The 55,921-nt window shown below is 63.1% G+C and carries 51 protein-coding genes (1 of these 51 cut by a window edge); 32 read left to right on the top strand and 19 right to left on the bottom strand.

Annotated elements, in window-relative coordinates:
• From AC1DYO_RS20445 to AC1DYO_RS20420, 6 genes are all read left to right on the top strand, one after another.
• Window positions 1–731 carry the 3' portion of an AAA family ATPase gene (locus tag AC1DYO_RS20445; protein WP_477266327.1) on the top strand. The gene continues 199 nt to the left of window position 1, outside the view, so 731 of the gene's 930 nt are visible here — the last part of the coding sequence; its start codon lies beyond the left edge, outside the window; its stop codon occupies window positions 729–731.
• A gap of 4 nt (window positions 732–735) precedes the next feature.
• A complete protein-coding gene (locus AC1DYO_RS20440; RefSeq protein ID WP_477266326.1) occupies window positions 736–2,001 on the top strand; it encodes a vWA domain-containing protein in 1,266 nt (421 codons plus the stop codon).
• 46 nt (window positions 2,002–2,047) lie between these two features.
• The gene (locus AC1DYO_RS20435; RefSeq protein ID WP_477266325.1) at window positions 2,048–2,386 is read left to right on the top strand and encodes an XdhC family protein; all 339 of its coding nucleotides are present in this window, start codon (window positions 2,048–2,050) and stop codon (window positions 2,384–2,386) included.
• Between the two features lies 1 nt (window position 2,387).
• Window positions 2,388–3,092, top strand: a complete 705-nt coding sequence (locus AC1DYO_RS20430; protein ID WP_477266324.1) for an XdhC family protein — start codon at window positions 2,388–2,390, stop codon at window positions 3,090–3,092.
• Window positions 3,089–4,699, top strand: a complete 1,611-nt coding sequence (locus AC1DYO_RS20425; protein WP_477266323.1) for an NTP transferase domain-containing protein — start codon at window positions 3,089–3,091, stop codon at window positions 4,697–4,699. The genes AC1DYO_RS20430 and AC1DYO_RS20425 overlap by 4 nt, the downstream gene beginning before the upstream one ends.
• Before the next feature lie 185 nt (window positions 4,700–4,884).
• Window positions 4,885–5,802, top strand: coding sequence for an alpha/beta hydrolase family protein (locus tag AC1DYO_RS20420; protein ID WP_477266322.1), 918 nt, complete (start codon window positions 4,885–4,887; stop codon window positions 5,800–5,802).
• A gap of 15 nt (window positions 5,803–5,817) precedes the next feature.
• Here the strand turns inward: AC1DYO_RS20420 and AC1DYO_RS20415 are convergent, their stop codons facing one another.
• Window positions 5,818–6,876, bottom strand: a complete 1,059-nt coding sequence (locus AC1DYO_RS20415; protein WP_477266321.1) for a DUF1176 domain-containing protein — start codon at window positions 6,874–6,876, stop codon at window positions 5,818–5,820.
• Between the two features lie 125 nt (window positions 6,877–7,001).
• On the opposite strand from AC1DYO_RS20415, the gene AC1DYO_RS20410 reads away from it, so the two are divergent.
• Window positions 7,002–7,508 carry a DUF1993 domain-containing protein gene (locus AC1DYO_RS20410; RefSeq protein WP_477266320.1) on the top strand — a complete coding sequence of 169 codons (507 nt, stop codon included), beginning with the start codon at window positions 7,002–7,004 and terminating at the stop codon, window positions 7,506–7,508.
• A gap of 76 nt (window positions 7,509–7,584) precedes the next feature.
• Here AC1DYO_RS20410 and AC1DYO_RS20405 read toward each other — a convergent pair whose 3' ends face one another.
• Window positions 7,585–7,749 carry a hypothetical protein gene (locus AC1DYO_RS20405; protein WP_477266319.1) on the bottom strand — a complete coding sequence of 55 codons (165 nt, stop codon included), beginning with the start codon at window positions 7,747–7,749 and terminating at the stop codon, window positions 7,585–7,587.
• Window positions 7,750–8,154: 405 nt separating this feature from the next.
• Between AC1DYO_RS20405 and AC1DYO_RS20400 the strand changes: the two genes are divergently transcribed.
• The 3 genes from AC1DYO_RS20400 (at window position 8,155) to AC1DYO_RS20390 (ending at window position 11,112) form a co-directional block, all read left to right on the top strand.
• A complete protein-coding gene (locus AC1DYO_RS20400; RefSeq protein WP_477266318.1) occupies window positions 8,155–8,616 on the top strand; it encodes a hypothetical protein in 462 nt (153 codons plus the stop codon).
• A gap of 113 nt (window positions 8,617–8,729) precedes the next feature.
• Window positions 8,730–9,797 carry an aldo/keto reductase gene (locus tag AC1DYO_RS20395; RefSeq protein ID WP_477266317.1) on the top strand — a complete coding sequence of 356 codons (1,068 nt, stop codon included), beginning with the start codon at window positions 8,730–8,732 and terminating at the stop codon, window positions 9,795–9,797.
• Between the two features lie 52 nt (window positions 9,798–9,849).
• The gene (locus AC1DYO_RS20390; RefSeq protein ID WP_477266316.1) at window positions 9,850–11,112 is read left to right on the top strand and encodes a cysteine desulfurase-like protein; all 1,263 of its coding nucleotides are present in this window, start codon (window positions 9,850–9,852) and stop codon (window positions 11,110–11,112) included.
• A 4-nt stretch (window positions 11,113–11,116) separates the two neighbouring features.
• Here AC1DYO_RS20390 and AC1DYO_RS20385 read toward each other — a convergent pair whose 3' ends face one another.
• From AC1DYO_RS20385 to AC1DYO_RS20360, 6 genes are read right to left on the bottom strand one after another with little or no spacing between them, the layout of a single operon-like run.
• Window positions 11,117–12,145 carry a histone deacetylase family protein gene (locus tag AC1DYO_RS20385; RefSeq protein ID WP_477266315.1) on the bottom strand — a complete coding sequence of 343 codons (1,029 nt, stop codon included), beginning with the start codon at window positions 12,143–12,145 and terminating at the stop codon, window positions 11,117–11,119.
• The gene (locus tag AC1DYO_RS20380; RefSeq protein ID WP_477266314.1) at window positions 12,142–12,669 is read right to left on the bottom strand and encodes an N-acetyltransferase family protein; all 528 of its coding nucleotides are present in this window, start codon (window positions 12,667–12,669) and stop codon (window positions 12,142–12,144) included. Before AC1DYO_RS20380 ends, AC1DYO_RS20385 begins: the two co-directional genes overlap by 4 nt.
• A 3-nt stretch (window positions 12,670–12,672) precedes the next feature.
• Entirely contained in the window at window positions 12,673–13,170 is a 498-nt protein-coding gene (locus tag AC1DYO_RS20375) for a 2-thiouracil desulfurase family protein (protein WP_477266313.1), read from the bottom strand.
• A gap of 36 nt (window positions 13,171–13,206) precedes the next feature.
• Window positions 13,207–14,136, bottom strand: coding sequence for a 3,5-dioxohexanoate:acetyl-CoA acetone transferase (gene kce / locus AC1DYO_RS20370; protein ID WP_477266312.1), 930 nt, complete (start codon window positions 14,134–14,136; stop codon window positions 13,207–13,209).
• A gap of 6 nt (window positions 14,137–14,142) precedes the next feature.
• On the bottom strand, window positions 14,143–15,516 hold the full coding sequence (locus tag AC1DYO_RS20365; RefSeq protein WP_477266311.1) for an aminotransferase family protein: 1,374 nt from the start codon (window positions 15,514–15,516) through the stop codon (window positions 14,143–14,145).
• Window position 15,517: 1 nt separating this feature from the next.
• Window positions 15,518–17,155 (bottom strand): N,N-dimethylformamidase beta subunit family domain-containing protein, encoded by a 1,638-nt coding sequence (locus AC1DYO_RS20360; protein WP_477266310.1) that lies wholly within the window; start codon window positions 17,153–17,155, stop codon window positions 15,518–15,520.
• 155 nt (window positions 17,156–17,310) lie between these two features.
• Here AC1DYO_RS20360 and AC1DYO_RS20355 point away from each other — a divergent pair, with 155 nt between their 5' ends.
• The 3 genes from AC1DYO_RS20355 (at window position 17,311) to AC1DYO_RS20345 (ending at window position 19,178) form a co-directional block, all read left to right on the top strand.
• The gene (locus tag AC1DYO_RS20355) at window positions 17,311–17,559 is read left to right on the top strand and encodes a ParB N-terminal domain-containing protein (protein ID WP_008875526.1); all 249 of its coding nucleotides are present in this window, start codon (window positions 17,311–17,313) and stop codon (window positions 17,557–17,559) included.
• A gap of 138 nt (window positions 17,560–17,697) precedes the next feature.
• Window positions 17,698–18,183: an SRPBCC family protein gene (locus AC1DYO_RS20350; RefSeq protein WP_477266309.1), complete on the top strand. Its 486-nt coding sequence runs from the start codon at window positions 17,698–17,700 to the stop codon at window positions 18,181–18,183.
• A 38-nt stretch (window positions 18,184–18,221) separates the two neighbouring features.
• Window positions 18,222–19,178 carry an alpha/beta fold hydrolase gene (locus AC1DYO_RS20345; protein ID WP_477266308.1) on the top strand — a complete coding sequence of 319 codons (957 nt, stop codon included), beginning with the start codon at window positions 18,222–18,224 and terminating at the stop codon, window positions 19,176–19,178.
• A 62-nt stretch (window positions 19,179–19,240) separates the two neighbouring features.
• On the opposite strand, the gene AC1DYO_RS20340 is transcribed toward AC1DYO_RS20345, so the two are convergent.
• Complete coding sequence (locus AC1DYO_RS20340; protein ID WP_477266307.1) at window positions 19,241–20,275, bottom strand: isopenicillin N synthase family dioxygenase; 1,035 nt, start codon at window positions 20,273–20,275, stop codon at window positions 19,241–19,243.
• Between the two features lie 199 nt (window positions 20,276–20,474).
• On the opposite strand from AC1DYO_RS20340, the gene AC1DYO_RS20335 reads away from it, so the two are divergent.
• From AC1DYO_RS20335 to AC1DYO_RS20320, 4 genes are all read left to right on the top strand, one after another.
• Complete coding sequence (locus AC1DYO_RS20335; RefSeq protein WP_477266306.1) at window positions 20,475–20,873, top strand: GFA family protein; 399 nt, start codon at window positions 20,475–20,477, stop codon at window positions 20,871–20,873.
• A gap of 118 nt (window positions 20,874–20,991) precedes the next feature.
• A complete protein-coding gene (locus tag AC1DYO_RS20330) occupies window positions 20,992–21,183 on the top strand; it encodes a hypothetical protein (RefSeq protein WP_477266305.1) in 192 nt (63 codons plus the stop codon).
• A 157-nt stretch (window positions 21,184–21,340) separates the two neighbouring features.
• Window positions 21,341–22,405, top strand: coding sequence for a glycoside hydrolase family 25 protein (locus AC1DYO_RS20325; RefSeq protein WP_477266304.1), 1,065 nt, complete (start codon window positions 21,341–21,343; stop codon window positions 22,403–22,405).
• Window positions 22,406–22,571: 166 nt separating this feature from the next.
• Entirely contained in the window at window positions 22,572–23,075 is a 504-nt protein-coding gene (locus AC1DYO_RS20320) for a DUF2314 domain-containing protein (RefSeq protein WP_477266303.1), read from the top strand.
• 4 nt (window positions 23,076–23,079) lie between these two features.
• On the opposite strand, the gene AC1DYO_RS20315 is transcribed toward AC1DYO_RS20320, so the two are convergent.
• Window positions 23,080–24,024, bottom strand: a complete 945-nt coding sequence (locus AC1DYO_RS20315; protein ID WP_477266302.1) for a LysR family transcriptional regulator — start codon at window positions 24,022–24,024, stop codon at window positions 23,080–23,082.
• 104 nt (window positions 24,025–24,128) lie between these two features.
• On the opposite strand from AC1DYO_RS20315, the gene AC1DYO_RS20310 reads away from it, so the two are divergent.
• Both AC1DYO_RS20310 and AC1DYO_RS20305 read left to right on the top strand, forming a co-directional pair.
• A complete protein-coding gene (locus AC1DYO_RS20310) occupies window positions 24,129–24,302 on the top strand; it encodes a hypothetical protein (RefSeq protein ID WP_477266301.1) in 174 nt (57 codons plus the stop codon).
• A gap of 39 nt (window positions 24,303–24,341) precedes the next feature.
• Window positions 24,342–24,950, top strand: coding sequence for a class I SAM-dependent DNA methyltransferase (locus tag AC1DYO_RS20305; protein ID WP_477266300.1), 609 nt, complete (start codon window positions 24,342–24,344; stop codon window positions 24,948–24,950).
• 28 nt (window positions 24,951–24,978) lie between these two features.
• Here AC1DYO_RS20305 and AC1DYO_RS20300 read toward each other — a convergent pair whose 3' ends face one another.
• Window positions 24,979–25,920 carry a phosphoribosylaminoimidazolesuccinocarboxamide synthase gene (locus tag AC1DYO_RS20300; protein WP_477266396.1) on the bottom strand — a complete coding sequence of 314 codons (942 nt, stop codon included), beginning with the start codon at window positions 25,918–25,920 and terminating at the stop codon, window positions 24,979–24,981.
• 244 nt (window positions 25,921–26,164) lie between these two features.
• Here AC1DYO_RS20300 and AC1DYO_RS20295 point away from each other — a divergent pair, with 244 nt between their 5' ends.
• From AC1DYO_RS20295 to AC1DYO_RS20285, 3 genes are read left to right on the top strand one after another with little or no spacing between them, the layout of a single operon-like run.
• Entirely contained in the window at window positions 26,165–27,136 is a 972-nt protein-coding gene (locus AC1DYO_RS20295; protein ID WP_477266299.1) for a DUF3592 domain-containing protein, read from the top strand.
• 13 nt (window positions 27,137–27,149) lie between these two features.
• Window positions 27,150–27,686, top strand: coding sequence for a hypothetical protein (locus AC1DYO_RS20290; RefSeq protein WP_477266297.1), 537 nt, complete (start codon window positions 27,150–27,152; stop codon window positions 27,684–27,686).
• A 4-nt stretch (window positions 27,687–27,690) separates the two neighbouring features.
• Window positions 27,691–28,302 (top strand): hypothetical protein, encoded by a 612-nt coding sequence (locus AC1DYO_RS20285; RefSeq protein WP_477266295.1) that lies wholly within the window; start codon window positions 27,691–27,693, stop codon window positions 28,300–28,302.
• A gap of 110 nt (window positions 28,303–28,412) precedes the next feature.
• Here AC1DYO_RS20285 and AC1DYO_RS20280 read toward each other — a convergent pair whose 3' ends face one another.
• From AC1DYO_RS20280 to AC1DYO_RS20270, 3 genes are read right to left on the bottom strand one after another with little or no spacing between them, the layout of a single operon-like run.
• Window positions 28,413–29,126: an ImmA/IrrE family metallo-endopeptidase gene (locus AC1DYO_RS20280; RefSeq protein ID WP_477266293.1), complete on the bottom strand. Its 714-nt coding sequence runs from the start codon at window positions 29,124–29,126 to the stop codon at window positions 28,413–28,415.
• Entirely contained in the window at window positions 29,123–29,428 is a 306-nt protein-coding gene (locus AC1DYO_RS20275) for a helix-turn-helix domain-containing protein (RefSeq protein WP_155929804.1), read from the bottom strand. Before AC1DYO_RS20275 ends, AC1DYO_RS20280 begins: the two co-directional genes overlap by 4 nt.
• Before the next feature lie 14 nt (window positions 29,429–29,442).
• The gene (locus AC1DYO_RS20270) at window positions 29,443–33,228 is read right to left on the bottom strand and encodes a vitamin B12-dependent ribonucleotide reductase (protein ID WP_477266291.1); all 3,786 of its coding nucleotides are present in this window, start codon (window positions 33,226–33,228) and stop codon (window positions 29,443–29,445) included.
• A 764-nt stretch (window positions 33,229–33,992) separates the two neighbouring features.
• On the opposite strand from AC1DYO_RS20270, the gene AC1DYO_RS20265 reads away from it, so the two are divergent.
• Together AC1DYO_RS20265 and gltX are read left to right on the top strand one after the other, a co-directional pair.
• Entirely contained in the window at window positions 33,993–34,523 is a 531-nt protein-coding gene (locus AC1DYO_RS20265) for a dihydrofolate reductase family protein (protein ID WP_477266289.1), read from the top strand.
• A gap of 170 nt (window positions 34,524–34,693) precedes the next feature.
• On the top strand, window positions 34,694–36,067 hold the full coding sequence (gltX, locus tag AC1DYO_RS20260; protein WP_477266287.1) for a glutamate--tRNA ligase: 1,374 nt from the start codon (window positions 34,694–34,696) through the stop codon (window positions 36,065–36,067).
• Here the strand turns inward: gltX and AC1DYO_RS20255 are convergent.
• On the bottom strand, window positions 35,985–37,184 hold the full coding sequence (locus AC1DYO_RS20255) for a DUF2865 domain-containing protein (RefSeq protein WP_477266285.1): 1,200 nt from the start codon (window positions 37,182–37,184) through the stop codon (window positions 35,985–35,987). The two genes, gltX and AC1DYO_RS20255, sit on opposite strands and share 83 nt — an antisense overlap.
• A 203-nt stretch (window positions 37,185–37,387) precedes the next feature.
• Between AC1DYO_RS20255 and AC1DYO_RS20250 the strand changes: the two genes are divergently transcribed.
• Window positions 37,388–38,005, top strand: coding sequence for a DUF1287 domain-containing protein (locus tag AC1DYO_RS20250; RefSeq protein ID WP_477266283.1), 618 nt, complete (start codon window positions 37,388–37,390; stop codon window positions 38,003–38,005).
• A gap of 5 nt (window positions 38,006–38,010) precedes the next feature.
• Here the strand turns inward: AC1DYO_RS20250 and AC1DYO_RS20245 are convergent, their stop codons facing one another.
• Window positions 38,011–40,335: an NADP-dependent malic enzyme gene (locus tag AC1DYO_RS20245; RefSeq protein WP_477266281.1), complete on the bottom strand. Its 2,325-nt coding sequence runs from the start codon at window positions 40,333–40,335 to the stop codon at window positions 38,011–38,013.
• Between the two features lie 177 nt (window positions 40,336–40,512).
• Window positions 40,513–41,292, bottom strand: coding sequence for an SDR family oxidoreductase (locus AC1DYO_RS20240; RefSeq protein WP_477266279.1), 780 nt, complete (start codon window positions 41,290–41,292; stop codon window positions 40,513–40,515).
• A gap of 121 nt (window positions 41,293–41,413) precedes the next feature.
• Here AC1DYO_RS20240 and AC1DYO_RS20235 point away from each other — a divergent pair, with 121 nt between their 5' ends.
• Window positions 41,414–42,229 carry a UDP-2,3-diacylglucosamine diphosphatase gene (locus AC1DYO_RS20235; RefSeq protein ID WP_477266277.1) on the top strand — a complete coding sequence of 272 codons (816 nt, stop codon included), beginning with the start codon at window positions 41,414–41,416 and terminating at the stop codon, window positions 42,227–42,229.
• Between the two features lie 103 nt (window positions 42,230–42,332).
• A complete protein-coding gene (locus AC1DYO_RS20230) occupies window positions 42,333–43,547 on the top strand; it encodes an MFS transporter (RefSeq protein ID WP_477266275.1) in 1,215 nt (404 codons plus the stop codon).
• On the opposite strand, the gene dgcA is transcribed toward AC1DYO_RS20230, so the two are convergent.
• Window positions 43,518–44,501, bottom strand: coding sequence for an N-acetyl-D-Glu racemase DgcA (gene dgcA / locus AC1DYO_RS20225; RefSeq protein ID WP_477266273.1), 984 nt, complete (start codon window positions 44,499–44,501; stop codon window positions 43,518–43,520). The two genes, AC1DYO_RS20230 and dgcA, sit on opposite strands and share 30 nt — an antisense overlap.
• 77 nt (window positions 44,502–44,578) lie before the next feature.
• Between dgcA and AC1DYO_RS20220 the strand changes: the two genes are divergently transcribed.
• The 4 genes from AC1DYO_RS20220 to AC1DYO_RS20205 are packed head-to-tail and all read left to right on the top strand — an operon-like array spanning window position 44,579 to window position 48,653.
• Window positions 44,579–45,766 carry an MlaE family ABC transporter permease gene (locus AC1DYO_RS20220; protein ID WP_477266271.1) on the top strand — a complete coding sequence of 396 codons (1,188 nt, stop codon included), beginning with the start codon at window positions 44,579–44,581 and terminating at the stop codon, window positions 45,764–45,766.
• A 1-nt stretch (window position 45,767) separates the two neighbouring features.
• Window positions 45,768–46,586 (top strand): ABC transporter ATP-binding protein, encoded by an 819-nt coding sequence (locus tag AC1DYO_RS20215; RefSeq protein WP_477266269.1) that lies wholly within the window; start codon window positions 45,768–45,770, stop codon window positions 46,584–46,586.
• A 14-nt stretch (window positions 46,587–46,600) separates the two neighbouring features.
• Window positions 46,601–47,974, top strand: a complete 1,374-nt coding sequence (locus AC1DYO_RS20210) for an MlaD family protein (protein ID WP_477266267.1) — start codon at window positions 46,601–46,603, stop codon at window positions 47,972–47,974.
• 37 nt (window positions 47,975–48,011) lie between these two features.
• Complete coding sequence (locus AC1DYO_RS20205; protein ID WP_477266265.1) at window positions 48,012–48,653, top strand: ABC-type transport auxiliary lipoprotein family protein; 642 nt, start codon at window positions 48,012–48,014, stop codon at window positions 48,651–48,653.
• 316 nt (window positions 48,654–48,969) lie between these two features.
• Here AC1DYO_RS20205 and AC1DYO_RS20200 read toward each other — a convergent pair whose 3' ends face one another.
• Entirely contained in the window at window positions 48,970–55,062 is a 6,093-nt protein-coding gene (locus tag AC1DYO_RS20200; protein WP_477266263.1) for a kinesin, read from the bottom strand.
• 331 nt (window positions 55,063–55,393) lie between these two features.
• Between AC1DYO_RS20200 and AC1DYO_RS20195 the strand changes: the two genes are divergently transcribed.
• Window positions 55,394–55,732, top strand: coding sequence for an Hpt domain-containing protein (locus tag AC1DYO_RS20195; RefSeq protein WP_477266395.1), 339 nt, complete (start codon window positions 55,394–55,396; stop codon window positions 55,730–55,732).
• Window positions 55,733–55,921 lie beyond the last annotated feature (189 nt).

Below are 55,921 nucleotides of genomic sequence, written 5' to 3'. Positions count from 1 at the left end.
GCCGCCGGCTGATCCGCCTGCAATGCTATGAAGGCCTCGACGTCTCGTCCGCCGTCTATGAGTGGAACTACGCCGCGCAGATGATCGAAATCCGCATGGAGGAAGCGGCCGGCAAGGTCGACCGCTCCGACATGGAGCGCAACGTCTTCTCCGAAAAATACCTGATCCGCCGCCCGGTGCTCGACGCGCTGACCGGCAAGGCGGGTGCGGCCCCGGTGTTCCTGATCGATGAACTCGACCGCACCGATGAGGCCTTCGAGGCGTTCCTGCTCGAAATCCTCTCCGACTTCCAGGTGACGGTGCCCGAGCTCGGCACCATCAAGGCGGAGGAGCCGCCGATCGTCATTATCACCACCAACCGAACGCGCGAGATTCACGACGCGCTGAAGCGGCGCTGCCTCTATCACTGGGTCGACTACCCCAATGCCGAACGCGAGCTGGAGATCGTGCGCCGCAAGGTGCCGCAGGCCAACAGCCGGCTTTCCGCCGAAGTGGTGTCGTTCATCCAGAAGCTGCGCCAGGTCGAACTGTTCAAGGCGCCGGGCGTTGCCGAGACCATCGACTGGGCCGGCGCGCTGACCGAACTCGACAAGGTGGCGCTCGATCCGGAGACGGTGTCCGACACGATCGGCGTGCTTTTGAAATACCAGGACGACATTGCCCGCATCGGCGCGGGCGAGGGCCGGCGCATCCTCGACGAGGTCAAGGCCGAACTGGCGGCGGCGGAGTAGGGCAGTGAAGGCGCCGGGTGCCTACCTCAAAGAGGCCGACCCCAGAGAGGCGACGGAAGAGGGGCGCATTGCCGACAACATCGTCTATTTCGCCCGCACCTTGCGCAAATCAGGAATGCGGGTCGGGCCGGCCTCGGTCAAGGATGCGATCGAGGCGGTGCTCGCCGCCGGCATCGGCTCGCGCGACGATTTCTACTGGACGCTGCACGCCGTGCTGGTGTCGCGTCATGAAGATCATCCCGTCTTCGACGAGGCCTTCCGGCTGTTCTGGAAATCGCGCGAACTGATCGAAAAACTGCTGGCGATGTTCTCGCCGGTGGCGCCCGACACCAGGGAGAAGCAAAAGCCGCGCGCGGCCGAAAACCGCGTCAGCCAGGCGATGTTCGAAGGCCACCAGAAGAACCAGCCGGTGAAGGAAATCCCGGAGATCGAAGTCGACGCTCGGCTAACCTTCTCCGGCAACGAGGTGCTGCGGGCTAAGGACTTTGCCCAGATGAATGCCGCCGAGATGGCCGATGCCAAGAAGGCGATTGCCCAGCTGCGGCTGCCCTTCGACATGGTCCGGACGCGTCGGTTCAAGGCCGATCCGCATGGCCGCCGCATCGATCCGCGCGCCATGATGCGGTCGGCCGCTCGTACTGGCGGCGAGCTGATTCTGCCGAAATTCCGGTCGTCCAGCGAAGTCCATCCGCCGCTGGTGGTGCTCGCCGATATCTCCGGTTCGATGAGCCAGTACACGCGCATCTTCCTGCATTTCCTGCATGCGCTGACCGAAAAGCGTCGGCGCGTGCATACCTTTGTCTTCGGCACGCGCCTGACCAACCTGACGCGGCAGATGCGCCACCGCGACCCCGATGCGGCCCTTGCAGACTGTTCGGCGGCGGTCAAGGACTGGTCCGGCGGCACCCGCATCGGCGACACGTTGGCTGAATTCAACCTGACATGGTCGCGCCGCGTGCTCGGGCAGGGGGCGGTGGTGCTGTTGATCACCGACGGGCTGGAGCGCGACGATGTCACCGGCCTGTCGGAAGAGATGGAGCGCCTGCACAAATCCTGCCGGCGGCTGATCTGGCTCAATCCCTTGCTGCGCTTCGACGGCTTCGAGGCCCGCGCCCGCGGCGTCAAGGCGATGCTGCCGCATGTCGATGAGTTCCGCTCGGTGCACAATCTCGACGCGCTGGCCGACCTCTGCGCCTCGCTGGACAAGAAGTCTGTCAGCTCCGTCGATCCCCGCCGGTGGTTGGACGCTGGCGCCAGGCGCGCGGCATGACCATATATTTTCAAATCCGGAAAAACAGACCCTAGGACAAGCGATCATGGACAACAGCATCTATCTCGATGAGGCCCGCGATCCGCTGATCATCGCGGAAGGCTGGATGAAGGACGGCAAGGATGTGGCCATTGCCACGGTGGTCGAGACCTGGGGTTCAGCGCCGAGGCCGGTCGGCAGCCATCTGGTCATCGATGCCGACGGCAATTTCCACGGCTCGGTCTCAGGCGGCTGCGTCGAAGGTGCGGTGGTGAGCGAGGCGATCGACGTCATCGATACTGGCAAAGCCAAGATGCTGGAATTCGGCGTTGCCGACGAAACCGCCTGGCAGGTCGGCCTGTCCTGCGGCGGCCGCATCAAGGTCTATGTGGAGCGGCTCGGTTAGGATGGATCCGTACGCCCTCAAAACGCTCAATGCCGAACGCCGCGCCCGCCGCGCGGCGATCCTGGTCACCGATCTCGGCGATGGCCGCGATCGCATCGTGCGCGAGGGCGATTCTGTCGCTGGGGAGCTCGGGAAAGCGATCGCCAATGCGTTTCGGTCAGGCAGTTCCGGCTCGGTCGAGGCGGAGGGCCGGACCTTCTTTCTCAACGCGCATCTGCCGCAGCCGCGCCTGATGGTGATCGGCGCCGTCCATATCAGCCAGGCGCTGGCGCCGATGGCCAAGATCGCCGGCTATCCCCTGGAAATCGTCGATCCACGCACCGCTTTCGCCACGCCGGACCGTTTTCCGGACGTCGCGCTGCATGCTGAGTGGCCTGAAGATGTGCTGGAGCGCCAGCCGCTCGACAGCTACACGGCGCTCGCCGCCGTCACCCATGATCCGAAGATCGACGATTTCGCGCTCAAGGCGGCGCTCGACGCCAATTGTTTCTATATCGGCGCGCTCGGCAGCCGCAAAACCCACGCCAAGCGCGTCGAGCGCCTGCTGGCGCTGGGCGCAAGCGCCGACCAGATCGCCCGCATCCACGCACCGATCGGCCTCGACATCGGCGCGGCGAGCCCGGCCGAGATCGCCGTCGCCATTCTGGCGCAGACCATCCATGCCTTCCGCTCGCGCGGGCTGGAAGCGAAAGGCGCCGCGGCGTGAAGTTCGGCCCGGTCCCGATCGATCAGGCCGAAGGCGCGGTGCTGGCGCATGCCACCACCGCCGGTGAGCGACGTTTCCGCAAGGCGCACAGGCTGAGCGCCGAAGACGTCTCGGTGCTGAAGGCGGCGGGCATTGCTGAAATCGTCGTGGCGGTGCTTGCCGCCGATGATCTCAGCGAGGATGCGGCGGCTGAAAAGATCGCCGCAAGCATGACCCACCGCGACATCGAAGCGAAACCGGCTGCAACTGGCCGCGTGAACCTCCATGCCAAGGCGGCCGGTGTCTTCACCGTCGATTCCGCGATGATCGACGCCATCAACGCCGTCGACCCCACCATCACCATCGCCACGCTGGCGCAGCACGCGCCGGTCGAGCAGGGCCAGATGGTGGCGACGGTCAAGATCATCCCCTTCGCCGTCGCCTCGGTTTTGGTCGATGCGGTGACGAAAATCTGCGCCGGCGGGGAGATATTCGCTGTCAATGCCTACCAGCCGGTGCGCATCGGCGTCATCCAGACTGTGCTGCCCGGTATCAAAGCGAGCGTGCTCGACAAGACGCTGCGCGTCACCGAGGCCCGGCTGGCACGCTCCGGCGCCCGGCTGACCACCGAACGCCGCACGCCCCACGAAATTGCGCCTGTCGCCGCGGCCGCGGCCGCGTTGGCGCGCGACAACGACATGGTGGTGATCTTCGGCGCCTCGGCAATGAGCGATTTCAGCGATGTCGTTCCGGCGGCGATCGAGAAGGCAGGCGGAACTGTCGTCCGCGCGGGCATGCCGGTCGATCCCGGCAATCTCTTGGTGCTCGGCACGCTCGACGGTAAGCGCGTCATCGGCGCGCCGGGCTGCGCCCGCAGCCCCAAAGAGAACGGCTTCGACTGGGTGCTCGACCGACTGATCGCCGGCCTAGATGTGACAGCCAAGGACATCGCCGGCATGGGTGTCGGCGGGCTCTTGATGGAGATCCCGACCCGGCCACAGCCGCGCGAGCCGTTGCCGGCGAGAGCCGGGTTGAAGGTCGACATCGTGCTTCTGGCCGCCGGCCGTTCCAGCCGCATGGGCGGACCGAACAAGCTTCTGGCGCTGTTTGACGGCAAGCCGCTGGTGCGCCGCACCGCCGAACGTGCGCTCGGCTCGAAGGCCTCGGCCACCGTCGTCGTCACCGGCCATCAGCGTGAGCGGGTGCATCACGCCTTATCCGGCCTTGACGTGACCTTCGCCGACAATCCGGATTTCGCCGACGGCCTGTCCTCATCGCTCAAGGCCGGCATTGCCCGGGTTGGGGCCGACGCAGCCGGCGCGATGATTGTTCTCGGCGACATGCCGGGCATCTCCGCCGCCGATCTCGACAGGCTGATCGAGGCCTTCCGTAGGGACGGCGGCCGCTCGGTGGTCCGCGCCGCGCATGACGGCCGCCGCGGCAATCCGGTGCTTTTGCCGCGCGCGCTGTTTGGAGGCATCGCCCACCTCGAAGGCGACACCGGCGCCCGCCATCTGGTCGAGGCCGAAGGGTTGGATGTCATCGACGTCGAGATCGGCGACGGCGCGTCGATCGACGTCGACACCCGCGAGGCGCTCGAAGGCGCCGGTGGTGTGCTGCAGGATTGACAAACCGAAGCTGAAAAACGCATGGCTGAAGGATGGTTCTCTCTTCACTTGCCTCTGCGCTTCTACCCCCCTCTGGCCTGCCGGCCATCTCCCCCTCAAGGGGGGAGATTGGCAGGTTTGACCTCAGCGCACATCCTGCCGCTTTGAAGATTGGCGAAAGCCTGCGCGACATCCAATCTCCCCCCTTGAGGGGGAGATGGCCGGCAGGCCAGAGGGGGGCGGTCGCGCTCCATACCCTTCTGATTTCACTGTTTTTTCTGTTTTCCGCAGCCCACGCTAACGCGCTCGAACTAAAATCCTACAAGGACGACCTCTTCGCTTATCCGGCGACGCTCTCGTCTACGGACAAGGGCGCTTACACCGTTATCGACTACCGCGAGATGCGCGACATCAACGCCCGCGACGAAGTGCCGGAGAAGCGCGTGCATGCGCAGTATACCGACACCGGCGTGCGCAAGGTGCAGCAGGACCTCTTGCTGAAAACCGATGCCGGCGATGTCAGGCATGTCGCCGTCGGCAAGACCGAGGGCGCCGGCATCATCGTGCTTTACCTGCACGGGCAGGGCGGCAGCCGCAAGCAGGGCGTCGACGACTTCACCTTCGGCGGCAATTTCAACCGCATCAAGAACCTGATGGCCGGCAATGGCGGCCTCTATCTCTCACCCGATTTCACCGATTTCGGCGACAAGGGCGCAGCCCAGGTCGCAGCACTGATCGGCCACTATGCAGAGGCCTCGCCGGACGCGAAAATCTTTGTCGCCTGTGGCTCGATGGGCGGTGCGCTGTGCTGGAAGCTGGCCGGCCGCAACGACACGGGGCGGCGCATAAACGGGCTGCTGCTGCTCGGCTCGCTATGGGATGACAGTTTCCTGTCGAGCCCGGCCTACAGGCGCCATGTGCCGGTGTTCTTCGGCCAGGGCAGCAAGGACCCGGTCTTTCCCGTGGAGAAGCAGGAAGCCTTTTTCCGCTCCATCATTGCGAACTCGAAAGCCTATCCCTATCCGACACGCTTCGTCCGGTTCGAGACCGGTACTCATGGCACGCCGATCCGCATGGTCGACTGGCGCGAAACGCTGAACTGGATGCTGTCGAAAGCGCCCTGAATCGACGGCAATCGCTCAAGGTGCGGTGTTGTAGTCGACCACCGTCTGCGGGTTTTCCTCGCCGTCATAAGAGGCGTCCACATCGTACTGGACCAGCGAGAAATTGCCGTTGCGAAACAGATACGTGCCGGCATCCGAGGCGTCGCCGATGCCGCGCCATTTGTTGAACGTGCTGATCGTCCTCGTCGCCTCGTCATAATCGGAGTTGGTCGCCCAGCCCGAGGTGTGGAAACCGATGACGGTCACGCCAAGCAATTTGGCGTCACTGTCATTGTTCTCGTAGCGGATATCCAGTTCCGGCTCGGTGAACTGCAACTGCAGGACGCCAGACACCTCGTCGGTCATGTAGTAGATGGAGGCTTCATTGTAGGCCGCCGCCGAGCAGGAGAAATGAAACAGCCGCGTTTCCTTCTCGGCATCGCCTGGCTGGGCGTCCTTGTCCTTGTATTTGATCGAAAAAACGGTCGGCTCGTCGGCCACCAATTGCTTGTCGCACTGGTCGCCATAGGTTGCCAGGAAAGCCTTCTTGGCCTGCTCCAGCGCCGTATCCTTCTTCGGTGGTGGCGGGCCGTCCCCGCAGCTTGCCGGCAGCGCCTCCTCGAAATCGGCCTTCGACGGCTTCAGCGCGCCCTTGTCGATGAAGATCGGGCGGAATGGCGGGGCCTGAATCTGGGCGCTGACCTGGCGCAGCGTGTAGCAGCCGGCAAACACCGCTTCATTGCCGTCCTTGTCGGTGGCACGGATGGCCACCGGAACGCTGTAGTAGATGCTACCGGCCGCACCTTCGTCGGAAATCGCACCGGTTTCGACATCGACCTTGTCGGTGCCGTCATAGCCCTTGACGAACGTATCGAAATCCTTTGCCGGCTTGGTATCGCCGTAATAGCCCCAGGCGCGGGCAAATTCATGCCGGTTGATGGCGTTGTAGAGCGAGCGGATGACAGCGGCGGCGTCCGACCTGTCGTCGACATAAGGCGCCTGGTCATCGGCTGCCGGTTCATCGTCGGCGAACGCAGCTTGGCCGGATACGGCAAGGGAGAAAAAGGCGGCCGCCACCAGAAAGACGCGTCTCATCGGAGAATCTCCACCACGGCAAGATTCTATCATAGAGATTGCGGCGACGTGGTGACGCTTGAAAAATCACCGCGGAAGGCGCTACGTCCCGCCGTCGGCGCTTCAGCCGCAATGGAGATTTGAACGTGACACTATCGATGTATGAAGCCTCGGTGCCGGTGTTTTCGGCCAGGCTGAAGGCGCTGTCCGGCGTGCTGACGGCGGCTGAACAGAATGCAACTGAACGCAAAATCGACCCGCAGGTGTTTTTGACCGCAAGGCTGGCGCCGGACATGTACGCGCTAACCAGGCAGGTGCAGGTCGCCACCGACCACGCCAAGGGCGCGCCGTCTCGGCTGGCCCGCCGCGAAGTGCCGAAATACGAAGACAATGAAGCCACCTTCGCCGAGCTTCAGGCGCGCCTCGCCAAAACGCTCGACCTGCTGGCTTCATTCTCGGCTGCCGAATTCGATGGTTCGGATGACAGGGTGGTCGAACTGAAGTTTGGCCAGCGCGAGGTCTCGATGCCCGGCATGCAGTATCTGCTGCAGGTCGCCATGCCCAACTTCTATTTCCACGTGACCACGGCCTACGACATCCTGCGCCACAATGGCGTGCCGCTCACCAAGGGTGCCTATCTCGGTAATCGTTGAGGAATTCGGCGTTTCGAGGTTTCCCGGTCGCTGCCGGGAAACCTCATCTCGCGCTGGTTCAGCGCCCAAGCCTTAATCAACGCAGTGACATTTCGCGCGCTATGCGCGGAAAATCGGCCGGCTTGATGCCGATGTCGGCGCGGTCGGCATTGCTCATCGAATGCAGCAATACCAGTGCCGAGCGGTAACGCTGATGCTCCTGCGGACGCGGACGAGCGAACATTTCAGTGAAGAACCCCATGATTCGGCCCCTTGTTGATCCTCCACGATGCCGAATATAGCAAAATTGTGAAGATTGTGCAGTGCAGCATTTGCATGGCAGCCATGCCGAGTTAATTTTTTTCGGCACAATTGGCTCATGCGCTGAAACTTTCGGCTGGTGCCGACCGTACGCATAGACGCTGGCACATGGCCGGCTTTTCCTCGCCACTCCTGGCGAATTTTCCGGACTGCATGAAAGTGCAGTCCGGCTTTTTGTTGAGTTTCCCCCACCATCAACCGGCCCGCGCAAGCCTGGCGAACGCCTAAACTGGTTAAGATCAGTGGCATTCATTTTTAACGAGCCGGTTCTATGGTGCGACTGGCTTTGTTCGCATGCGCACAACGAGGGGAGGCTGACATCGGCGCCAAGCGGGATTTCGCTTCCTTGCTCGACGATCTGTTCGTCGCCTCCGACAAGGACGGCGAGGAGACAAGCGCGCGGCCGTCGATCCCGTTCGACTATCTCTCGGTGGCCGACGAACTTCACTCCGGCCGCATCAAGGTCTCCGGCGAGACCTTTGCCGCCGAGTATCGCGAAGCGGGAGCTGATCTCGCCGCCGAATTTGCAGCCCTTCTCGATCATGCCAAACTGGCGCTCGCCGGCGAAGAAACAAAGCCTGAGGAAAAGCTGCCGCCGATCGATCCTGACGCGATCGCCGTCGAACTTGGCCTCGACCATCCCGTCAAGAACGCCGATCTTGGCCGCATGCGTCGCAGCTTTGCTTTCGCCAACCATCCCGACCGCGTCGCGCCGCATCTGCGCCAGCGCGCCATGATCCGCATGCAGGTCGCCAACATGCTGATCGACGAAGCCAAGCGGCGCGCTGTCGCCGGTGCAAGGCGCTAACGTTTCAAGCAAAAGTCGGTCAACTGAGGCTTGGAGAGCGCCGCTGCTTTCCCTATAAAAGCGACTTCCTTCCCGCGCAGTCGCGCCAGCATTCCCTCCGGAGCATAAATTCCATGCACAAGCGCCGTCTCGGTCGGACCGATCTTCTTGTTACCCAGATCTGCCTGGGCTCGATGACCTGGGGCCAGCAGAACACCGAGGCCGAAGGCCACGCGCAGATGGATCTGGCTTTTGAGCGCGGCGTCAATTTCATCGACACCGCCGAGCTCTATCCGATCCCGCCCAAGGCCGAGACGCAAGGTCGGACAGAAAAGATCATCGGCAGCTGGATGAAGGCCAATGGCAATCGCGACAAGGTCATCCTCGCCTCGAAAGTGGTCGGCCGCACCGCCAACAGCTGGTTTCGTGGCGACCGTCCCTCGAAACTGGTGCGCGCCGACATCTTTGACGCCATCGACAAATCGCTGGCCAAGCTCGGCACCGATTATCTCGATCTCTACCAGATCCACTGGCCGGAGCGCGACATTCCCTGGGGCGCCAATCCGACCCGCGTCGGCGCCACACCGCGCCGTGCCGATGCCGTCGGCGCGCCGGCGGGCGAAACACCGATCGCCGAGACACTGGCCGTCTTCGACGAACTTGTGAAGGCGGGAAAGATCCGCCATCTCGGCCTGTCGAACGAGAATTCCTGGGGCGTCATGCGCTTCATCGCCGAGGCCGACAAGGGCGTCGGCCCGCGCGTCGTCTCGCTGCAGAACGCCTACAATCTTGTCAACCGTACCTTTGAGGTGAACCTGGCCGAAGTCTGCGAGCGTGAAGAGGTTGGCTTTCTTGCCTATTCGCCGCTGGCGCAAGGTTATCTCACCGGCAAATACGACCACGGCGCGCGGCCGCAGGGTTCGCGCTCGCAGCTGTTCAACCGCGGCCAGCGCTACGAGACGCCGAACGCGGCGGAAGCGCAGCTCGAGTACAATGAGCTGGCGCGTTCCTTCGGCCTCGAGCCAGCGCTGTTTGCCAACGCCTATGTCGCCAGCCGGCCATTTGTTACTTCCAGCATCATTGGCGCGACGACGATTGCCCAGCTTGAGATGGCGCTGTCCTCAGTCGACGTGACCTGGACCGACGAGATGCAGAAGGCCGTCGACGCGATCCACCAGCGCGTCGGCAATCCGTGCCCGTAGGCGAGCGCTCCGGACGGAATTGCCCAGCAAAGACAAGGGGAAGGGGACAGCAATGGATTTTCCGATCGAGACCGTCAGGGGGAAATTTCCAGCGCTGGACCTGACCGACAAAGGCCGCCGGCGCATCTATCTCGACAATCCGGCCGGCACCCAGGTGCCACAGGCGGTTGCCGATGCGGTGGCGCGCTGCCTCTTGACCACCAACGCCAATCTCGGCGGCTATTTCGAAACCACGCTGGCCGCGCAAAAGGTCGTCGACGACGCGCATGCAGCGATGGCCGATTTCCTGGGCGCGGCGAGCGCCGAGGAAATCATCATCGGCGCGAATATGACGACGCTGACCTATCACATGTCGCGCACGCTCGGCCGCGGCTTCAAGCCGGGCGACGAAATCATCGTCACTCGCATGGACCATGAGGGCAATGTCTCGCCCTGGCTGCAATTGGCCGAAGACCTTGGGCTCGTCGTGCGCTTCCTGCCTTTCGACGAGAAGAGCTGGCAGGTCGAGGAGGCGGCGCTCAGCGCCCTGCTCACCGATAAGACGCGGCTTGTCGCCCTGAACTATGCCTCGAACCTCACCGGCTCGATCAACCGGGTCAAGGCGCTGACGCGAATAGCCAAACAGGCCGGCGCGCTGGTCTATGTCGATGCCGTGCAGTTCGCGCCGCACGGGCTGGTCGATGTGCAGGACCTCGGCTGCGATTTCCTGATCTGCTCGGCCTACAAATTCTTCGGGCCGCATATGGGCATATTGTGGGGACGTCGCGATGTCATCGAGGCGCTGCAACCCTACAAATGCCGCTGCTCGTCCAACGGCCTGCCGGAGCGTTTTGAACTCGGCACGCCGCAGATCGAACTGATGGCTGGGCTCACGGCAGCGGTCGATTATTTTGCCGAACTGGGCGCTGCGGCCGGCGAGGGCGGCTCGCGCAGGCGCAAAATCGCCAAGGCATTCGAAGTCGCGATCGCCTACGAAAACCCGCTGGCGCTAAGGCTGATCGAAGGCCTGTCGGACATAGCGGGCCTGACCATCCGCGGCATCACCGATCCGAAGCGCGTCAGTGAGCGCGTGCCGACGGTGTCGTTCACGGTCGACGGCATCGTGCCGGAGACCATCGTGCGGCAGATGAATGCCGAAAACATCTTCCTGTGGTCGGGCCACAACTATGCCTGGGAGATCGTCCACCAGCTCGGCATTCCGGTCGAGCAGGGCGTCGTGCGCATCGGTATCGCCCACTACAACACGGCCGCCGAGATCGACGAGACGCTGGAGAGCGTGCACCGGATCATCGCCATGTTGAGGCAGCAGCGCTAGTCAGCTATCGCTGTTTGCCGCCGAAACCGGTGAGGAAGGCCGTGAGGTTGTCGCCGAGCGCGTCGCAGAGATAGCCGCCTTCCTGGACGATCACCGTCGGCAGGCCAAGCTTGGCAATCGCCTCGCCGATGCGTGCGAAGCCGGGCGTGGTCACCGAAAGCCCGCCGAAGGGATCACCTTCGAACGCATCGAGACCGAGTGCCACGACGAGCGCGTCCGGCGAGAAGGCGCGGATACGCTGGAACGCCACGGCGAGCGCTTCAAGAAACGCCGCATCGGCGGATTTGCGCGGCAACGGCAGGTTGAAATTATAGCCGAGGCCCGGCCCTTCGCCGCGCTCGTCGGCATGGCCCCAGAAGAACGGATAGAAGCGCACCGGATCGGCATGCAGCGACACCGTCAGCACGTCCGGCCGGGCATAGAAGATACCTTGCGTGCCGTTGCCGTGATGCAGGTCGACATCGAGGATCGCCACGCGCGCAGCCTGCTTGCGCAACATCTGCGCCGCGACCGCCGAATTGTTGATGAAGCAGAAGCCGCCGGCGACATCGGCAAAGGCATGGTGGCCGGGCGGCCGGCACAGCGCATAGGCGGCAGGCGCACCTGATATCACCGCCTCGGCCGCTTCGACCGCGCTCCAGGCGCTCCACAGCGCGCTCTGCCAGGTCTCGGCCGAGATAGGGCAGGCGGTGTCTGCCATGTGGTAGCCGGCCTGGCCGACAGCGGAAGCCGGATAGGCGCCGTCGCGGGCGAGAGGATGGATGTTGGGGATGACTTCCGCCGATGCGCCTTCGATGCGCTGCCAGCGGGCAAAGATGTGTTCGAGGAAAGCCAGATACTCCGGCGTATGCACGGCCGCCACCGGCCCGAGCCCATGATCCCGGGGTCGTTCGATGGCCAATCCAGCAGATTTTGCGCCGGCTAACAATCGCTCGGCGCGCTCTGGCTGTTCAGGGTTGGGTTGCGGCGCACCGCTCGACAGAAAGGCCTTCGGGTCGTGGCGTTTCTGCTCCTCGGCAAAGAAGGCTTTCATTCCGTCTCCCCATCCTGCGCTGCATCGGCAAAGGCGAAAAAGGCCTCGCCGACGATCTTCTGCGTCTGCTCGTAGTGCGCCCAGCCAATACCGAGCTTCTCATAGAAGGCCTTGGCGCTGTCATTGTCGGTATCGACCGACAGCCTGAGATAGGCGCCGCCATCCCCGCGGCAGTCGCGCGCAACCCGGCGCAGCAGTTTTTCACCGATCTTGCGGCCGCGAAACCGATCCTCGACATAGAGGTCCTGGATATAAACGCCGGGCCGGCCCATCCAGGTCGAGAAGATCGGGAAATGCAGGCAAAGCCCGGCAAACTCGCCGCCGACCTCGGCGATCAGGGCGGAGAAGGCGGGCTTTTCGCCAAAGCCGTAGCGGCGGAGATCATCGGCGGTGGACGTGATTTGCTGATGCTCGCCGATATGGGTGCCGAGCTTGAGCAGTGCGGCGTAGATGGTGTCGACGTCGTCGATGGTACCGGGGCGGATGGCGGCATCGCTGGTCGTGGTCTGGATCTTCTCTGCCATGGATCAGGCCGCGGATCCGGCTGAACCGTTCAGGAGATCGTCAAGTTCATCGATGTTGTCTTCCGAAAAGACGCGAATGCCGTTCGCTTCCAAGAGCGCGGTGGTCGTACCGCGACCGGCCACGCGCTTGCCTGAAAAACTGCCGTCATAGACGAAGCTTGAGCCGCAGGACGGGCTGCCGTCGGTCAAAACCGCATAGCGGCATCCCGTTTCTCGGGCGAGTTCGAGCGCAAGGACTCCGGCTTCGAGATAGAGCGCGGTCACATCGTTACCCGTCTGTTCGATCACTCGACCTTGGCCGTGAAGCACGGCGTCACCCGCACCGCGAATCTCTGCCGGAGGCCGCGGCGTGGAGAAGCCTGCCGCAACCTCGGGGCAGATCTGCACGACCCGGCCTTCCGCCTGCCACCGCGTCAATACCGGATGGTTGTTGAGACGGTAGGAGCCGTTGTAGCGCACGTGGCTGCCGAGCAGGCAGGCTGAGACCAGAATCCTTTCCATAGCAGCCTCCTTTTACCACGCGATCCCGTGCAAGCCCTAGAAGGCCACCCGGTCGCCACCCTTCAGCGCCAGCATTTCCCTTGCCTCCGCCGGCGTGGCGACGTCCAGCGACAGCCCGTCTAGAATGGCACGGATGCGGCGCACCTGATCGGCGTTTGATTTCGCCAGCTGCCGCCCGTCGTAAAGACTGTCCTCCAGCCCGACGCGGACATTGCCGCCCATCGCCGCCGCAATCGAGATCAGCGGCATCTGGTTGCGGCCGGCGGCGAGCACCGAGAACTGGTAGCTATCGCCGAACAATTTGTCGGCGATACGCTTCATATGGACGAGATTGTCCGGGTCGGCGCCGATGCCGCCCAGAATGCCGAGCACGAACTGGATGAACAGCGGCCCCGACACCAGCCCGCGATCGCGAAAATGCGCCAGCGAATAGAGATGGCCGACATCGTAGCACTCGAATTCGAAGCGCGTGCCGCAGCCCTTGCCGAGCTTTTCCAGCACACCTTCCATGTCGGCAAAAGTGTTCTTGAAGATCGTATCGCGGGTGGCTTCGAGCAGTTTCGGCTCCCACTCGTGCTGCCACTCGCGTGGTTTGTCGAGCATCGGGAACAGCGCGAAATTCATCGAGCCCATGTTGAGCGAGCACATTTCCGGCTCGGCACGCAGCGGCGCGGCCAGCCGCTGGTCCAGCGTCATCAGCGACGAGCCGCCGGTGGTGATGTTGATCACCGCATCCGTCGCCTGCTTGATGCGCGGCAGGAATTGCATGAACACCTCGGGATCGGCGGTCGGCCGCCCGTCTTTGGGATCGCGGGCATGCAGATGCAGGATCGAGGCGCCGGCTTCGGCCGCTGCGATCGCATCGGTCGCGATCTGGTCCGGCGTCAGCGGCAGATAGGGCGACATGGATGGCGTGTGCACCGAACCGGTGACCGCACAGGTGATGATGACTTTCCTCGGCGCCATTCTTTTTTAACCTTCGACCGGCAGGTCGAGCTCGGCGGCTAGAACTTCCAGTGAGTCGCCAATAATGGAAATGATCTCGCCGACCTGTTCAGCCGTGACGATCATCGGCGGCGCGACCATAAAATTGTCGCCGTCGACGCCACCCTTGACCCTGCGGCCATAGATGATCAACCCGCGTTCGTAGGCGAGGTCGAGCAGGCGCTGGGTGGCTTTCTTGCCCTGATCGATCGGCCGCAGCGTCTCGGGATCAGCGACCATTTCGGCGCCGGTGAGCAAGCCCTTGCCACGCACGTCGGCTATGAACGGAAAACGCTTTGCCAGCCCTTTCAGCCCGTCCATCAGCACATCGCCCATGGCGGCGGCATTGGCGATCAGGTCGAGGCGGTCCATCTCGCCGAGCACCGCAAGCCCGGCAGCGCAGGCGAGCGGATTGCCGGCATAGGTGTGGCCGTGCTGGAAGCCGCCCGAAGCCAGCAGCGGCTCGACCAGCCGCATCGGGGCGGCGAGCGCGCCGAGCGGCGCATAGCCCGAGCCCAGCCCCTTCGACAGCGCGACAATATCTGGCTTGCAGTTCCAGTGATCGCCGCCGAGGAATTTGCCGGTGCGCCCGGCGCCACTCATCACCTCGTCATGGATGAGCAGGATGCCGTAGCGGTCGCAGATCTCGCGGATGCGCGGATAATAGCTGTCCGGTGCGACGAGGGCGGACGTTGCAGCACCGCCGATCGGCTCCATGATGAAGGCAAGCACGCTGTCCGGGCCTTCAGCCTGGATTTTCTCTTCCAGCATGTCGGCATAGCGCAGGCCGCGCTGTTCCATCGACAGGTTGTCGCGGTCGCGCCAGGCGGTCGGCGCCGGCACGGTCGGCATCACGCGCATCATCGGCGTGAAGGTCTCGGCCAGCGCGTCGTCGCCGGTGATCGAAAGCGAGCCCAACGTGCCGCCATGATAGGAGGGAAAGCGGGCGATCACCTTCCAGCGCTTGGGCTGGCCGGTGGCGACCGCCCATTGCCGCGCCAGCTTGATGCAGGATTCAGTCGCTTCCGAGCCGCCGGACACGAAGAAAATGCGATCCATGCCTTCGGGCAGCTTTCCCGCCAGTTGCCGCGCCAGTTCTTCTGCCGGTTCGTTCTCGAAATGCAGCCGGTAGGCGAAGGTGGCGCGGTCCATCTGCCGCTTCATGGCGTCGAGCACATTGCGGTTGGAATGACCGATATTGGCGACCATCGGCCCGCTCGAACCGTCGATGAAGCGGCGACCGTCCTGCGTCCACATGTAGATGCCGTCGGAGCGATCGATGAGCGGCCGGCGCAGGCTGGAGAGATAGAACAGATGCGATGGCGCGCGCGCTTCTGATACGGCGGTGGAGGGCTTCGGCATGTCAGGTCTTTCCGAGATAGCGGTCGAGAACATTTCTGGTCACCCGTTCGACCATCGGGTCCTGCCTTAGCAGGCCAGCGACCCATTCGCAGCTTCCGGCGTGGAAAACCTCGCCCTTGCCGCGCGGGAAATCGACGATCATGCCATTGCCGCGTTTGACTTTTTCCAGGTTGGCGTCGGTCGCCTCGCCGAACAGCGTCTCGGCGGTGAAGCGGCCATCCTCGTCGGTCAGGAACTGATCCTCGATCGGGATGTCGGCGCTTTCCTCGACCTGGCTCGCCATACCGACGGCCAGCACTTGCAGCCCGTCTGGCGCGCCGCTGTCCGATGTCGGGTAAGGCAGGCCGCCGCGAATCTCGAAATCGAGCCCGTCGACCTCATAGCCATAGACGTGGCTGTCGGCACCGAGCAGGTCGCCATAGTAAATGCCGGTGCCGGCAAAGGCCCAGTGCTCGGGCCGGTAGACGGGAAAGCCGCGCACGCCGCGCGGCGCGCAGCCGCCCCAGCCGGCATAAACGCCCCTGGTTGCGTTGAGGCCGAAGGTCATAGCGCCCGGCCGGCCGATCTCCGGTGCTTCCCAGGAGTTGGTGGCGCGGGTGACGTCGCCGCTATAGGCGGGGTCCTCGGCCCGCGCCCGGTATTTGTAGCAGACCTGCCGGCGGCCTTCGTCCTCCAGCCTTGTCTGCCACATGAAATTGCCGGCAAAGCGCGCTGCATGGCCGCCATTCGCCACATAGGCGTCAACCGCATCGCGCATTTCCCAGGTCCAGTATTCGTCATGGCCGACGAAGACGACGCAGTCATAGCCGTCGAGGATTTCGGGCGCAAAGTGCAGATCGTGCTGGCTGGCGAGATCGACGCCGTAGCCGGCGCGCTCGGCGAAGCGGAAGAAGTGGCTGTCATAGCTCGCCCAGCCGGACGATGCGTATTTCTTCGAATGCCCCGTGGCGAACGCCCATTCCATATGGGGATAGCGCGGCACCGTCTTGGGCGGCACCGCGACCTCCAGCGGCACCCGCGGTGCGTCCTTGGGCAGCACGACGAAACCGCGGCACAAGGGCCGCTGCGTCGACACCATCGTCGCATATTGATCGCGGTTCGGCCCGGTGATGCCCTGGTAGTGGTTGGAGCCGCCCCAAGTGTTGTAGGAAAGCCAGGTGCCGGTCGCCGCCACCTGCAGCACACGGCCGGGTTTTTTGCCGGGCAGGGGAGCGACGATGATGAGGTGGTGGCAATGGATCGGCCTGCCGTCGCGCCCGTCCGCCGTCAGCGTGATGCGGTAGGCACCGGAAGGCCAATCGTCGCCGATGCGGAAGTCGAACGACGCCTCCCAGCCGCAGCCTTCGACCGAGCACTGGTCAGGCGTGTCCTGCCAGCGTGCCGACAGACCTGTTTGCTCGAAGACTTTTGTCTCGGCGCCACCGTCTCGAATGACGACAATGCCGAAGCGCGGCGCCGTCGAACTGACATGCAGCGTCACGGTTTCGCCGACACGGTAGGAGAATCGCTCCGAATAGCACCAGATCTCGCCGCGCGCGCCGTCCATACCCGGCCATTCGTAGTAATGGCCGCGCACCGCCTCGCGGCGCTGCTCGGGCGTCAGTCCGAAATCGGGGAATTCGGTCGGCAGATGGGTCATGGACACCGGAAAGGAACGAAGGCCGCCATTTCGGCTATCTCTCGGCCAAGCGTCAAATGGAAACGATCGGGCCAGCAATTGCTTAGCCACCCTTGGCCGCTCCCGCCAAACCGACTATCTCAGGCGAGGCGGTATTTTCCGCCTCGGGAGCCGGCATGCTGAGAGTGCAGAAGGTCAAGGTCGACGACATCTACGTGCCGACGGCGCGCAAGAAGACTCTGCATCCGGAAACGGTCCGGCATCTGGCCGAAGACATTCTGGAAAACGGCATGAAGACGCCGATCCAGGTTCGCCATGACGGCAAGCGCCACATCCTGGTCGAGGGCCTGCACCGGCTGGAAGCCGCCAAATGGCTCGGCGAGACCGAAATCGACGCCTATCTGGTGCAAGCCAAGCGCCACTGAGGCGCAGTCTCCGACCCATCAACAACAGCCGGCCGATCATCGCTCCGCGGATTTTTTCGCAGGGCATGTCGGCATGCTGCGTGCTCGCCCGTCCTTGGGACAGAACCCAAATCCAGCCTACAAAACGAGGAGATTCCCATGACCGCCAAGCTCGACATCGCTCCCGCCAACGACCGCGAACTGGTGCTTGCCCGCATCATCGATGCGCCGCGCCAGAACGTCTATCGCTGCTGGACCGAGCCGAAGCTGGTGACGCAGTGGTTTGCGCCGAAACCCTGGACGGCTCCGCGCGCCGAAATGGATGTGCGCAGCGGCGGCTCCAGCCTGGTCGTCATGGCCGGTCCTGACGGCAACGAATTTCCCAATCCCGGCGTCTTCCTCGAAGTCGTCCCCGGCGAGAAGATCGTTTTCACCGACGCCTACACCAGCGCCTGGGAGCCGTCCGAAAAGCCGTTCATGACTGTCGTGCTGACCTTCGAGGACGAAGGCAACGGCAAGACCCGCTACATCGCACGGGTCCGGCACTGGAACGCTGCCGACCGCGAGCAGCACGAGAAGATGGGCTTTCACGAGGGCTGGGGCCAGTGCGCCGAGCAGCTCGAAGAACTCGCCAAGAGCCTTTGATTCCACCCCCCTTTGACCGGACACTGGAGGAGACTGACATGTCCAGATTGACCCTTTTCGCCATTCTTGCCTCGGTTGCAGCCTTGTTCGCGGCACCCGGCCTGACCAATGCAGAGGAGACAAAGCCTGCCATGACGACCGAGACCAACGCACTGCCGAAGCCGGAAAAGTCCGGCCTGCTGCCGATCGACGGCCTGAACTACTACTATGCCGTCTACGGCAAGGGCGAACCGCTGCTCCTGCTGCATGGCGGCCTCGGTACGTCGGACATGTTCGCGCCGCTGCTGCCGAAGCTGGCGGAGAACCGCACCATCATCGCCGTCGACCTGCAGGGCCATGGCCGCACAGCGCTTGGCGAGCGGCCCTTCACGCTGGAGGCGATGGGCGACGACATGGCCGCCATCGTCAAGGCGCTTGGCTACGACAAGGTCGACGTGCTCGGCTATTCGCTGGGCGGCGGCGTTGCCTTCCGCATGGCGGTCCAGCATCCGGAAGCGGTGCGCCGGTTGGTTCTGGTGTCCACCGGCTACGCCGCCGACGGTTTCTATGACGAGATGCGTCCGCAGCAGGCGCAGGTGAGCGCGGCGGCGGCCGATTTCATGAAGGACACGCCGATGTACAAATCCTACGTTGCCGTGGCGCCGCGTCCTGACGATTTCCYGAAACTGCTCGACGCGCTCGGCAACTTCATGCGCAAGGATTACGACTACTCGGCCGATGTCGCCAAGCTGAAGATGCCGGTCATGCTCGCCTATGGCGACAGCGACATGTACAAGCCCGAGCACGAGATCAAGTTCTACCAGATGCTCGGCGGCGGGCTGAAAGATGCCGGCTGGATGCGTGAGAACCTGTCTCAAAACCGGCTGGCCATTCTGCCGAACCGCACCCACTACGACGTCTTCTTCGCGCCGGAGCTGACGGCCGCGGCACTTCCCTTCCTCAATGGCGAAACCAAGGTGAAAACCTGGGACGAGATCGTCAGCGAAACGAAATAGTTTAGTCCGAAATGCATGCCGGCCGTCTCGAAAGAGGCGGCCGGTTTTTTGTGCCTGCGAGATTACGAAGCCTTGGCGCGGCGCGGCTGGCGCAAATGCTTGATGCCGCTCGCCTCGACGAAATTCGTCGCCGACTCCCAGAGATAATCGCCATAGAGGAACGGCTCGAAGGGCTCGGCGCCGGTCAGCGGCAGCGGCGCGATCTCGGCATCGACGCGCGGTTCGTAGAAGAACGGGATCGAAAAGCGCGCCGTCTTCGGCGCGATCACCCGGTGCCGCGTCGCCCGCACCCGCCCTCCGGTCCAGCGCTCGAGCAACTGGCCGAAATTGACCGCCAGCGTGCCATCGGCGGGCGGCACGTCGATCCATTCGCCGGCAAGGTTCTTGGCTTGCAGCCCCTCGACACCGTCCTGCGCCAGCAGTGTGACGAAGCCGGAATCGGCATGTTCACGACCGATGATGGTGCGAGTCTCACCCTGGTGGATGACTGAAAATTCCGGCCCGCTCAAATCGACGCCGCTGTCGGCATCGCGCAAGGGATAGCGGATCAGCCGCAGCGTCGAGATGCCACCGTCGAAATCCGCGTCGAAGATGGTTTCCGGCAGACCGAGCCCGCGCGCGATCGAGCGCATCAGCGCGTTGCCGAGCGCTTCCATGGCCAAATAGTAGCTTGCGGCAGAAGCGCGCCAGCCAGGCAGCGCCACCTCGGACGGCAATGGTGTCGGCTCGCGCAACGGATCGTCAGCATCGTTGGCGCCGGCGGTTTGCGCATGCGCAATGTCCGGCCCCATGTCGATACCTTCCTTGTAGGAAACGGCGGTCGGCTGCAGTGGGAACCAGCCGCGATAGACGTTCTTCTTCGTGCGGTCGAAATTCCAGCGCAGCAGCTTTGCCTTTTCGGCGTCGGGCAAGGCGAAGATGTTGAGCAGCCGCAATCGCTTGTCCCGCGTCAGCCATTCATCACCCGGAAAATCCCGGATCGCCATGAAGCCGATGCCGGAGGCAGCAGCCAGGATCCGCGCGTCGGTGCGCTCGCGGCCGGGCGAGGGCGGCCCGAACAGATCCGCGACGGCAATGGTTTCGATATCATGCGCCATGGTTTCCTCCCGATCGGCCCAGCCGTAAAACAGGCGCGGCGCCTGGCCGGCTGTCAATGCTTCGCCGCTGCCTGGAGTTGGGCCAGCGGCAGGCCACCGGTCGTATCAACGCAATCGATAGCGCCATCAGGGCTTTTCAATTGACCGAAAGCAGCCTGTCGATACTTTCCAAAGACCTTCAGCGCGACGGGTTCAGATGATGGCGAAATATCAGGGTGGGTGTCACTGCGGGGCAGTGCGCTACAGTGCCGAGGCCGCACCGCTCAACCAGCGCGTCTGCCACTGCCGGCGCTGCCAGAAGGTGATCGGCGCGGCCTTCAACGCGCGTCTGCTGTTTCGCATCGACGATGTCACGGTCGAGGGGCAGGTGGCTACAGTCAACACCTCTCCGGACCTTCAGCGCGGCTTTTGCGCCGCTTGCGGCACGACGCTGTTTTCCCGGCGCGACTCCGCCGGGATTGTCGGCATCACCACCGGCTCGCTCGACGATCCCTCGCTGTTCAAGCCGGAAATGCATATGTGGACCGCCTCGAAGCAGCCCTGGCTGCGGCTCGATGACGGCCTGCCGCACTATGAAGGTGCGCCGCCTCCGAACTGACGCCGGCCTTACCGGAAATTAATCTCGAAAACACGACATAGCCGGCAAAGCGTCATTGGCGGGCCATGATTGCCTGCCTATCTATCGGCTGCGGGCCTGGTTTTCGAGGAGACGACCGATGAGCGACAGAATCAACACCCTGGACGAGCTTTTGAACGATCCGATGGTCCTGCTCGTGATGGAGCGCGACCGCGTGCGCCCCGAACAGGTTCGCCTGCTGCTCGAACGAGCGCGTCGCCCTGCTGCCGACGCCGTGCCACCGGCGCATGTGGTGGCCAAAAGCTGCATGCAGCAATGGCTCGGCAGGTGATGACGAGGCTCTCCCTTCTCCTGCAAGAGGAGAAGGGAGAATCATACCTAACAACTTGATTCAAACTTTATTGGTAATTTATCGTTAGTAATCGAAGCCGGTTTGTCCGGCGGCGTCTGTTTGCCTTCGGTCTGTTGTGTTTTGCGTACAGGTCCAGATGCGGATTTCAGGCGTCGTCACTTTTGTGTTGGCATCGCTGTGCCTTGCCGGCTGCTCGTCCACAGCGGGCGTCGATGCCTTGCAGCCGTCGAACGAGACGACCAGTTCGGTCGTGCGGCCGAGAGCGCCGGTCGCGGCGGCTCCGGTGGAGACCGCCGACCTCGCGCCGATGCGGTCCGACCTGGTGGCCGACAATGCTGTAGCGGACAATGCGCCGCCCTTCTCAATGGTCGAGGAAGAAGAGGCCATTGTCGCGGACACGCCTCAGGGGAGCGCCGAACCGCAGGTCGAGCCTGCGGCGTTGATGTCGCCGCCGAAGCGGCTGACGCGCGCGGCGCCCGCAATGCTGGCCTCTCCGGTTACACGCTACGGCTTTCGCGACGCCAAACCGATCAATTTTGGCAAGGCTTCGCCGCGTTATCTTGCTGTTCATGGCGTCGACGTCTCGCGCTGGCAGGGCAACGTCAACTGGAGCAAGCTGCGCGCCCAGGGCGCCAATTTCGCCTACATCAAGGCGACCGATGGTGGCGACCATCTCGACCCGATGTTCATGAAGAACTGGCGCAATGCCGACGCCGCCGGGCTGAAGCGCGGCGCCTATCATTTCTTCTACTGGTGCCGCACCGCCGGCGAACAGGCCGACTGGTTCATCCGCAACGTGCCAAAGATGGATGGCGCGCTGCCGCCGGTGATCGATGTCGAATGGAACGGCGAATCCTCCTGCAAGCGGCGGCCGTCGCGTGCAACGGTGCTGGAGAAGATGCAGGTGTTCATGGACAAGCTCGAGCGCCACTACGGCCAACGGCCCATCATCTACACCAGTCCCGATTTCTACCGCGACAATCTCAAGGGTGCATTTCTCGACTATCCGTTCTGGCTACGCGCGGTGGCGCGGCATCCCTCAAAGGTCTATCCCGGGCGCAAATGGCTGTTCTGGCAGTATTCCGGCTCCGGCCTGTCGCACGGTGTGACCGGCCGCATCGACCTCAACGTCTTCCATGGTGACGAGCGCGCCTGGCGGGCATGGGCAGGCGGGCAGACCACTGTCGCCGACGTCGACTGACGCTTCCGCAGGGCCGGCGACAATGCCGCTGGCGGCTGCGCCAGCCGCCATCGCGGCACCTTGGCTTGAATTTTCAGCGTCTCGCTAACGATCCGCTCACTCTGTCTTTTAGCGGTATCGCAACAGCCTTCCGGTAACGTGCCCGTGATCGGGTTCGGAGGGGTCCATGCGCAATCCAATTGTGGCCATCGCTGTTGTCGCCGCTGTCGGCTACGGCTTTTTCAATTCGCTCGGGCATATGCCGGGTAGTGGCGACACGCTGGCGGAGTCGAAGCAAAACGTCGTGTCTTATTCCACCGAGGACAAGGCGATGCAGGCTGCCAAGAACAGCGGCCGCTCTACCCTCAAGCGCTTCCACGAACTGATGGACGCCGGCACGCCCGGCACCTACACGGTGAAATTCCCGCTGACCCAGAACGGCGCCACCGAGCACATCTGGCTGCAGCTGGTCGGCTACAGCGACGGCTCCTATATCGGCCTGCTCGCCGACGTGCCGGTCAACGGCAACAAGTACAAGATGGGTGACAGGATGACGGTGACGGAAGCCGACTTCGAAGACTGGATGATCAAGAATGGCAAGGTGATCTACGGCGGCTACACCACCCGCCAGGCGCTTGCTGATATGCCGAAGGAGCAGATCGCCAAGTATGGGCTGATCTTCAAGGATTAGAGGTTTAGGCGCGGGCGAGCTTTATCGCCGCGCCTTGCGAGCTGTCGCGCCGTTCGTGCTCGCGTATCTCTGCGGTTTGCGCCAGCACCCAGTCGCGAAACACCTTGATCTTGGGGGTGTTGCGGCGGGTCTCCAGATGCACCAGCCAATAGCCGTCGCCATCCGAGCCAAGCACGTCAAATGGCTGTATCAGCTGGCCCTTTGCCAAAAGGGCGCTGTAAAGGTTTTTGGTGAGGATCGCGGCGCCCCGGTCGGTTAGCGCCGCCATCGCGTCATAAGCCTGGGTACCCAGCTTCGGGCCCGCGATGATGCGATCGGGCTCGAACGGCACGCCGGCCGCTTCGAACCAGATTTCCCACCAGGGATCGTCGGCACAGCATAGCGGCACCTTGTAAAGATCCTCGGGGCGATGGATGCCGCCGACGCTCTCGGCGAGCTTTGGGCTGAGCATCGGCGTGTAGTCCGCCTTGAACAGATAGTGCGCCGTCAAGCCGGGCCATTTTCCACTGCCGGTGCGAATGCCGACATCCATGTCGCCGCGCGTGAAATCGACCAGCCCATGCGATGTATTCACCTTCACGGCAAGATCGGGATGCATCAGCTGGAATGTTCCAAGCCATACGGCCAGCCAGTTCGATGCAAAGGTTTCCATTGTCGTCACCGACAGCACGCCGGTCGCTCCACCCTTGGTGGCGACCCACGCATCGGCCAGCGTCGAGAACGCGCCGGATGCGTGCGGCGCCAGCTGTTGCCCAGCCTCGGTCAGCGCAATCTGCCTTGTTTTTCTTATGAAAAGCGGCGTCCCGGCGCGCTCTTCCAGCACCTTGATCTGATAGCTGGCGGCTGATTGGGTCATGCCGAGCTCATCGGCCGCCTTGGTGAAACTGCCCAGCCGCGCCGCGGCTTCAAAGACCCTGATAGCTCCTAGTGGTGGCAGTTCCCAGCTCATGACGCATCAATCCTCCTGATGCATAGTACGCGACGTTCGATTGGAAACCAAGACCGGAAAACGGCATGCTGTGTCCATCAGATCAAACCCTGGAGGATACGGCAATGACCACCACCATCGCACTCTACAACACGCTTCGCCGCCCGGTACTCGACCTCTTCACCGCGCCGTTCAGGCCCCGCACGCGCCGGCTGTTCGACCGCCGCTCGATGTCGGACCATTTCCTGCGCGATATCGGCATGCTTGACGGACGCGTGCCTCCCGGCACCATTCGCTAAGAAGCTCTTCGACCAACGTGAAATGTAAGGGAGGGAAGGATGACTGAGCCATCCGAGGACTTGGCCAAGAGCCGCCAAACGATCAACGCTTATGAAGACTATGCCGAACGCTACGATGCCATCGTGCGGCATGTTCCGAACCAAAGGGAACAGAAATGGCTTAGGCGGCTTGTGAAGATCGCCGGCAAAGGCGGCCGGATTCTGGAAGTCGGGTCGGGACCCGGATACGATGCGGACTTTGTCGAGGGGCTCGGCGTCGAGGTCCGGCGCACCGACGCAACAAAGCGGTTTCTCGAGCTGCAGGCCGCGCGCGGAAAGCACGGTGAGTTTCTCGATCTCATCACCGACGATCTCGGCGGCCCCTATGACGCGGCGCTCGCCCTGTGTGTCCTGATCCATGTGCCGCGCGAGCAGACCGACCAGGTGCTTGCCAAGATAGCCGGATCGCTGCGGCCGGGCGGCGCCTTCCTCGTATCGATGCGCATTGGCGATGGCGAGAAGAGCGGCGAATATCATACTGTCTACTGGCGCAGGGACGACTTCGCGGCCCGTCTCGAAAGCGCCGGGCTGGTCCTTGTCGGGGATGAATTCAACGTCGGCCGCGATCGTGAGGAGTGGACCACCTTCCTGGCTGTGAGGCCGTCATGACGCGGCGCGGATTGCCAGGCAATCGCTGTCAGAAGTAAGGCCTCAGGTTCTCGCGAATGCGGTCGAGCACCGTCTTTCCCGAGATGTCGGCAATGAAGGTCTTGCCGGTGATGGTTTCATAGGCCTGCGTATAGACCCGCGACGTCTGCTCGATCAGCTCGGCCGGGATTTTCGGAATGCGATCCTTGTAGGGATCGCAGCGAGCCGTCACCCAGGCGCGAATAAAGTCCTTGTCGAAACTTTGCGGCCGCTCGCCAGCCTTGAAGCGCTGCTCATAGCTTGCCGCCAGCCAGTAGCGGCTGGAGTCGGGTGTATGGATTTCATCGGCAAGGATGATGGTGCCATCCTTGTTCGTGCCGAACTCATATTTCGTGTCGACCAGGATCAGGCCGCGTTTGGCGGCCAGCGCCTTGCCGCGCGCAAACAGCGCCAGCGCATAGCGCGAGACGGTTTCCCATTGCTCTTCCGACAGCAGGCCGCGCGTCAGGATGTCGTCGCGCGTCAAGGGCTCGTCATGACCGCCATCGAGCGCCTTGCTGGTCGGCGTGATGATGGCGTGCGGCAGCTTCTCATTGTCGCGCAAGCCGTCCGGCAGGCGAATGCCGTACATATCGCGTTCGCCGTTTTTGTACTTCGTCAGCACCGAAGTGCTGGTGGTACCGGCGAGGTAGTCGCGAACGACGATCTCGACCGGCAATATGTCGAGCCTTGTGCCGACGACGACATTAGGGTCGGGATAATCGAGCACATGGTTCGGGCAGATATCGGCCGTTTCCTCGAACCAGTAGCGCGCCGTCTGGGTCAGCAGCTCGCCCTTGAGCGGGATAGCGGTCAGGATCACATCGAAGGCGCTCAGGCGATCGGTGGCGATGATGATGCGGCGGCCATCCGGCAGATCGTAATTCTCGCGGACCTTGCCTTTGTAGTGGTTCGGGAGTTCCGGAATGAAGGCATCTGAAAGAACGCGCAGTGCTGTCATCCTGGTCTCGTGGCTCCTAACAGTTTGGGCGACTCTTAACAAAGTTGGTGGCGCTTCGATACCCGAGGAAGAGGCGCCTCGGAATGTGCTGCGTGGACAGGCGTCGATCGGGGACTGAGTGCACCTCTCGATCTGTCGGTTGCCTACCATCCTCCTTTTGCGAATAAACAAGACATTGCCGTCGCCGCGCTGTCTATGTGCTGATACCTGCACTCCTGGGGGGATTGGGGACGCGGTGGACGTAGAACTCAAATTTCTGCTTGTCGGATTTGCCTGCGCGATCGCGGGCGGTCTGTCGTTAATCACCTTCGTGAAATGGCGCGAGGTGCGAACACTCAGCCGCTGGCTGCCGACGCCGGGAAAGATCATCTCGTCCCGCGTCGAGGCGCGTGAAGTCAGGAGCTCGGGCGTTGGCTCGGACAGCAGCGACACCACCGAGATGCGCAATTTTCCGGCGATCACCTTCGAATACAAGGTCGGTGGCAAGAAATTTCAAAGCTCACGCTACAGCGTGAAGGAGAATCTGGGGAATTTTGAAGTCACCGAGACCCTTGCCCAGTTTCCGCGCGGTGCGGAGGTGACTGTCTTCTACGATCCGGCCGATCCGAGCAAGGCCGTCATCGAGCGCACCATGCCGGACGGCGCCTTCAAGTTCATGGTCCAGCTCTCGGCAGGCTTGGTGATCGGCACAGTGGTTCTGGTGTTTTCGCTCGGCGGCGTGCTGGAGGCGATCAGGCCGCATCTGCCCAAGCCGCAGAACCTCGGCGCCGGAGCGCTGCTGCTGTTCATGGGCTTGATGGTCCTGCGCATGGCCTTCGTCCAGAAGTCGCTTGCTGAGCAGGCGGCAAAATGGCCGGTCACCGCCGGCCGCATTGAGTCCTCAGGTCTGCAGGCGCTGCGAAACTACAGCGCTTATCGACGCTGGAGCACCGTCTTCAAATCCCGCATCGTGTACGGCTATGGCGTCGCCGGCCAGCACTACAGCTCCGACCGCGTCACGTTCGGCGCCACGGTCACGGCTTCCTTGCCCGGCCTGGTCCGCGGCCAGGCGCGCAGCTATGCCGAAGGCAGCAAGGTCGACGTCCACTACGATCCCGCCAATCCCGCCTCGGCCGTGCTCGAATGCAGGGTGCGCGGGCTCTGGCTGCTGTGGGTCTGTTCGGCTGGCTTTATCGGCGCCGCGGCCTGGTTGGTCGGACTGGTCTGAGGCGCCCGCTTTCATGACGAGACATCCAATGATCATCCGCAGGCTGGCCGTCGTTTCCCTGGCTCTGCTCGGCGCCGTCCAGGCGGCGAGCGCAAATGAATGTCTGCTGAGCCACGCCACCTATCGTGAGCCGCGCTCCGGCGCGGTCGTGCAATTTCGGCCGCTCGGCAATGAGCCGGCGGCGCTGACAGCCGAAGTGTTTTCGCTGACCGTGCCCAAAACCGCCACGCGCTTGCCGGCCGACATCACCTGGACCAATGGCAGGAACTCGTTTCCGCTCGGTACCATCCGCCATACTTGCACCGACGACGACCGCGAGGCGGGACTGGAAGATGGCAGCGGTCTGTGCCGGATATGGATGGGCCAGGTCTATGCCCTGACTGGAGGCGGCGCCGAGCAGTTGAACTCGCGCGAAGCGACACCGGCGCCGAAAGGGCTGTTGCTGCCCGATTTCGGCGCCGCTTTCACCGAGTTTGCCGATTTCGCCAACGCCAATCCCGATGGCTCGGCATGGGACGCCTTCACTCTGACAGGATGCAGCGATGAATAGCGCCATGAGGTCGACTGTCTGGATCAGCGCGCTGTTTGCATCCGCGGCGATATCAGCCGCCGCGCATGCGGACGAGCTGGCGCCATCGCGCCCGCCGATCGACAAATGCGCCTGGGAAAAACTGGCCGACAAGACGGTCGGCCTGGCCGCCTGGGTGCAGCGCTGCGATTTCGGCTTCCGCCAGATCCATTTCGAATTCGTCGGCAACGCGCTCGCCATCAAATACAGCGATGGCGGCGCGCCCGATCCGTTGGTCGAGCTGTTCGACATCAAATCAGGCGAAACCGCCGAGGCCGCAGTGCTTCGCCTGTTGCTGGAAAAGACCGACAAGGCCGTCAGCGCCCGCTGCGTGCTGGCGCCCTACACCGAGGGCAGCGTGCCCACCGGCGTCAAACGCTACACATTCAGCCCCGACGCCGCCTACGCGAAAGAGCTGAAAGCGCTCGCCAATGACGAGGTTCCCGAACCGCCCTGCGGCGACTGGGGCGAAATGCCGGACGGCATCCAGTATTTCGAGGTGCCGGCGGGTGAGGCGCACAAGCTGCTGTTCGTCCGGGTGGGGCAGGACGAGCCTTTGTTCGACGAGCAGACGCTGAGGGTGCTGCCGGCAGAGTAGGCGCTGAGACCTGATTGATTGGATCGGAAGGTCTGCCTTTATGCTTCTACAGCAGTATTGCCTGTATAGCCGCGCAGCAGCGGCGGATGCCGTCCATGCAGCGTAAATATCTATGCGTTGAGCGAGCTGCGCTGTGATTGCTTGCCGTTAAAAAATAACGAGAGTTGACCGAGGGGGTCCGGAGTCCGTTCCAACGAAGCCCTTTTTGGGAGTTCGGAAATTACAGCTTTGATCCAATTGCCATCATTGGACGCAACGTTGTCATTTTTCCGTACTTTAAGCCGACTCAAGTGCCGACTAATTCTAATAGACTGCTTCTCAGTCAATTTAAATGACTTTCGAATTTCGTTTGCTGATTTGTATTTTTTGCAAAAGGAATACGGATAAAGGAAGCAAAGAGCAAAAGCTGTTGCTTGCCATTCTGCGCTGTTAGGTAGGGGAGTATTTCTGACACTGTCGCTATATACTGCGTCAGCGTTGTTCAGGCCAAGCGCTGCATACCTGTGATGTAGAAACAGGTGCCCAACCTCATGAAGGAGAACTTCCATAGCGAACGCCGACCTATTTGCGGCGGCCTCATAGATGCTCTCGGATACAACGATCCCCAGCGGATCTTCAGAAATGAAGGCGCGCCGCGAGCCCATCGTTACATCGTCTTCTATGAAGAGATAAAGCCCTGGAAAAATCTTAGGTAGGTCGATTTCCAGATATCGAATTATATCCAGTTCTCCTTCGCCAGGCCCAAACGCAGACGTCCGAATTGTCTCTGCCAAACGATTGATTTGGTGGAGAGAGGCTCCTTTGGCGACATAGACGTTTTTCATCGCACATCACCGTATCGTGGCTGCGAAACGCGCGTAAGCCTGTAAGTCGGGTCTTGGGCCGCAAGTGCTGCTTCGACCTCTTCGAGATCTAAGCCGAGAACTCCCATCGCCAGCACGACATAGTGCGCAGGGGGTATCTTTTGGCCACTCTCCATAAGAGAAATATCACGGGGACTCGTATTTACCAGTTTTGCCATTTCAGGTCGGGTCATTGTCATGGCTGTACGCCCTTCGGTACATAGCTGTCCAAAGGGCGTAAGCTGGTAGTGGTCATTCGACGCCACAACTTTTGTTGTAGCCATTTCGGTGCTCCTTCTCAGCTGCACCCGCTCGTGGCGCCGCACGTATCGCACTTCTCGCAGGTCCCGTTCCGCACCATGGTAAAGTTCTGGCACTCGGAGCAGGAATTGCCGGTGTAGCCTTGCAGCAGCGACTTGGCGCGGCGATCGGCGGCGAGTTTCTTTGCTTCAGCCGCTTCATTGGCCGCTGCGTCGGTGAACAGCGCCGCGGTGGCGTCGGTGGCGCTGGACGCCGCATCCACCACTTCCTCGAAGGCCATGTCCTCGGCCAATTCCTTGGCCCGCTCCTCATAGTCGCGCTTGTAGGCGACCGCCTCGTCGCTGGCCGGCTTCAGCGCCAGCACATTGGAGCCGGAGAAGGCCGTGGGTGCCGAGCGGGCAGGGGTGCCGGCGCCGGCAAAGCCCTTCGGCTCGCTGCCGGTCACCCGCGACACTAGCTTCACCGGCGAGGCGCCACGGGTCAGGCCCTTGGAGACCGCGTCCGTCTTGCCTTCGCTGATGCCGCGTCCCAGTGCCGTGTTGGAAAAGTCCGACTGGTCGACATGGGCGAGGTCGTTGCGGCCGAGATAGGAGATGGCGAGCTCACGGAACACGTAGTCGAGGATCGACGTCGCGCTCTTGATCGCGTCGTTGCCCTGCACCATGCCGGCCGGCTCGAACTTGGTGAAGGTGAAGGCGTGCACATATTCGTCGAGCGGCACGCCGTATTGCAGGCCGAGCGAGATGGCGATGGCGAAGTTGTTGAGAAGGCCGCGCAGGGTTGCGCCTTCCTTGTTCATGTCGATGAAGATCTCGCCGAGACGGCCATCGTCATATTCGCCGGTGCGCAGGAAGATAGTGTTGCCACCGATCTTGGCCTTCTGCGTATAACCCTTGCGGCGTCCCGGCAGCTTCTCCTGCTCGCGCGACACGCGCTCGATGATGCGCTCGACGATCCGCTCGGTGATCTGCGCCGCACGCGCAGCCGCCGGGGCCTGGATCAGCTGCTCGACCATGTCGTCCTCGTCCTCCTCGCCATCGGCGAGCAGCGAGGCATTGAGCGGCTGCGACAGCTTCGAGCCATCGCGGTAGAGCGCGTTGGCCTTCAGCGCCAGCTTCCACGACAGCATGTAGGCGCCCTTGGCGTCTTCCACCGTCGCATCGTTGGGCATGTTGATGGTCTTGGAGATGGCGCCGGAAATGAAGGGCTGCGCTGCCGCCATCATCTGGATGTGGCTGTTGATCGAAAGCGAGCGCTTGCCGATCTTGCCGCACGGGCTGGCGCAGTCGAACACCGCCAGGTGCTCGGCCTTGAGGAAGGGAGCGCCTTCCAGCGTCATCGCACCGCAGACATGGATGTTGGCGGCCTCGATGTCCTTCTTCGAGAAGCCCAGCGCCGGCAGCATCTCGAACGAGAAATCGTTGAGCTGCTCGTCGGTGAAGCCAAACGTCTCCTTCACCCACTCGGCGCCGAGCGTCCACTGGTTGAAGACGAACTTGATGTCGAAGGCCGACTTCAGCGCCGCGTTGAGCGCGGCGATCTTGTCATCGGTAAAACCCTTGGCCTTGAGCGAGCCGGGATTGACCGCCGGCGCCTGGTTCATGTTGCCGTGACCGACCGCATAGGCCTCGATCTCGGCAAGCTGGCTCTCGGAATAGCCGAGCGTGCGCAGCGCTTCCGGCACGGCGCGGTTGATGATCTTGAAATAGCCGCCGCCGGCGAGCTTCTTGAACTTCACCAGGGCGAAGTCGGGCTCGATGCCGGTGGTGTCGCAATCCATGACCAGGCCGATCGTGCCAGTCGGCGCAATCACGGTTGCCTGCGCATTGCGGTAGCCATGCTCTTCGCCGAGCTCGATGGCGCGGTCCCAGGCAGCCTTGGCGTGCGCGGCCAGTTCCTGCTGCTTGAGGTCGGAAGCGACCAGCGGCACCGGATTGACGGCGAGCTTCTCGTAGCCGCCCTTTTCACCGTAGGCGGCGCGGCGATGGTTGCGCATGACGCGCAGCATGTTCTGCGCGTTGCGGTCGTAGTCGGCGAAGGCGCCGAGTTCCGACGCCATCTCGGCCGACGTGGCATAGGCGACGCCGGTCATGATTGCGGTGAGTGCGGCGCAGATGGCGCGGCCCTCGTCGGAGTCATAGGGGATGCCCGAGGTCATCAGCAGGCCGCCAATGTTGGCGTAGCCGAGGCCGAGTGTGCGGTATTCGTAGGACTGCTTGGCGATCTCCTTCGACGGGAACTGCGCCATCATCACCGAGATTTCGAGAACGACTGTCCACAGCCGCACCGTGTGCTCATAGGCTGCGATATCGATCGTGCCGTCGGCATTGCGGTAGGGCAAAAGGTTGATCGAGGCGAGGTTGCAAGCCGTATCGTCAAGGAACATGTATTCCGAGCACGGGTTGGAGGCCCGGATCGCACCGGCCGAAGCGCAGGTGTGCCAGTCGTTCATCGTCGTATTGAAATGCAGGCCCGGATCCGCGGACGCCCAGGCGGCGTAGCCGATCTTTTCCCAGAGGTCGCGTGCCTTCAGCGTCTTCAACACCTTGCCGTCCTTGCGGGCGGTCAGGTGCCAGTCGGCATCGTCCTCGACGGCGCGCAGGAAATTGTCCTTCAGCGACACCGAATTGTTGGAGTTCTGGCCGGAGACGGTGAGGTAGGCGTCGGAATCCCAGTCGGTGTCGTAGGTCTTGAACGACATCGAAGTGTAGCCCTGCTTGGCGAACTGGATGACGCGGTAGATGTAGTTCTCCGGCACGGCCGACTTCTTGGCCGCCTTGATCTCGCGCTTCAGCGCGGTGTTGATCGACGGATCGAAGCAGTCGTCGTCGTGGCCTTCGCAGTTGATGCAGGCCTTCATGATCGCTTCGAGATGCTTCTTGACGATCTTGGAGCCGGTCACCAGCGAGGCGACCTTCTGCTCTTCATTGACCTTCCAGTCGATGAATTCCTCGATATCGGGGTGGTCGGCGTCGACAATGACCATTTTTGCCGCGCGGCGCGTCGTGCCGCCCGACTTGATGGCGCCCGCCGCGCGATCGCCGATCTTGAGGAAGCTCATCAGGCCGGACGAGCGGCCGCCGCCCGACAGCTTTTCGCCTTCGCCGCGCAGCAGCGAGAAGTTGGAGCCGGTGCCCGAGCCGTATTTGAACAGGCGCGCTTCACGCACCCACAGGTCCATGATGCCGCCTTCATTGACGAGATCGTCCTGCACGCCCTGGATGAAGCAGGCATGCGGCTGCGGATGCTCGTAGGACGATTTCGACTTGGTCAGCTTGCCGGTGAACGGGTCGACATAGAAGTGGCCCTGGCTCGGACCGTCGATGCCATAGGCCCAGTGCAGGCCGGTGTTGAACCATTGCGGCGAATTCGGCGCGACGCGCTGGGTGGCCAGCATGTAGGCGAGCTCGTCGCGGAAGGCGAGGGCGTCGTCTTCCGACTTGAAGTAGCCGCCCTTGTAGCCCCAGTAGGTCCAGGTGCCGGCAAGACGGTCGAAGACCTGGCGGGCGTCGATCTCGGAGCCGTAGCGCTCGGCTTCCGGCAGCTTGGCCAGCTCGGCCTCGTCGGCGACGGAGCGCCACAGGAAGGAGGGAACGTCGTTCTCTTCGACCTTCTTCAGGCGCGCGGGCACACCGGCCTTGCGAAAGTACTTCTGCGCCAAAATGTCGGCGGCAACCTGGGAGAACTGCACCGGCACATCGATGTTATCGAGACGGAACACCACCGAGCCATCCGGATTCTTGATCTCCGAAAGCGCCTTGCGGAATTCGATCTCCGCGTAAGCCGATTGCCCTTGCTTGGTGAAACGACGCTCGATGCGCATTGGTCCGGTCCCTTTTGTCTATATATAGCGCTTTTCCCCAGGGATTTCTGCCCCACAAGCTGAAAAACGCAGTCCGCCGTTTGCCGGCATTGCGAGCAACGCCGGCACTCTCCTTTTCGCAGGTGCCGGCATGCAGACAGCAATACGCCTTACCAAGCGCTTGCCCGGGCTGCAGACCGACCCTTGCGGGTCCTCAACTGAAACTTTGATCGATTCCCTCGCTCGAGGGAGGTTCACACTATCTAGCGTCGAGACTGCCTGCAAACACTAAATATAGTGTTAACAGATGATTTTTTCCAGTCCGACAATTCTCCCTTTCGTCACCCCAAGCCCCACGATCCCAACGCTTCCGCCAGCCTCGTAAACAGGCGGAAATCTGGGCAAAAACGCACAAAATCCGGGAAAAAAGACCGGGCTCTGAACTCTCCGGTCGCGCCCTCAACAAGAGCACATGGCACATAAAAGGCGACTCGGTTTGCGTCGTCAAGGATTCGTTTGCGTAGCTTTTGTGACCCCAACATCTTGTGTGTCACATATGTGGATAACGGGGACAGAAAACGGTCTGCGCCGAATTCGCTTGGACCCGATTCCAAAGCCGGCTTTCGCCCGGCTTGCGGGCTGGACAGGCCAGTTCCGCGCTCGATCGTCAGCCAGCCCAGAAAAAAACTTGACGCCACGACAGGCGGATGCACTTGGGGGCGTCGCGGCGAGGGGTAGTTCATGGCGGATAGACGCTGACCCCCGCGGGATGGAGACTTTGCAGCATGGCCAAGCTCGTCTTTGGAATGAACCAGTCCCTGGATGGCTACGTCGACCACCTGGAAATCCCGTCCGCCGTCGCAATCTTTCATCACTGGATAGAGCATGTGCGCAGCCTGACGGGCAGCGTGTACGGCCGCCGCATGTATGAGATCATGCGATATTGGGACGACGACCTTCCTGAGTGGAGCGAAGAGCAACGTGAGTTCGCGGCAGCGTGGCGCAACCAACCAAAGTGGGTCGTGTCGCGCTCGTTGAAGTCAGTCGGACCGAACGCCACGCTTGTCAGAGATGACATCGAGGGGACAATCCGCGGGCTGAAGGCTCAGCTGGTTGGTGAGATTGCGATTTCCGGACCAGACTTGGCCCGAAGCCTGACCGACTTCGGTCTCATTGATGAGTATCGGCTCTACCTCCACCCCGTCGTGCTTGGCCGCGGCAAGCCATTCTTCGCCGGCCCGCGGCCACCGCTTCGCCTTTTGGCCAGCGATCGAATTGGCGAGGATACAGTCAGGTTGACGTACGTTCCTGCATAATCACGCAACCCCTCCCGACTGCCCGCGCCGGCGCGATCAGTCGGGGTCAGGTGAACGGGCTGCCGGCCGTCCTTTTGCGGCCTTTTCATTTTAGCTGGCGTGCATTATGTCTTTGGCGTCGCGCGGGGGCGCGTCTTGTCAATTCTAAGAGCATCCGTTACGCCCCGCCCATGACAGTTACCGTCCGTTTTGCCCCCTCACCAACCGGCCGCATTCATATCGGCAATGCCCGCACCGCCTTGTTCAACTGGCTGTTTGCCATGAACAACAAGGGCCGGTTCATCCAGCGCTTCGACGACACCGACATTGCGCGCTCGAAGCAGGAATTTTCCGACGCCATCCTCTACGATCTGCACTGGCTGGGGATTTTCCCCGACGCCACCGAATATCAGTCGCGGCGCTTCGAAGCTTACGACGAGGTGGTTGAACGGCTGCAGGCGGCAGGCGTGCTCTATCCCTGCTACGAAACCCCTGAAGAGCTCGACCTGCGCCGCAAAGTGCGCCGCACGCGCGGCCTGCCGCCGGTCTATGGCCGCGAGGCACTGACGCTTTCGCAGCAACAGATCGCCGAATACCGGTCGGACGGCCGCCGGCCGCACTGGCGCTTTCTGCTGCCCAATTTCACCAGCGATCCGCTTCAGCCGGAGCGCACCGAAGTCCACTGGAGCGATCTGGTGCGCGGCGAGGAAACCGTTGATCTCGCCTCGCTGTCCGATCCGGTGCTGCGGCGCGAGGACGGCACCTATCTCTACACGCTGCCTTCGGTGGTCGACGACATCGAGATGGGCGTCAGCCACGTCATCCGCGGCGACGACCACGTCACCAACACCGGCGTGCAGATCGCGCTGTTCAAGGCGCTGGGCGCCGAGCCGCCGGTCTTCGGCCACCATAATCTGCTGACCACGGCTTCGGGCGAGGGGCTGTCGAAGCGCACCGGCGCGCTGTCGATCGAAAGCCTGCGCGAGGACGGCATCGAACCCATGGCGGTCGCTTCGCTGGCCGTGCTTGTCGGCACCTCGGAAAATGTCGCGGCGATGCATGACATGCCGGCTCTGGCCGAACGCTTCGATCCGGCCGCAACGTCGAAATCGGCGGCAAAATTCGACCCGGACGAGCTGTTCGTGCTCAACCGCGCGCTCATGCACCATATGCCGTTTTCCGAGGCGCAGGACCGGCTGATTGTGCTCGGCATCTCCGGCGACAAGGCCGAGCCTTTCTGGATGGCGGTGCGCGGCAATATCGACCGGCTGAGCGACGCGGTTGCCTGGTGGCGGATCCTTGCAGAAGGGCCGCAGCCGGCGCCGGAATTTTCCGACGAAGACCGCGACTTCCTGCAGCAGGCCTTCGACCTGTTGCCGGAAGAGCCATGGACCGCCACCGTCTGGAAGGACTGGACGGCCAGGGTCAGGGAAGCCAGCGGCCGCAAGGGCAAGGCGCTGTTCATGCCGCTCAGGCTGACGCTTACCGGACTTGCTTCCGGGCCGGAGCTTGCAGATCTATTGCCGCTGCTGGGTCGGGAAGGAACGCTGGCCCGACGACCCTGACCTTGCGCTGGTCCGGCGGGATCAGCGATACCGGCGACACCACCGGCTTGACGGCAAGGCGCTTGATGGCGGCGCTGTCGAGCCCGCCTTGCATGTTGGCGAGCGTCTCCGGATCGGCGCCCGGATCGGGCTTGGCGACCGGCACGGGGACGAACGGCGTCGTGTCGGTATCGGGCTGCGATTGTTCGGGCGGTGGCGGGTTGCCGCCGATGATCTCGAAATTTCCGGCCTGCGCATTGCAACCACAGGCCAGTGGCCGCGACATATTGGGTTGTTTGTAGAGATAGGCAGTCGGCAATTCGCTATAGGGCCTGCCGGTCACCGACGACGTCATGTTGGCCGAATCGTCGTCCATGCCGCGCGAATAGAACACTTGCATCTCGGTGCCGGGGCAGCTCGATTCGCAGTTCTTCTGGTCACGCTCGAAATCGCCGAGCGAGGCCGAATTCGACATCGGGAAGAAATAGCCGTCGCAGGTGCGCACACAACTCGTGTGGAACTCGCCGCCGACCGTCGGGAAATCCGGCACGCCGGGCTGGTTGAGCACGCGGCGCACATTGCGCTCCTCGCCGGGATCGTCGGGCTGATCGAGCGTGTCGATCTGCTGGTTGCCGCCGAAAAGCTGGTCGAACAGATTGCCGTCGTCGGGTTCGCGGTTGGCTTCCTGCAGCGGCTCCTGCTGGCGCGGCGCGGGCTCGTCGCGGCAGCCATTGGCGTCGAGCGCGGCCAGGATGCGGCTGCGGTCGCGCCGCGAGCCGCCACCGGCAAGCTGGGCGCGTTTGGCTTGCAGAGCATCGAGATTGGCGTTCATGCGATCGATGCTGCTGTTCAGCGCAGCACATTGGCTGACATTGCGCGAAAACAGCGAAAACCCGCAATTCGCATCGCTCGCACGACCGCGCACCTTTGATAGCTGTTCGAGCTGGCGGGCGATGGCCTTGTCATATTTCCGCACCATGCCGGACTGGCCGCCGCCATTGGATGAAGAAGCAAGCTCAGCTTCCAGCTGCCGGCAGACGCGCGAAGCGGCTTGCGGCTCGGTGGTGGCGACGGCCGAAAGCACAAGCGCGCCAAGCAGCGCAGCCAAATGCGTCAGCCTCCACCTTCCGCCCGTCATTGCCCGAAACCCCGCTTGCCTGCCTGTCTACCGGATTCGCGGTTAACCGTTCCCTCAATCTACAACCAAAGATGGTCTTAGCCCATAGACGCGGTGCAAGAGGTGTTCGGATAGAGCGGCAACTGCGCGATCTCACCGCTGCATGAAAAAGGCGCAATCGCCCCGGAACTATCCCTCGATCCAGCAATGTCCGGGGACCTGGTATGACCACGATTAGCCGTCGAACCTCGCTGCAATTCGGTTTGTTGTGCCTGGCTACGCCCGCGCTCGCGCAGGAGGCATCGGCCGCGCCGGACTGGCGCAGCAAACTGGTCGAAGCCGCGCGTGAGCAGATCGGCGTCACCATCCTCTACGACCCGACCTATGTCCGCCTCGGCTATCCCGGCGGCGATGTCGCACCGGATCGGGGCGTGTGCACGGATGTCATCGTGCGCGCCTATCGCAGCGCCTTCGGGCTCGACCTGCAGAAGCTGGTTCATGAGGATATGGCAGCCAATTTCGCGGCCTATCCCAAGACCTGGGGCCTGAAAACGACCGACCGCAACATCGACCACCGACGGGTCGGCAACCTTGCCGCCTTTTTCGGGCGCAAGGGTGTTTCCCTGACCGTAAGCGAGGATCCTGCCGACCTTCAGCCGGGCGATCTCGTCACCCAGATGCTGCCCGGCAACCTGCCGCACATCGTCATCGTTTCATCCAAACGCTCGGCGGAGGTGCCGGAACGAGCGCTGGTTATCCACAATATCGGCGCGGGTGCCCGCGAAGAGGATACGCTTTTCACCTTCAGGCAGACCGGCCATTACCGCTTCGCGCCGGCCTGACTGCGTCAGCCAAAATCGACCACCGCCTGCGCCTTGTGTGCCGCCTCGACCACCGCCAGCGCCGTCATGTTGACGACGCCGCGCGAGGTCACCGATGGCGTCAGAATATGCGCCGGCTTGTCGGTGCCGAGCAGGATCGGGCCGACATGCAGCGCATCCATCATTGTCCGCAGCGCAGACAGCGTGATGTTGGCGGAGTCGAGGTTCGGGAACACCAGCAGATTGGCTTCGCCCTTCAACCGCGAATGTGGATAGACGCGCTGGCGCAGATGCTCCGACAAAGCCGTGTCGGCATGCATCTCGCCGTCGCATTGCAGGTCGGGCGCAACCCGCGCCAGGATCGCCGCCGCCTGGCGCATCTTCAGGGCGCTCGGTGAATCGCGCGAGCCGAAATCCGAATGCGACAAGAGTGCCGCCTTCGGCTCGATGCCGAAGCGCTGGATTTCCTCCGCCGCGAGAATGGTCATTTCGGCGATTTCCTCCGCCGTCGGATCGACCGAGACATGGGTGTCGGTGAGGAAGATGATGCCGCGCTGCGAGATCAGCATCGACAGCGTCGACAGATCGCGGTCCTTGACGCCCGGGCGAGCGCCGATGACCAGCGTCACATTGCGCAGATGCCGCTCGAAACGGCCTTCGAGGCCGCAGATCATGGCGTCGGCGTCGCCGCGCTTCAACGCCAGCGCCGCAATCACCGTATTGTCGGTGCGCACCATGGTGCGCGCGGCTTCTGTCGTGACGCCGCGGCGGCCGGCGAGTTCGATAAGCAGATCGACATAGTTGCGATAGCGCGGATCGTCCTCGGGGTTGATCAGGCCGAAATCGACGCCCGGCTTGATGCGCAGGCCGTAGCGCTTCAGCCTGACCTCGATGACATGCGGGCGGCCGATCAGGATCGGCTCGGCGATGCCTTCCTCCAGCACCACCTGGGCTGCGCGCAGCACGCGCTCGTCCTCGCCGTCGGCGTAGATGACGCGCTTGGCGGTCGACGCCTTGGCCGAGGAAAACACCGGCTTCATCACCAGGCCGGAGCGGAAGACGAAGCGGTTGAGCTGGTCGATATAGGCGGCGAAGTCGGTGATCGGCCGGGTCGCGACGCCGGTGTCGCAGGCAGCCTTTGCAACCGCCGGTGCAATGCGCAGGATCAGGCGCGGGTCGAAGGGCGAGGGGATAAGGAAATCGGGACCGAAGATCGGCGTCTCCCCGGAATAAGCGCGCGCGGCGACATCCGAAGGCTCTTCGCGGGCTAGCGCGGCGATCGCTCTGACCGCCGCCATCTTCATCTCCTCGTTGATGGCGCTGGCGCCGCAGTCCAGCGCACCACGGAAGATATAAGGAAAGCACAGTACGTTGTTGACCTGATTGGGAAAATCCGAACGGCCGGTGCAGATCATGGCGTCCGGCCGGGCAGCCCGCGCCGTCTCCGGCATGATCTCGGGATTGGGGTTGGCCAGCGCCAGGATCAGCGGCTTCGGTGCCATGTGCTGGAGCAGTTCCGGCTTCAGCACGCCGGCGGCCGACAGACCGAGGAACACATCGGCGCCAGGGATCACATCGGCCAGCGTGCGTGCCTCGGTATCCTTCACATAGGGGTCTTTCCAGCGGTCCATCTCGTCGGTGCGGCCCTTGTAGGCGACGCCGAAGCGGTCGGTGACCCAGATGTTCTCGACCTTGGCGCCGAGCGAGACCAGAAGGTTGAGGCAGGCGAGGGCGGCCGCGCCCGCACCTGACGTGACGATCTTGATGTCGGAAATGGTCTTGCCGGCGAATTCCAGCCCGTTGAGCACGGCGGCGGCGACGATGATGGCGGTGCCATGCTGGTCGTCGTGAAACACCGGAATGCCCATGCGCGCCTTCAGCTGCGCCTCGACCTCAAAACATTCCGGCGCCTTGATGTCCTCGAGATTGATGCCGCCGAAGGTTGGCTCCAGCGCCGAGATCGTCTCGACCATGCGCTCTATCCCCGGCGCATCGATCTCGATGTCGAAGACGTCGATGCCGGCGAATTTCTTGAACAGCACCGCCTTGCCTTCCATCACCGGCTTCGAAGCCAGCGGGCCGATATTGCCGAGGCCGAGCACCGCCGAGCCGTTGGAGACGACGCCGACCAGATTGGCGCGCGCCGTATAGTCGGCCGCGGTCGCCGGATTGTCGCGGATTTCAAGGCAGGGGGCTGCGACGCCTGGCGAATAGGCCAGCGCCAGGTCGCGCTGGTTGCCGAGCGGCTTGGTTGCCTGGATCTCGAGCTTTCCCGGTCTTGGATGCTTGTGGAAGTAGAGGGCGGCTTCGTCGAGGTCCGAACGTGCCGTTTTCTTGTTCTCGCCTTCCATGCGGCCGCTCCCTCGAAACTGCTATATCAGAGTCTTTTTAGCATGCGGCCAAGGTTTGTCGCGACGCTAAATGACGCGTCGTCAGCTTTCCGCTGCGGCGCGTCGAAAGTCGCGTTGCATCAGATACTTATGCCGATTTCATCGCGAACGACTCGTGCTGCTTCGCAGGCGCGTCGATCAAAAGGCGCTGACATAGAGGCCGCCATCGACCGGGATGTTCTGGCCCGTGAGATAGCCGGCATGGACCGAGCACAGGAAGGCGCAGATCTGGCCGAACTCTTCCGGCGTGCCAAGCCGCTTGGCTGGAACGTCGGCGCTGATGCGGGTCTTGCGCGCCGCGGCAGCAGTCGGGTCTTCCGTCGTGCCGGCCTCATGCGGGCCGCGCAGCCGGTCGGTGTCGAGCTTGCCCGGCAGCAGGCTGTTGATGGTGACATTGCGGTCGATCACAGTGCGCGCCACGCCGGCCAGGAACGAGGTCAGCCCGGCGCGCGCGCCGGACGAAAGGTCGAGGCCGGGGATCGGCACATAGACCGACAGCGAGGTGATGTTGACGATGCGGCCGAAGCCGCGCTTGGCCATGCCGTCGATGACGGCCTGCACCAGTTCGATCGGCGTCACCATGTTCTGCGTCACGCCTTCGAGGATCTTTGCGCGATCGAGCTCGCGGAAATCGCGCAGCGGCGGGCCGCCATTGTTGTTGACCAGTATGTCGGGGTCGGGGCAGGCGGCAAGGAGTGCCTTTTGCACGTCGGGCTTCGAGACGTCACCGACGATCTCCGTCACCTTCACGCCGTAGCGTTGGCGCAGTTCGGCGGCGGTTTTGGCGACCAGCTCGGCGTTGCGGCCGTTGACGACGAGATCGCAGCCCGCCTCGGCCAGCGCCATGGCGCAGCCACGGCCAAGCCCTTTGCTCGAAGCGCAGACAATGGCCTTCTTGCCCCTGATCCCGAGATCCATGACGACTTTCTCCTGTGAATGGCGCGGGCAAGCTAGCCCTTTGGCTGGCCCAATCGCAACCGTCATACGGTTGTTGCATGAATCGGGGCATAGCCTGCGCGAAAGCAACGGTGACGATCTGATGTCCAGCACAGAAACCCGCACTTTCCGCAGCATGTTCATATCCGACCTGCATCTCGGATCGAAGGCGGCCAAGGCCGAGTTCCTGATCGATTTCCTGCGGTACCACGACGCCGATATCATCTATCTCGTCGGCGACATCGTCGACGGCTGGCGTCTGCGGCGCAGCTGGCATTGGCCACAAAGTCACAATGACGTGGTCCAGAAACTGCTGCGCAAGGCGCGCAAGGGCACCTCGATCACCTACATTGCCGGCAATCACGACGAGTTCGCGCGCCAGTTCCAGGGCGTGCATTTCGGCGGCATCGTCGTTGCCGACCGCGCCATCCACGAAACCGCCGACGGCAGGCGCCTGCTGGTCATCCATGGCGACCAGTTCGACACCGTGGTGCACAACCAGCGCTGGCTGGCCTATCTCGGTGACTACGCCTATGACGCTGCCATGGTGGTCAACCGCGTGGTGACGAAGCTCCGCCATTTGCTCGGCCTTCCCTACTGGTCGTTCTCGTCCTGGGCCAAGGTCAAGGTCAAGAAGGCGGTCAACTTCATCGGCTCGTTCCAGACCGTGCTCTCCGAGGAAGCGCGCCGCTCGCATGTCGACGGCGTCATCTGCGGCCACATCCACCATGCCGCGATCGAGAACTACGGGGACGTGCAGTACATCAACACCGGCGACTGGGTGGAGAGCTGCACGGCGGTGGTCGAGCATTTCGACGGCCGGATGGAGATCATTCACTGGGCGAAAATCCTGCCCGAGGCGCCGGACGAGCCCTTCATCCCGATGCTGATCGAGGACAGGGTCGTCGAAGCGGCTTGAACCCCTGTTAATCGATTAGTCCAGGCAGTTTCGACTCGATCGCCCCCATGTTATGGGATCGATCAGCGTTGCAGCCCTTCGTGCAGCGCAATTGGATCGATTCATGTCGCTGCCGCCGCTCTCGCCAGAACAACTCGTCAAACCGCTCCATTTCGAGCTGCGCATGAGCCTGATCTTCGCGACGCTCTTCGTGTCGCTTGGAACGCATCTGCCGTATTTTCCGCTATGGCTGCAGGCCCAGGGGTTCCACGCCGAGCAGATCGCCATCATCCTGGCAGCACCAATGTTCCTGCGCGTGGTGACGACGCCGCTGCTCACCGCGCTTGCCGACCGCGCCAAGGACAGGGCCGATGTCTATATCGCGCTGGTGGCCGCGACCATGGTGCTTTCGGCCGGCTATTTCCTCACCCCCACCTACGCCATGGTGCTAGCGGTATCGCTGGCGCTGACAGTGGTGTGGACGCCGCATTCGCCGATCGCCGATTCACTGGCGCTGTCGGGCGTGCGCCGCTTCGGCTCCAATTACACTGCGATGCGCAAATGGGGCTCGATCTCCTATCTCTGCGCCAATGCCGCGGGCGGCTTCATCCTGTACTGGACGAGTGTGCAGGCCGTGCCGGTGATCATCTTCGTGTCACTTGCGGCCGCACTCGTCGCCGGGCTGCTGGCGCCGCGGCTTGGCCGGCCGAGGCGGGCGTCGCCACTTTCGGCCACCGACATCCAGCATTCGGCGCCCAGCCTGCTCAATCCGTATTTCCTCTATTTCACCCTCGGCGTCGGCATCATCACCGCCAGCCATGCCTTTCTCTACGGCTTTGTGTCGATCTACTGGAAGTCGATCGGCATCAGCGGCTCCCTCATCGGCCTGCTATGGGCCTGGGGCGTGGTAGCCGAAGTCTGCATGTTTTTGTTTTTCAACCGTATTTTCGCCTCCGTTTCGGTCGTCAAGATGATGCTGATCGCCGGCATCGGCTCCATCGTGCGCTGGATCGCCTTTCCGCTGATCTGGCCGCTCGGGCTTGGCGTTGCCGGATTCTTCGGCGTCCAGACCTTGCATTCGGTATCGGTGGCGATGGTGCTGATCGGCCTGCAGAAGATGATCGGCGAGACGGTTTCGGAAGAGCGCACCGGCGCCGCGCAAGGCATTGCCTATTTCTTCAACGGCTTCTTCATGGCGGCGGTGACGCTGGCATCCGGCCCACTTTACGAGCGCTACGGCGTCGACGGCTTCCTGGCGATGATCCCGATCGCCATCATCGGCCTGGCGCTGATCGGCCTCGCCGCGCGTTCAGCCCCACAGCATCCTGTCAGGCGGTGAGACCAGCGACCCCTCGTAGACGAGGCCGGGCTGGCGGTCGCGCGCCAGAAGCAGCGGACCGTCGAGGTCGACGAACTCGGCGCCCTGCGCCAAAAGCACCGCCGGCGCCATCGCCAGCGAGGTGCCGACCATGCAGCCGACCATCACGTCAAAACCCAGTTCGCGGGCGCGGTCACGAAGGGTCAGCGCCGCTGTCAGGCCACCGGATTTGTCGAGCTTGATGTTGACGGCGTCATAGAGGCCGACAAGCGCTTCGAGGTCCTTCGCCTCGTGCACGCTTTCATCGGCGCAGATCGGCACGGGGTGCGCGATGTGGCGCAGGATGGCATCATCGCCGGCGGCAAGCGGCTGTTCGATCAGCGCGATGCCGTGCTCTGCCGCGAAAGCGAGGTTCTCGACGATGTTGGCATCGGTCCAGCCTTCATTGGCGTCGAGGATGATGCGGCTGTCGGGCGCCGCCTCGGTCACGGCGCGGATGCGGGCCATGTCGTTGTCGCCGCCGATCTTGACCTTGAGCAGTGGCCGCCTGGCATTGGCGCGGGCTTGCGCCGCCATCGCCTCCGGCTCGCCCAACGACAGCGTGTAGGCCGTCTCCAGCGCCGACAAGGGCACGGCATGGATGGCGGCCGACACCGCTATGCCGCTCATCTTCGCCTCCAGGTCCCACAAGGCGCAGTCTATGGCGTTGCGGGCGGCGCCCGCCGGCATCGCATCGAGCAGGCCCTTCCGGCTGATGCCGCCTTCTATCTGCTGGCGCATCGCCTCGATGGCGTCGCGCACGCCCTCCATGGTCTCGCCATAGCGCTTGTATGGGACGCATTCGCCCCAGCCGCGATGGCCGCGATCGCTGATCGTGCAGGTGATCACTTCGGCTTCGGTCTTCGATCCGCGCGAGATGGTGAAGGTGCCGGCGATGGGAAAACACTCGGCCTCAACCGAAATGACACGCGCCATATTTTTCTGCTCCAGCTATGCGACAACGCGTCGTCGGCAAATCGACAGTTTCGACCCGTCAGGCTAAACAGGACGCCATGTTGACCATCGGCAAACGCGACGCAAGCGGCAACGCCGCCAAGGAGGCCGACCACCAGCCCCGCGTCGCGGTCGGCGAGGAGGGCGGCGTCCTCGGCTGCGCCTTCTCCGGAATCTGGACCACGCGGACCGTGGCGCTGGTCGACGCCGAGATGCGCAAGATCGAGCAGCGCAAAGGCTTTCAGACGCTGGCGCTCGACCTTTCCCACATCGAGAAAATTGATACGGCCGGGGCCTGGCTGATCGATCGCCTGGTCTGCGCCTTCGAGAAGAAGAGCGTCGAGATCAAGATGCAGGGGCAAAGCGATGTTGCCTCGATCCTGCTCGGTGCTGTCGGCGAAGCCGTCCGGCGCGAGCCCGAATCGCGTGGTTTCCGGCGCCCCAACATCATCCTTCGTGCCCTGGAGGCGATCGGCCGCCGCGTCTATGAGATGCGCGACGATTTCCTCGCCTCGATGAACATCCTCGGCGCCACCATCGGCGGCGCGCAGATGAAGCTCGGGCGCGGCCATGCCATCAACCCGGCTGCGATCTTCAACCAGATCGATCGCATGGGTGTCGGCGCCATCCCCGTGGTGGTACTGATGTCGGCCATCGTCGGCGCCATCGTTGCCCAGCAGGGCGCCTACCAGCTCAACTATTTCGGCGCCAACATCTTCGTTGTCGACCTGGTCGGCGTGCTGATCCTGCGCGAGCTCGGCGTGCTGATGACGGCGATCATGATCGCCGGCCGCTCCGGCAGCGCCATCACCGCCGAAATCGGCTCGATGAAGATGCGCGAGGAGGTCGACGCGCTGAAGGTCATCGGCCTCAACCCGATCGGCGTGCTGGTGTTTCCGCGCCTTGTGGCGCTGGTGATTGCGCTACCCTGTCTCACCATTATTGCCAATTTTGCCGCTCTCGGCGGCGGCATCGTCGCTGCCTGGCTTTACTCCGGCATTTCGCCGTCCGCTTTCATCGACCGGCTGCGCGGCGCGATCGATATCAGCACCATCTTCGCCGGCCTGATCAAGGCACCGTTCATGGCCATGATCATCGGCACCATTGCCTCCGTCGAAGGCATGAAAGTCGGCGGCAGCGCCGAATCGCTGGGCCTGCACGTCACCGCCTCGGTGGTGAAGTCGATCTTCGTCGTCATCATCCTCGACGGCCTTTTCGCAATCTTCTACGCCTCGATCGAGTTCTGACATGATGGGTAAGAGCTCAAACGGGATCAAGGCGGAGCAGGGAACGGGTGAAAGCGATATCGTACTTTCCGTGCGCGACATTACTGTCTCGCTGGACGACAAGCTGATCCTCGACAAACTGGCGCTCGACATCAAGCGCGGCGAAATCCTCGGTTTCGTCGGCGCCTCGGGCGCCGGCAAATCGGTGCTGCTGCGCACCATTCTCGGCCTGCTTCACAAGCAGTCCGGCACGATCAAGCTGTTCGGCGTCGATGTCGACAAGGCGAGCGATATCGAACGGTTGCGCGTCGACATGCGGCTTGGCGTGCTTTTCCAGCATGGCGCGCTGTTTTCGGCGCTTACCGTGCAGGAAAACGTGCAGGTGCCGATGCGTGAATATCTCGATTTGCCGAGGAAGCTGATGGATGAGCTGGCCTTGCTCAAGATCGAGCTGGTCGGCCTGCCGCCGGACGCTGCACAAAAATTTCCCTCGGAGCTGTCGGGCGGCATGATCAAGCGCGCCGCGCTGGCACGGGCTCTGGCGCTCGATCCCGACATCGTCTTCCTTGACGAGCCGACATCCGGCCTTGATCCGATCAGCGCGTCCGAGTTCGACGAATTGGTGGTCAAGCTGCGCGATACGATGGACCTGACGGTCTACATGGTGACGCACGATCTCGACACGCTGTTCACTGCCTGCGACCGCGTGGCGGTGCTCGGCAACAAGAAAATCCTGGTTGAAGGCACGATCGACGACATGCTGAAGAGCGAGGAGCCGTGGGTAAAATCCTATTTCCGCGGAAAACGCGCCCGGCAACTTGATCTTGCCGCGCGCGCATAGCCATAAGTGGGGCAATGGAAACCAGAGCCAACTACGTAATTGTCGGCATTTTCACCCTGGCTGCGATCCTGGCGGCCTTCGCGTTCGTCTATTGGACCGCCCAGATCGGCGATCGCGGCGAGACGGCGCAGTTGCGCGTGCGCATTCAGGGTTCGGCCTCAGGCCTCGGCCCCGGCAGTCTGGTGCTGTTCAACGGCGTCAAGGTCGGTGTGGTCAAGCGCGTCTATTTCGACCGCAACGATCCGAATTCCGCCATCGCCACGACCGAGATCGACAAGACGACGCCGCTTACCAAATCGACGCAGGCCGATATCGGCATCGCCAGCCTTGCCGGCCAGGTCAACATCGAATTGAAGGGCGCCAACCCCAAGGAACCGAACCTGCTCGAAGAGGCGGAAAAGGAAGGCAGAACCGCCGAGATCGTCGCCAACCCCTCTGCCGTCAACAATCTCCTGCAGACGGCGCAGAACATCTTCACCCGCGCCGACAAGGTGCTTTCCGATCTCGAAGGCTTCACCAAGGATGTGCGCGGGCCGCTGACCCAAACGATCAAGAACGCCCAGACATTCTCCGATGCGCTGGCCAAGAATGCCGACGGCATCGACAAGTTCCTGTCCAGTGTCAGTGCGCTGTCGGACGAGTTGAAGAGCGTTTCCGGCAAGCTTGACGGCACGCTGAAGGCCGCCGAAGGCCTGCTCAATGCCGTCGACAAGGACCAGATCAAGAGCATCGTCGCCAATGTGAATACCGTCACCGCCAATCTGAAGGAGACCAGCGGACAGCTCGATGGCGTGATCAGGAATGTCGATACCGCCGTCAACTCGGTCAACGATTTCGCCACGCGAACGCAAGGCACGCTGGCCAAGGTCGACGGCGTCCTCGACGGCATCGATCCAGCCGAGGTTCGTACCGCGCTCGCCAATATAAGAAAGGCGAGCGAAAACGCCGACAAGGCCGCCGCCGACATCGCCGTGGTGACCGACAAGTTCGCCGACCGTGCCGACGATATCGACGAGACGATCAAGGACGCCAAACAGCTGGCGCAGCGCCTCAACGATGCCTCGGTGCGCGTCGACGGCATCCTGGCCAAGGTCGACTCCTTGCTCGGCTCGGGAGAGGCCAACGGCGTCATGGCCGATGCCAGGGACACGCTGAAATCGTTCAAGCAGGTCGCAGACACCCTGAACGCGCGGCTTGGCACCATCACCGACAATCTGGCGCGGTTCTCCGGCCAGGGCCTGTCGAATGTCGAGGCGCTGGTCCAGGACAGCCGGCGTTCGATCAGCCGCATCGAAGAGGCGGTGACCGATCTCAGCCGCAACCCGCAGCGCATCTTGTCGGGCGGCGACGGCGAGGTCCGGCAGTTCGATGGCAGGGCACGGCGTTGACTTCAGCCGCCGCCCGCCGCAAGAAGTTGAACCGCGAATGCGGGTTGGTCTTACGATCCGGGGACAACGGGGATCGCGCGTGACGTTCAGGTTGGGTGGGCATAAATCTGCTGTCGTGTTGCTTGGCTTGACCCTCGCCGGTTGCGCGGCATTGGGAGGCAAACCGGCGCCGCTCGATACGTTCGAGCTGTCCGCTCCGTCGATCGACGCGCATGGCCACAGCCGCCGCCAGATCCTGATCGCCCAGCCCTCCGCGCTCAAGGCGCTGGACAGCCAGAACATCGTCATCAAGCCATCCGATCGCTCGATCCAATACCTCAAGGGCGCGCAATGGGCCGACCGCCTGCCGCTGATCGTGCAGGCAAGGCTCGCCGAAACCTTCCAGCGCTCCGGCAGCTTTGCCGGCGTCGGCAAGCCGGGCGAGGGGCTGGCGATCGACTATCAGGTGATCGTCGAGATCCGCTCCTTCGAAGTCCGCGTCAATGGCGGCGAGCACGCCGAGGTCAATCTCTTCGTACGCATCCTGAACGACCGCAACGGTGAGGTGCGCGCCTCGAAAAGCTTCACCGCATCCGCCCCTGTCTCGGGCAGCGGCAATCCAGCTTATGTCAGCGCGCTCGACAGCGCCTTCGGTGAGGCGGCGAAGGATATCGTGCGCTGGACGGACTCGGTGATCTGATAGCCGAGCGGACGACGCATCGACTCAAGATCTTCGGTTCGCGCCGCCCCTCATTGCCCTGCCGGGCATTTCTCCCCGTATAGCGACGGGGAGAAAGAGGCCTGCGCAGATTGCTTCGCCAATCACCGGCGTTGCAGGAAGAGTGCCGGCGTTGCGGCCAGCCACCTTCTCCCCGTCACCATACGGGGAGAAGGTGCCGGCAGGCGGATGAGGGGCAGCGCCGACAGATTGTGATCTTTTCCTGCAGTGACACGAACCTGGCCTGAACAAAAAGAGGCGGGCCAAGCCCGCCTTTTTGTTCCGTAGCCGCCGCCAATCAGTGCAGGCGGCCGCTCGCATGGGCCAGCATGGTGTAGACCTTGCCGGTGTCCGACGTCAGGTAGGTCTGCGCCATGATGTTGTCGCGGTCGTTGCGCGAGACGTCCTTGAGCAGTTTCTCGAAATCGTCGCAATAGCGGTCGACGGCGGCGCGGAACTCCGCCTCTCCCTGATATTTGCGACGGATTTCGTCAAAGGTCTGCTGGCCCTTCAGCGTGTAGAGGCGGCGCGTGAACACGTCACGTTCGCCGCGCCGGTAGCGGTTCCACAGCTCGATCGAGGCGTCATGGTCGATCGCCCGCGCAATGTCGACGGAGAGCGAGTTGAGCGACTCCATGACATGCAGAGGCGAACGCTGGGCGGGTGTGGCGCGCGGTGTTTCCGCGGGCGCCGCCGGCCTGGCGACTTCCTCCTCGCGCGATGCCCCGGTCAGGAGGTCGCGCACCCAGCCACCTTGCGGCGTGCGGGCATTGGCGTCGCGCTGGCGCGGTGCTTCGGCGGGACGTTCGATATCGAGCGTGCCACGCAGGCCGCCGAGCGGCGCCTGCGGTGCCGGGCGCTCCGGCTGCGGCGCCGTCGGCGGGCGGCGTACAGGCTCGGCCGGGCGCTGGACCGGCGCCTGAGGAGCCGGGCGCAAATTACGGGGTTCGGAAGTGTCGCCACCACCGCGGCCCGATTTCGCAACGATATCCGAAAGTTCCTTGAGCGCGTTGATCTGCTCGGAAACGGCACGGCGGATCGCCGAAGTCGATTCCTTGGCCTCTTCCGGCATCTCGATGACGCCCTTCTTGAGCTCGGCGCGTGTCAGGTCGAGCTCGCTCTTGATCGAGCTCGCGGTGCGCCGCATCTCCTCGGTCGCATCGGCAAACCGGTTGGTTGCCGAATCGACCACTTCCGCAATGGCAATGCGGATCTTGTCGGCCGATGCCAGCGTCCTGCCTTCGGCATTCTGCATCGTTTGGCCGACAAGGCTCTCGAACGAACGCATTACTTTTTCGAGGTCTTCCGACTTCTTGACCAGGCCGACGGCGAGATCTTCCAGCGACGACTGCCTCTCCAGCGTGTGTTCCAGATTGCTCTGCGCCGAACTCAACAGGTCGGAAGCCGAGGACAGCAGACGGCTGTGCTCGTCGAACTTGGTGGCGATCGAGGCGACCTCGCGCAGCGTCGAAGACGACAGTTCGGTAAGCCGCGTGGTGTTCGAATCGACCAGGCGGGCCGAGCTGGCGAAGGTCTGCGCCGCCTTTTCGGTGGTCGCCGCGAAGCTTTGCGTGCTGCCGCTGAGACGTTCGTCGACCTGGCCGAGATTGACCGCCGCCTGCTCGATCAGCTCTCCGAGCTGCGAGCTGGAGACGCTCATGCGGCCGATGAGGTCGGCGACACTGTCGGCGAGCGACGAGCGCGCGCCTTCGACGGCCGACAGCGTTTCGGCCGTGCGGCTGGCGAGCGCGTTGACGAGGGCGGCGTTTTCGCTGCGCAGCTTCTCGGTGGCGCGTTCGGTGACCTCTTCCATGCTCTTTTGCAGTTCCGAGCCGCCCTGGGCGAAGCGCTCGACCAGCGGCCGCGCGGTTTCGTCGAGGATTTTCGACATCTCGGCCGAACGCGCCGCCAGCATCGTGTTGAGCTCGCGGGTGTTGGTGCCGATGGTCTTGGCTGCGTCGTTGGTGCTCTGGCCGATGTGCTGGCCAACCGCGGTGAAGGTCTCCGCAATCGTGTTGGCGCGCGAGATCAGTTGAGCCTCGGCGCTCGACACCTGCTCGTTGAGTTTCTGGCCCATCGTCTCGGTGGTGTAGGCGAGGCGGTTTTCGACACTCGCGACCTGTTCCTCGACGCGGGTGGTTGCGGCAGCGACGCTCGCAGCCAGCCGTTCGTCGGCGCCGGCCAGAGCCTGCTCCATCTCGCGGGCGTGGACGGCGAGTTCCTGGCCGGTCTGGCGTGCGCGCTCGGCGACCCGCTGCTCGGTGCTGGCGAAGGCGCCGACAATGTTGTCGGCATGCTCGCCGATCGTCGAGGTGGAGTCGGCGATCCGCGACACCAGGCGGTGGTCGGCCTCGTCGAAGATGCGGCTGATCTCGGTGGCGCGGGCCGACAGAGCGTCTGAGCCCTCGGCAATGCGCGTGATCAGCTGCTGGTCGGCGGCGTCGAAGATGTGGCCGAGATCGGAGGCGCGGGCGGCAAGCGCTTCGGCGGATTCGCCGATGCGCATGCTCAGCCGCTGGTCGGCACCCTCGAAGTTGCGCAGGATGTCGCCGGCGCGATCGGCGAGCGACTGCGCTGTCTCGACCGCACGGGCAACCAGCTTCTGGTCGGCGGCGTCGAACGTACCGGCGATTTCGCCGGCGCGGGCAGCCAGCCGTCCGGCCGTCTCTTCGGCGCGGGCGAGCAGCGAGCTCGACGTCTCGTCATGCCGGGCAAGCAGCGCGCTCGTCGTATCCTCGGCACGGGCAAGCAAGGCGCTCGTCGTGTCCTCGGCACGTGCGTGCAGGCGACGATCGGCGTCTTCGAAAGTGCGGGCGATGTCCTCGGCCCGGGCCAGCAGGGCAGCAGAGGTCTGCTCGGCGCGCTCGGCGATCTTGCGGTCGGCATCGCTGAAGGCGGCACCCGCCTGTTCGTGCAGGGCGCCGGTGACTTCCATCACCTTCTCGCGCAGCGCGCCGGCAACGAAGACGGCGCTCTTTTCCAGCACGTTGCGGACATTGTCGACCCCCACCGATAGCGCGCGCTCCATCGTCCCGGCGCGCTCCTCGATGATGCCGGTCTGCTTGCTGAAGGCCTGCTCGATCTTCTCGACATCGGCTGCGATAGCCGCCGAGATATCGGTGCTTCTGGCGGCGATCTGGTCGATGTGGCCCGACAGCGAGCGGTCGACGTCGTTGCGTGCGTCGGCGAGCTTTGCCAGATCGCCTTCCAGCGCCTGGGTCAGCATGTTGCGGCCTTCGGCCAGCTTGCCGACATGGCCGGCGATGATGTCGTCGACCTCGCCGCGGCTTGCCGACAGCTTCTGCAGGTCGGCTTCCAGGGCGCGCTTGAGGATGTCGCGGCCTTCGGCCAGCTTCTCGACCTGGCCGGCGACCAGTCCGTCGATGCTGGAGCGGCTCTCCGCCAGCTTGGCGAGGTCATCCTCGAGAGCCTTCGACAGCGTCGCGCGATCCTGGACGAGCTTGTCGCTGTGACCCTGAAGCAGGCTGTTGACATTTTCCAAGTCGGCTTCCAGCACCCGTGCGAACTCTCCACGGTTTTCGGTCAGCTTCTGTGACTGGTCGACGATGGCGCTCCTGATCGTGTTGAGATCGGCTTCGAGCGCCCGCTTGAGGATGTCGCGGCCCTCGGCAAGCTTCTCGACCTGTCCGGCGACCAGCCCATCGATGCTGGAGCGGCTCTCCGCCAGCTTGGCGATGTCGTCTTCCAGTGCCTTTGAGAGCGCCGAACGGTCCTGGACGAGCCTATTTTGATGATCGGCCATTATGCCGTTCACATTGTGCAGATCATCCTGAAGCGCCTGGGATAGCGTCGAACGATCCTGGACAAGCCGGCTCGTGTGGTCGGCGATCAGGCTGTTCACATTCTGCAGATCGGCTTCCAGTGCCTTCGAAAGCTGGCTGCGCTCTTCCGCCACCCGATCGGAATGACCCACGATGGCACCCTTGATGGTATTGATGTCGGCTTCGAGCGCGCGCTTGAGAATGTCACGGCCCTCGGCCAGCTTCTCCACCTGGCCGGCGACCAGCCCGTCGATGCTCGACCGGCTTTCCGCCAGCTTGGCAAGGTCGGCCTCGAGCGTTTGGGACAACAGGCCACGATCGTCGGCGAGCCGGTTCGAATGGTCGGAGAGCAGGTCCCTGATGCCGGACAGGTCGTTCTCCAGCGCCTTGCTGAGTTCGGTTCGGTCCTCGGCCAGTTTCGCCGAGTGGTTTTCGATCACGCCCTTGATGCCGATAATGTCGTTTTCGAGCGCCTTGGTCAGGATGGCGCGGCCTTCGGCGATCTTTTCGACCTGGCCGGCGACCAGACCGTCAATGCTAACGCGGCTGTCGGCCAGCTTGCCGAGATCGGCCTCCAGCGCGCGCGACAGAATGTTGCGGCCTTCAGCCAGCTTGCCGACATGTCCGGCGACCATTTCATCAATAATCGTGCGGGCTTGCACGAGTTTTCCGGAGTCTTCATGCAAAGCCAGGTTGAGCCGGTTGCGGCCCTCTTCGAGGCGCTCGAGATGGCTGCCGACCGACGCGTCGATGGCGGCGCGCGACTCATTGACCTTGCGCAGATCCTCTTCCAAAGCGCGCGAAATCAGGTTGCGGCCTTCCGCCAGCTTCTGCACCTGGTTGGTCACGGCTGCGTCGATGCCGGCGCGGCCCTCGGCGAATTTCGCCAGGTCCGCCTGCATGGCAGCGGCCATGCGCTCGCGGCTTTCGGACAGGCTGCGGCTGTGGTTTTCGACCGCCTCCTCGATGCCGACGCGGGCATCGGCAAGGCGCTGGATGTCGGTGTCGAAGGAGCGCGACACGACATGGCGGGCCGCTTCCATGCGACCGGCGAAATCGCCGGCACGGGCTTCGAGCATGGACGAGGTCGACGAAACGATGTCGGCCATGTCGGCGCCGATCTGGGTCTTGCCCTGATCGATCATCGCCGAGAGGTGATCCTTGCTCTCGGCGAAGGTGTGGGCGATCTCGCGGGCGCGCTCGACCAGCGTTTCATTGATCTGGCGGGCACGCGCTTCGAGCGCGGCGTTGAGTTTTTGTGTGCCGGTATCAAGCGCTTCGGCGCGGGTCTGGAATTCGCTGATCAGCGCCTGGCCGCGTTCGGCCAAGGTGCGCTCGATGCCGTTGAGGCTGGATTCGAATTCCGAGCTCAGGGTTCGGGCGGCGCCGCCGAGCAGCGACACCATGCCGGTGGTGCGGTCGTCGAGCAGGTCGGTCAGCGAGCGGGTCAGGCCGTCCGTGGTGTCCGTCAGCTTGGCGATGCGGGTGTCGAGCAGCGAAGCGAAGGCTTCGCCTGAGGTCGACAGCCGGTCGGTGATCGTATCGAGCCGGCCTTCCACCTGATCGAAGATCGACATCGAGCTTTCGTTGATGCGGTCGATCAGCGTGTCGCCGGAATTGGTGATCGTCATCGACAGCTTGGTCGACGCGTTGAGGATGGAGTCGCGAATGATGTCCGAGGCAGCGCCGATTTCGTCCTTCAGCGTCTCATGCGCGCCGGTGATCGAGGCGCGCACGCGCTCGGCATGGGTGACGACGGCTTCGCGTTCGCTGCCCAGCCCGTCGACCAGCGAGCGGATACGGGATTCATTCTCCGAATAGGAGCGTTCGATCTGGTTGACCTCGCTGTGGACCAGCGTTTCAAGCTCGACGGCGCGCGCCAGCGTGCGCTCGATGCCTTCGCCCATCGCCGCCACTTCGCGGCGAACGGCCTGGCCGATCATCATGACGCGGTCCTGGGCGAGGTTTTCCGGCTCCGCCAGGCGGAAAGCCACTTCGGTCATCGACTGGGCGGCGATGCGCATTTCCTGCGCGCGGCGGATCATCGCCGCGAAGGCCCAAAACAGGACAACCGGTATGATTGCCGCGATTGCGAGGCCAATCAGTTCAGGGCGGGCCAGGAGTTGATCGAATGTACGGATTTTCCAGATGCTGGGGCCAAACAGCAGATTGGCAAGGCCGCCGGCGCCGGCAATCCAGGCCAGCGACACGAACGCTACGACCCAATAGATCGTGCTCGACGCACGCCGATTGAGGCTGTGCAGAAGCGTCTTGTAATCTTTCTGGCGGTCGTCGTTTGCCGGCTTGAAACCGGCCGGCTGCGAGCTGTTGCGCGATTCAACCGGGCGCAGCTCTGCAGGCTTGGCAGCCGGCGTCGCGCTTTGATTTTGTTGGACGGGTGCGCTTTGAGAGGGGGCGGGCTTCTGGGTGCGGCCTTCGCGCGCCAGTTCGTCCGCGGCCTGCGATATCTGCGCTTCCAGGTCTTCCATCGACGCCGCAATATCGAGATCGCCGCTGCCGTCTCCGCTAAGGTCGAGGTCTAGTGCCCTTTCGAGTTCCCTGGCTACGTCGCTGTCGAGAGTTCTGGTCGTCGTTGGTTTCTTCGCCATGCCTTCGCTACCCTGTACTAGCTGCCGAGGGACTTTATGATTTTGGCCTGAATGATTTTGGCCTGATTCTGGCTTGTCTTATCCCACGCAGGAGGCTGAAAATGGACCCTCGTATCGTAATGACACACACGGGTAAAGAAAACATGCATTCCGCGAGATACGTAAAACTTTAAATATAAGGTTAACGTGAACGTGATTTCGCCGCCTCTACGGCAACAACTTTCCGGCCCATTCATTAACGCGTTGGCGACGGAAATCGCCTATTTTTTTTACGGCGATCGGGACAAGGAGTTTCAAATTGGTACGCGGTGAAAGCGGCATTGCCTTCTCAATGCCGGGCGGCGATGCGTCGGGTCCGGCCCGTTCGCGGCCGGTGGATCTGGCCCATCTGGCCCGTCAGACAATGGGCGATCGCGCCCTCGAACAAGAGGTATTGGCGCTGTTCGTGCAGCAGGCGCTTTCCGTCCGCGATAAAATCGTCGACGCCGATGTCAGGGAGAGGCTGCTCCTGGCGCATGGGCTGAAAGGTTCGGCGCGCGGCGTCGGCGCCTTTGCCATCGCCGACTGCGCCTCATCAATCGAACAGCAGCCGGAAGACACACGCACTCTCAAGCGCCTTGGCGCTCTGATCGAGGAAGTGCGCGATTTCATCGCCGCCATCAGCCGGTAATGGCTGCCGCTCGCCGGCGGCCACCGGGATGAATCGGCGGGGCTAGGAGCCTGTCCCCGTATTTGGGTGTGGAATGAGCGGTCGGCGGCGGGCTGCGCCTAGACAGCTGGATTACGGCGTGATTCTTTGGGGCATGAGCAAGACGTTTCGCCCCTGGCTGATCGATCAGCCGCAGCTGTTTCCGGCCTC

Source organism: Mesorhizobium sp. P2_F5 (assembly GCF_056403715.1).
This window is presented reverse-complemented; position numbering and strand designations above follow the sequence as displayed.

What these genes read in the sequence shown, in the direction of transcription:
- AC1DYO_RS20200 (WP_477266263.1), bottom strand. Translation starts at nt 55,062, where the DNA reads ATGGCGAAGAAACCAACGACGACCAGAACTCTCGACAGCGACGTAGCC.
- AC1DYO_RS20315 (WP_477266302.1), bottom strand. Translation starts at nt 24,024, where the DNA reads ATGAGCTGGGAACTGCCACCACTAGGAGCTATCAGGGTCTTTGAAGCC.
- AC1DYO_RS20235 (WP_477266277.1), top strand. Translation starts at nt 41,414, where the DNA reads ATGTCCAGCACAGAAACCCGCACTTTCCGCAGCATGTTCATATCCGAC.
- AC1DYO_RS20215 (WP_477266269.1), top strand. Translation starts at nt 45,768, where the DNA reads ATGATGGGTAAGAGCTCAAACGGGATCAAGGCGGAGCAGGGAACGGGT.
- AC1DYO_RS20230 (WP_477266275.1), top strand. Translation starts at nt 42,333, where the DNA reads ATGTCGCTGCCGCCGCTCTCGCCAGAACAACTCGTCAAACCGCTCCAT.
- AC1DYO_RS20320 (WP_477266303.1), top strand. Translation starts at nt 22,572, where the DNA reads ATGCGCAATCCAATTGTGGCCATCGCTGTTGTCGCCGCTGTCGGCTAC.
- AC1DYO_RS20395 (WP_477266317.1), top strand. Translation starts at nt 8,730, where the DNA reads ATGCACAAGCGCCGTCTCGGTCGGACCGATCTTCTTGTTACCCAGATC.
- AC1DYO_RS20365 (WP_477266311.1), bottom strand. Translation starts at nt 15,516, where the DNA reads ATGCCGAAGCCCTCCACCGCCGTATCAGAAGCGCGCGCGCCATCGCAT.
- AC1DYO_RS20415 (WP_477266321.1), bottom strand. Translation starts at nt 6,876, where the DNA reads ATGAGACGCGTCTTTCTGGTGGCGGCCGCCTTTTTCTCCCTTGCCGTA.
- AC1DYO_RS20280 (WP_477266293.1), bottom strand. Translation starts at nt 29,126, where the DNA reads ATGAAAAACGTCTATGTCGCCAAAGGAGCCTCTCTCCACCAAATCAAT.
- AC1DYO_RS20290 (WP_477266297.1), top strand. Translation starts at nt 27,150, where the DNA reads ATGACGAGACATCCAATGATCATCCGCAGGCTGGCCGTCGTTTCCCTG.
- AC1DYO_RS20335 (WP_477266306.1), top strand. Translation starts at nt 20,475, where the DNA reads ATGGCGAAATATCAGGGTGGGTGTCACTGCGGGGCAGTGCGCTACAGT.
- AC1DYO_RS20385 (WP_477266315.1), bottom strand. Translation starts at nt 12,145, where the DNA reads ATGAAAGCCTTCTTTGCCGAGGAGCAGAAACGCCACGACCCGAAGGCC.
- AC1DYO_RS20330 (WP_477266305.1), top strand. Translation starts at nt 20,992, where the DNA reads ATGAGCGACAGAATCAACACCCTGGACGAGCTTTTGAACGATCCGATG.
- AC1DYO_RS20275 (WP_155929804.1), bottom strand. Translation starts at nt 29,428, where the DNA reads ATGGCTACAACAAAAGTTGTGGCGTCGAATGACCACTACCAGCTTACG.
- dgcA (WP_477266273.1), bottom strand. Translation starts at nt 44,501, where the DNA reads ATGGCGCGTGTCATTTCGGTTGAGGCCGAGTGTTTTCCCATCGCCGGC.
- AC1DYO_RS20435 (WP_477266325.1), top strand. Translation starts at nt 2,048, where the DNA reads ATGGACAACAGCATCTATCTCGATGAGGCCCGCGATCCGCTGATCATC.
- AC1DYO_RS20310 (WP_477266301.1), top strand. Translation starts at nt 24,129, where the DNA reads ATGACCACCACCATCGCACTCTACAACACGCTTCGCCGCCCGGTACTC.
- AC1DYO_RS20265 (WP_477266289.1), top strand. Translation starts at nt 33,993, where the DNA reads ATGGCCAAGCTCGTCTTTGGAATGAACCAGTCCCTGGATGGCTACGTC.
- AC1DYO_RS20250 (WP_477266283.1), top strand. Translation starts at nt 37,388, where the DNA reads ATGACCACGATTAGCCGTCGAACCTCGCTGCAATTCGGTTTGTTGTGC.
- AC1DYO_RS20245 (WP_477266281.1), bottom strand. Translation starts at nt 40,335, where the DNA reads ATGGAAGGCGAGAACAAGAAAACGGCACGTTCGGACCTCGACGAAGCC.
- AC1DYO_RS20195 (WP_477266395.1), top strand. Translation starts at nt 55,394, where the DNA reads ATGCCGGGCGGCGATGCGTCGGGTCCGGCCCGTTCGCGGCCGGTGGAT.
- AC1DYO_RS20240 (WP_477266279.1), bottom strand. Translation starts at nt 41,292, where the DNA reads ATGGATCTCGGGATCAGGGGCAAGAAGGCCATTGTCTGCGCTTCGAGC.
- AC1DYO_RS20375 (WP_477266313.1), bottom strand. Translation starts at nt 13,170, where the DNA reads ATGGAAAGGATTCTGGTCTCAGCCTGCCTGCTCGGCAGCCACGTGCGC.
- AC1DYO_RS20360 (WP_477266310.1), bottom strand. Translation starts at nt 17,155, where the DNA reads ATGACCCATCTGCCGACCGAATTCCCCGATTTCGGACTGACGCCCGAG.
- AC1DYO_RS20220 (WP_477266271.1), top strand. Translation starts at nt 44,579, where the DNA reads ATGTTGACCATCGGCAAACGCGACGCAAGCGGCAACGCCGCCAAGGAG.
- AC1DYO_RS20355 (WP_008875526.1), top strand. Translation starts at nt 17,311, where the DNA reads ATGCTGAGAGTGCAGAAGGTCAAGGTCGACGACATCTACGTGCCGACG.
- AC1DYO_RS20380 (WP_477266314.1), bottom strand. Translation starts at nt 12,669, where the DNA reads ATGGCAGAGAAGATCCAGACCACGACCAGCGATGCCGCCATCCGCCCC.
- AC1DYO_RS20325 (WP_477266304.1), top strand. Translation starts at nt 21,341, where the DNA reads ATGCGGATTTCAGGCGTCGTCACTTTTGTGTTGGCATCGCTGTGCCTT.
- AC1DYO_RS20430 (WP_477266324.1), top strand. Translation starts at nt 2,388, where the DNA reads ATGGATCCGTACGCCCTCAAAACGCTCAATGCCGAACGCCGCGCCCGC.
- AC1DYO_RS20255 (WP_477266285.1), bottom strand. Translation starts at nt 37,184, where the DNA reads ATGACGGGCGGAAGGTGGAGGCTGACGCATTTGGCTGCGCTGCTTGGC.
- AC1DYO_RS20270 (WP_477266291.1), bottom strand. Translation starts at nt 33,228, where the DNA reads ATGCGCATCGAGCGTCGTTTCACCAAGCAAGGGCAATCGGCTTACGCG.
- AC1DYO_RS20340 (WP_477266307.1), bottom strand. Translation starts at nt 20,275, where the DNA reads ATGGCGCATGATATCGAAACCATTGCCGTCGCGGATCTGTTCGGGCCG.
- AC1DYO_RS20305 (WP_477266300.1), top strand. Translation starts at nt 24,342, where the DNA reads ATGACTGAGCCATCCGAGGACTTGGCCAAGAGCCGCCAAACGATCAAC.
- gltX (WP_477266287.1), top strand. Translation starts at nt 34,694, where the DNA reads ATGACAGTTACCGTCCGTTTTGCCCCCTCACCAACCGGCCGCATTCAT.
- kce (WP_477266312.1), bottom strand. Translation starts at nt 14,136, where the DNA reads ATGGCGCCGAGGAAAGTCATCATCACCTGTGCGGTCACCGGTTCGGTG.
- AC1DYO_RS20285 (WP_477266295.1), top strand. Translation starts at nt 27,691, where the DNA reads ATGAGGTCGACTGTCTGGATCAGCGCGCTGTTTGCATCCGCGGCGATA.
- AC1DYO_RS20405 (WP_477266319.1), bottom strand. Translation starts at nt 7,749, where the DNA reads ATGGGGTTCTTCACTGAAATGTTCGCTCGTCCGCGTCCGCAGGAGCAT.
- AC1DYO_RS20210 (WP_477266267.1), top strand. Translation starts at nt 46,601, where the DNA reads ATGGAAACCAGAGCCAACTACGTAATTGTCGGCATTTTCACCCTGGCT.
- AC1DYO_RS20205 (WP_477266265.1), top strand. Translation starts at nt 48,012, where the DNA reads ATGCGGGTTGGTCTTACGATCCGGGGACAACGGGGATCGCGCGTGACG.
- AC1DYO_RS20350 (WP_477266309.1), top strand. Translation starts at nt 17,698, where the DNA reads ATGACCGCCAAGCTCGACATCGCTCCCGCCAACGACCGCGAACTGGTG.
- AC1DYO_RS20390 (WP_477266316.1), top strand. Translation starts at nt 9,850, where the DNA reads ATGGATTTTCCGATCGAGACCGTCAGGGGGAAATTTCCAGCGCTGGAC.